Origin of the sequence: Mycobacterium sp. (assembly GCF_032159565.1) — a bacterium.
Lineage (GTDB): Bacteria > Actinomycetota > Actinomycetes > Mycobacteriales > Mycobacteriaceae > Mycobacterium.
Genome location: NZ_JAVHWR010000184.1, coordinates 1 through 56,517 on the forward strand (window position 1 = coordinate 1; position 56,517 = coordinate 56,517).

Annotated in this window: 57 protein-coding genes, 3 pseudogenes and 1 riboswitch (1 of these 61 only partly in view); of the genes and pseudogenes, 28 read left to right on the forward strand and 32 right to left on the reverse strand. The window is 66.9% G+C overall.

What is annotated here, in order from left to right; translation table 11 throughout:
* The 7 genes from QOC76_RS24470 to pdxH all read right to left on the reverse strand — a co-directional run.
* Positions 1-2,743: ATP-binding protein (locus QOC76_RS24470; protein ID WP_526361299.1), on the reverse strand; the 2,743-nt coding region annotated here is incomplete at its 3' end.
* Positions 2,744-2,851: 108 nt separating this feature from the next.
* Positions 2,852-3,268, reverse strand: coding sequence for a MarR family winged helix-turn-helix transcriptional regulator (locus QOC76_RS24475; RefSeq protein WP_526361301.1), 417 nt, complete (start codon positions 3,266-3,268; stop codon positions 2,852-2,854).
* Positions 3,258-4,712 carry an MFS transporter gene (locus tag QOC76_RS24480; protein WP_526361303.1) on the reverse strand — a complete coding sequence of 485 codons (1,455 nt, stop codon included), beginning with the start codon at positions 4,710-4,712 and terminating at the stop codon, positions 3,258-3,260. Before QOC76_RS24480 ends, QOC76_RS24475 begins: the two co-directional genes overlap by 11 nt.
* A 133-nt stretch (positions 4,713-4,845) precedes the next feature.
* Complete coding sequence (locus QOC76_RS24485) at positions 4,846-6,141, reverse strand: citrate synthase (protein ID WP_526361305.1); 1,296 nt, start codon at positions 6,139-6,141, stop codon at positions 4,846-4,848.
* A 90-nt stretch (positions 6,142-6,231) separates the two neighbouring features.
* A complete protein-coding gene (locus tag QOC76_RS24490; protein WP_526361307.1) occupies positions 6,232-6,882 on the reverse strand; it encodes a TetR family transcriptional regulator in 651 nt (216 codons plus the stop codon).
* Between the two features lie 66 nt (positions 6,883-6,948).
* The gene (locus tag QOC76_RS24495; RefSeq protein WP_526361309.1) at positions 6,949-8,274 is read right to left on the reverse strand and encodes an MFS transporter; all 1,326 of its coding nucleotides are present in this window, start codon (positions 8,272-8,274) and stop codon (positions 6,949-6,951) included.
* Positions 8,274-8,936 carry a pyridoxamine 5'-phosphate oxidase gene (gene pdxH / locus QOC76_RS24500; RefSeq protein WP_526361311.1) on the reverse strand — a complete coding sequence of 221 codons (663 nt, stop codon included), beginning with the start codon at positions 8,934-8,936 and terminating at the stop codon, positions 8,274-8,276. The genes QOC76_RS24495 and pdxH overlap by 1 nt, the downstream gene beginning before the upstream one ends.
* An 84-nt stretch (positions 8,937-9,020) precedes the next feature.
* Between pdxH and QOC76_RS24505 the strand changes: the two genes are divergently transcribed.
* From QOC76_RS24505 to QOC76_RS24515, 3 genes are all read left to right on the forward strand, one after another.
* Complete coding sequence (locus tag QOC76_RS24505; RefSeq protein ID WP_526361313.1) at positions 9,021-10,139, forward strand: citrate synthase; 1,119 nt, start codon at positions 9,021-9,023, stop codon at positions 10,137-10,139.
* A complete protein-coding gene (locus tag QOC76_RS24510) occupies positions 10,136-10,762 on the forward strand; it encodes a maleylpyruvate isomerase N-terminal domain-containing protein (protein WP_526361473.1) in 627 nt (208 codons plus the stop codon). The genes QOC76_RS24505 and QOC76_RS24510 overlap by 4 nt, the downstream gene beginning before the upstream one ends.
* A 63-nt stretch (positions 10,763-10,825) precedes the next feature.
* Entirely contained in the window at positions 10,826-11,275 is a 450-nt protein-coding gene (locus tag QOC76_RS24515; RefSeq protein ID WP_526361315.1) for a VOC family protein, read from the forward strand.
* Positions 11,276-11,290: 15 nt separating this feature from the next.
* On the opposite strand, the gene QOC76_RS24520 is transcribed toward QOC76_RS24515, so the two are convergent.
* From QOC76_RS24520 to QOC76_RS24540, 5 genes are all read right to left on the reverse strand, one after another.
* Complete coding sequence (locus QOC76_RS24520) at positions 11,291-11,470, reverse strand: DUF2795 domain-containing protein (protein WP_526361316.1); 180 nt, start codon at positions 11,468-11,470, stop codon at positions 11,291-11,293.
* A 163-nt stretch (positions 11,471-11,633) separates the two neighbouring features.
* A complete protein-coding gene (locus tag QOC76_RS24525; RefSeq protein ID WP_526361318.1) occupies positions 11,634-13,319 on the reverse strand; it encodes an FAD-dependent oxidoreductase in 1,686 nt (561 codons plus the stop codon).
* Between the two features lie 24 nt (positions 13,320-13,343).
* The gene (locus QOC76_RS24530) at positions 13,344-14,360 is read right to left on the reverse strand and encodes a diiron oxygenase (RefSeq protein WP_526361320.1); all 1,017 of its coding nucleotides are present in this window, start codon (positions 14,358-14,360) and stop codon (positions 13,344-13,346) included.
* 241 nt (positions 14,361-14,601) lie between these two features.
* A complete protein-coding gene (locus QOC76_RS24535; protein WP_526361322.1) occupies positions 14,602-15,504 on the reverse strand; it encodes a CAP domain-containing protein in 903 nt (300 codons plus the stop codon).
* Positions 15,505-15,697: 193 nt separating this feature from the next.
* Complete coding sequence (locus QOC76_RS24540) at positions 15,698-16,189, reverse strand: CAP domain-containing protein (protein WP_526361324.1); 492 nt, start codon at positions 16,187-16,189, stop codon at positions 15,698-15,700.
* 155 nt (positions 16,190-16,344) lie between these two features.
* Here QOC76_RS24540 and serC point away from each other — a divergent pair, with 155 nt between their 5' ends.
* Positions 16,345-17,457 (forward strand): phosphoserine transaminase, encoded by a 1,113-nt coding sequence (serC, locus tag QOC76_RS24545; protein ID WP_526361326.1) that lies wholly within the window; start codon positions 16,345-16,347, stop codon positions 17,455-17,457.
* 108 nt (positions 17,458-17,565) lie between these two features.
* Positions 17,566-18,339 carry a septation protein SepH gene (gene sepH / locus QOC76_RS24550; RefSeq protein WP_526361328.1) on the forward strand — a complete coding sequence of 258 codons (774 nt, stop codon included), beginning with the start codon at positions 17,566-17,568 and terminating at the stop codon, positions 18,337-18,339.
* On the opposite strand, the gene QOC76_RS24555 is transcribed toward sepH, so the two are convergent.
* Genes QOC76_RS24555 through QOC76_RS24565 form a run of 3 tightly spaced genes read right to left on the reverse strand, consistent with a single transcriptional unit; the run spans position 18,336 to position 19,877 of the window.
* A complete protein-coding gene (locus QOC76_RS24555; RefSeq protein WP_526361475.1) occupies positions 18,336-18,614 on the reverse strand; it encodes a DUF2537 domain-containing protein in 279 nt (92 codons plus the stop codon). The two genes, sepH and QOC76_RS24555, sit on opposite strands and share 4 nt — an antisense overlap.
* The gene (locus tag QOC76_RS24560; protein WP_526361330.1) at positions 18,602-19,417 is read right to left on the reverse strand and encodes a TrmH family RNA methyltransferase; all 816 of its coding nucleotides are present in this window, start codon (positions 19,415-19,417) and stop codon (positions 18,602-18,604) included. Before QOC76_RS24560 ends, QOC76_RS24555 begins: the two co-directional genes overlap by 13 nt.
* A 28-nt stretch (positions 19,418-19,445) precedes the next feature.
* Positions 19,446-19,877: an Rv0880 family HTH-type transcriptional regulator gene (locus tag QOC76_RS24565; protein ID WP_526361332.1), complete on the reverse strand. Its 432-nt coding sequence runs from the start codon at positions 19,875-19,877 to the stop codon at positions 19,446-19,448.
* Positions 19,878-19,966: 89 nt separating this feature from the next.
* On the opposite strand from QOC76_RS24565, the gene QOC76_RS24570 reads away from it, so the two are divergent.
* The 5 genes and pseudogenes from QOC76_RS24570 to QOC76_RS24590 all read left to right on the forward strand — a co-directional run bounded on the left by QOC76_RS24570 (position 19,967) and on the right by QOC76_RS24590 (position 22,010).
* The gene (locus QOC76_RS24570) at positions 19,967-20,230 is read left to right on the forward strand and encodes a DUF2530 domain-containing protein (RefSeq protein WP_526361334.1); all 264 of its coding nucleotides are present in this window, start codon (positions 19,967-19,969) and stop codon (positions 20,228-20,230) included.
* A 30-nt stretch (positions 20,231-20,260) separates the two neighbouring features.
* Positions 20,261-20,713 carry an SRPBCC family protein gene (locus QOC76_RS24575; protein ID WP_526361336.1) on the forward strand — a complete coding sequence of 151 codons (453 nt, stop codon included), beginning with the start codon at positions 20,261-20,263 and terminating at the stop codon, positions 20,711-20,713.
* Positions 20,710-21,158 (forward strand): annotated as a pseudogene (locus tag QOC76_RS24580) (helix-turn-helix transcriptional regulator). The gene QOC76_RS24575 and the pseudogene QOC76_RS24580 overlap by 4 nt, the downstream one beginning before the upstream one ends.
* Before the next feature lie 5 nt (positions 21,159-21,163).
* The gene (locus QOC76_RS24585) at positions 21,164-21,574 is read left to right on the forward strand and encodes a VOC family protein (RefSeq protein WP_526361338.1); all 411 of its coding nucleotides are present in this window, start codon (positions 21,164-21,166) and stop codon (positions 21,572-21,574) included.
* A 70-nt stretch (positions 21,575-21,644) separates the two neighbouring features.
* Complete coding sequence (locus tag QOC76_RS24590; protein ID WP_526361340.1) at positions 21,645-22,010, forward strand: DUF1801 domain-containing protein; 366 nt, start codon at positions 21,645-21,647, stop codon at positions 22,008-22,010.
* Between the two features lie 13 nt (positions 22,011-22,023).
* Here the strand turns inward: QOC76_RS24590 and QOC76_RS24595 are convergent, their stop codons facing one another.
* Entirely contained in the window at positions 22,024-22,869 is an 846-nt protein-coding gene (locus QOC76_RS24595) for a DUF3027 domain-containing protein (RefSeq protein WP_526361477.1), read from the reverse strand.
* 265 nt (positions 22,870-23,134) lie between these two features.
* Here QOC76_RS24595 and QOC76_RS24600 point away from each other — a divergent pair, with 265 nt between their 5' ends.
* Positions 23,135-24,679: an MFS transporter gene (locus QOC76_RS24600; RefSeq protein WP_526361479.1), complete on the forward strand. Its 1,545-nt coding sequence runs from the start codon at positions 23,135-23,137 to the stop codon at positions 24,677-24,679.
* Entirely contained in the window at positions 24,676-25,158 is a 483-nt protein-coding gene (locus QOC76_RS24605; RefSeq protein ID WP_526361342.1) for a DUF2771 family protein, read from the forward strand. The genes QOC76_RS24600 and QOC76_RS24605 overlap by 4 nt, the downstream gene beginning before the upstream one ends.
* Here the strand turns inward: QOC76_RS24605 and QOC76_RS24610 are convergent.
* Both QOC76_RS24610 and QOC76_RS24615 read right to left on the reverse strand, forming a co-directional pair.
* The gene (locus QOC76_RS24610; RefSeq protein ID WP_526361344.1) at positions 25,155-26,189 is read right to left on the reverse strand and encodes a glutathione S-transferase family protein; all 1,035 of its coding nucleotides are present in this window, start codon (positions 26,187-26,189) and stop codon (positions 25,155-25,157) included. The genes QOC76_RS24605 and QOC76_RS24610 overlap by 4 nt on opposite strands.
* 84 nt (positions 26,190-26,273) lie before the next feature.
* A complete protein-coding gene (locus QOC76_RS24615; RefSeq protein ID WP_526361481.1) occupies positions 26,274-26,684 on the reverse strand; it encodes a cold-shock protein in 411 nt (136 codons plus the stop codon).
* A 153-nt stretch (positions 26,685-26,837) separates the two neighbouring features.
* Between QOC76_RS24615 and QOC76_RS24620 the strand changes: the two genes are divergently transcribed.
* The 4 genes from QOC76_RS24620 (at position 26,838) to QOC76_RS24635 (ending at position 30,252) form a co-directional block, all read left to right on the forward strand.
* A complete protein-coding gene (locus QOC76_RS24620; RefSeq protein ID WP_526361346.1) occupies positions 26,838-27,242 on the forward strand; it encodes a YccF domain-containing protein in 405 nt (134 codons plus the stop codon).
* Positions 27,239-28,291 (forward strand): GTP 3',8-cyclase MoaA, encoded by a 1,053-nt coding sequence (gene moaA, locus QOC76_RS24625; protein WP_526361348.1) that lies wholly within the window; start codon positions 27,239-27,241, stop codon positions 28,289-28,291. The genes QOC76_RS24620 and moaA overlap by 4 nt, the downstream gene beginning before the upstream one ends.
* On the forward strand, positions 28,291-28,587 hold the full coding sequence (locus QOC76_RS24630; RefSeq protein ID WP_526361350.1) for a MoaD/ThiS family protein: 297 nt from the start codon (positions 28,291-28,293) through the stop codon (positions 28,585-28,587). The genes moaA and QOC76_RS24630 overlap by 1 nt, the downstream gene beginning before the upstream one ends.
* 244 nt (positions 28,588-28,831) lie before the next feature.
* Positions 28,832-29,016: riboswitch (cyclic di-AMP (ydaO/yuaA leader) on the forward strand.
* Positions 29,017-29,025: 9 nt separating this feature from the next.
* Complete coding sequence (locus tag QOC76_RS24635) at positions 29,026-30,252, forward strand: transglycosylase family protein (RefSeq protein WP_526361352.1); 1,227 nt, start codon at positions 29,026-29,028, stop codon at positions 30,250-30,252.
* A 10-nt stretch (positions 30,253-30,262) separates the two neighbouring features.
* Here the strand turns inward: QOC76_RS24635 and QOC76_RS24640 are convergent, their stop codons facing one another.
* The 4 genes from QOC76_RS24640 to QOC76_RS24655 are packed head-to-tail and all read right to left on the reverse strand — an operon-like array spanning position 30,263 to position 31,893.
* Positions 30,263-30,691 (reverse strand): molybdenum cofactor biosynthesis protein MoaE, encoded by a 429-nt coding sequence (locus QOC76_RS24640; protein WP_526361354.1) that lies wholly within the window; start codon positions 30,689-30,691, stop codon positions 30,263-30,265.
* The gene (locus QOC76_RS24645) at positions 30,688-31,173 is read right to left on the reverse strand and encodes a MogA/MoaB family molybdenum cofactor biosynthesis protein (protein ID WP_526361356.1); all 486 of its coding nucleotides are present in this window, start codon (positions 31,171-31,173) and stop codon (positions 30,688-30,690) included. The genes QOC76_RS24640 and QOC76_RS24645 overlap by 4 nt, the downstream gene beginning before the upstream one ends.
* Positions 31,174-31,195: 22 nt before the next feature.
* Positions 31,196-31,696, reverse strand: a complete 501-nt coding sequence (gene moaC / locus QOC76_RS24650) for a cyclic pyranopterin monophosphate synthase MoaC (protein WP_526361483.1) — start codon at positions 31,694-31,696, stop codon at positions 31,196-31,198.
* Positions 31,693-31,893, reverse strand: coding sequence for a hypothetical protein (locus tag QOC76_RS24655; RefSeq protein ID WP_526361485.1), 201 nt, complete (start codon positions 31,891-31,893; stop codon positions 31,693-31,695). Before QOC76_RS24655 ends, moaC begins: the two co-directional genes overlap by 4 nt.
* Positions 31,894-31,977: 84 nt before the next feature.
* Between QOC76_RS24655 and QOC76_RS24660 the strand changes: the two genes are divergently transcribed.
* From QOC76_RS24660 to QOC76_RS24675, 4 genes and pseudogenes are all read left to right on the forward strand, one after another.
* On the forward strand, positions 31,978-34,227 hold the full coding sequence (locus QOC76_RS24660) for a helicase-associated domain-containing protein (RefSeq protein WP_526361358.1): 2,250 nt from the start codon (positions 31,978-31,980) through the stop codon (positions 34,225-34,227).
* A 43-nt stretch (positions 34,228-34,270) separates the two neighbouring features.
* The gene (locus QOC76_RS24665) at positions 34,271-35,710 is read left to right on the forward strand and encodes an alpha/beta hydrolase (protein WP_526361360.1); all 1,440 of its coding nucleotides are present in this window, start codon (positions 34,271-34,273) and stop codon (positions 35,708-35,710) included.
* Between the two features lie 154 nt (positions 35,711-35,864).
* Positions 35,865-37,514: a DNA repair helicase XPB gene (locus QOC76_RS24670; protein WP_526361362.1), complete on the forward strand. Its 1,650-nt coding sequence runs from the start codon at positions 35,865-35,867 to the stop codon at positions 37,512-37,514.
* Between the two features lie 51 nt (positions 37,515-37,565).
* Positions 37,566-37,739 (forward strand): annotated as a pseudogene (locus QOC76_RS24675) (VOC family protein); the annotation flags it as partial.
* A 16-nt stretch (positions 37,740-37,755) separates the two neighbouring features.
* Here the strand turns inward: QOC76_RS24675 and QOC76_RS24680 are convergent.
* Positions 37,756-38,100, reverse strand: a complete 345-nt coding sequence (locus QOC76_RS24680; RefSeq protein ID WP_526361364.1) for a cupin domain-containing protein — start codon at positions 38,098-38,100, stop codon at positions 37,756-37,758.
* 86 nt (positions 38,101-38,186) lie between these two features.
* Between QOC76_RS24680 and QOC76_RS24685 the strand changes: the two genes are divergently transcribed.
* Together QOC76_RS24685 and QOC76_RS24690 are read left to right on the forward strand one after the other, a co-directional pair.
* Positions 38,187-39,011: an NmrA family NAD(P)-binding protein gene (locus tag QOC76_RS24685; protein WP_526361366.1), complete on the forward strand. Its 825-nt coding sequence runs from the start codon at positions 38,187-38,189 to the stop codon at positions 39,009-39,011.
* Positions 39,012-39,036: 25 nt separating this feature from the next.
* A complete protein-coding gene (locus QOC76_RS24690) occupies positions 39,037-39,627 on the forward strand; it encodes a hypothetical protein (protein ID WP_526361368.1) in 591 nt (196 codons plus the stop codon).
* An 85-nt stretch (positions 39,628-39,712) separates the two neighbouring features.
* Here QOC76_RS24690 and QOC76_RS24695 read toward each other — a convergent pair whose 3' ends face one another.
* Together QOC76_RS24695 and QOC76_RS24700 are read right to left on the reverse strand one after the other, a co-directional pair.
* Positions 39,713-39,955 (reverse strand): hypothetical protein, encoded by a 243-nt coding sequence (locus QOC76_RS24695; RefSeq protein WP_526361370.1) that lies wholly within the window; start codon positions 39,953-39,955, stop codon positions 39,713-39,715.
* 119 nt (positions 39,956-40,074) lie between these two features.
* The gene (locus QOC76_RS24700; protein ID WP_526361372.1) at positions 40,075-41,064 is read right to left on the reverse strand and encodes an LLM class F420-dependent oxidoreductase; all 990 of its coding nucleotides are present in this window, start codon (positions 41,062-41,064) and stop codon (positions 40,075-40,077) included.
* Positions 41,065-41,195: 131 nt separating this feature from the next.
* Between QOC76_RS24700 and QOC76_RS24705 the strand changes: the two genes are divergently transcribed.
* Positions 41,196-41,621 carry a pyridoxamine 5'-phosphate oxidase family protein gene (locus tag QOC76_RS24705; RefSeq protein ID WP_526361374.1) on the forward strand — a complete coding sequence of 142 codons (426 nt, stop codon included), beginning with the start codon at positions 41,196-41,198 and terminating at the stop codon, positions 41,619-41,621.
* A 1-nt stretch (position 41,622) separates the two neighbouring features.
* Positions 41,623-42,228: a class I SAM-dependent methyltransferase gene (locus tag QOC76_RS24710; RefSeq protein ID WP_526361376.1), complete on the forward strand. Its 606-nt coding sequence runs from the start codon at positions 41,623-41,625 to the stop codon at positions 42,226-42,228.
* Here the strand turns inward: QOC76_RS24710 and QOC76_RS24715 are convergent.
* Complete coding sequence (locus QOC76_RS24715) at positions 42,213-43,694, reverse strand: class I adenylate-forming enzyme family protein (RefSeq protein WP_526361378.1); 1,482 nt, start codon at positions 43,692-43,694, stop codon at positions 42,213-42,215. The genes QOC76_RS24710 and QOC76_RS24715 overlap by 16 nt on opposite strands.
* Positions 43,695-43,874: 180 nt before the next feature.
* Between QOC76_RS24715 and QOC76_RS24720 the strand changes: the two are divergent.
* Positions 43,875-45,059 (forward strand): annotated as a pseudogene (locus QOC76_RS24720) (FAD-dependent oxidoreductase).
* 74 nt (positions 45,060-45,133) lie between these two features.
* On the opposite strand, the gene QOC76_RS24725 reads toward QOC76_RS24720, so the two are convergent.
* From QOC76_RS24725 to QOC76_RS24735, 3 genes are all read right to left on the reverse strand, one after another.
* Entirely contained in the window at positions 45,134-47,281 is a 2,148-nt protein-coding gene (locus tag QOC76_RS24725; RefSeq protein WP_526361380.1) for a 3-hydroxyacyl-CoA dehydrogenase NAD-binding domain-containing protein, read from the reverse strand.
* A gap of 4 nt (positions 47,282-47,285) precedes the next feature.
* Positions 47,286-48,497 (reverse strand): acetyl-CoA C-acetyltransferase, encoded by a 1,212-nt coding sequence (locus QOC76_RS24730; RefSeq protein WP_526361382.1) that lies wholly within the window; start codon positions 48,495-48,497, stop codon positions 47,286-47,288.
* Between the two features lie 180 nt (positions 48,498-48,677).
* A complete protein-coding gene (locus QOC76_RS24735) occupies positions 48,678-49,784 on the reverse strand; it encodes an oxidoreductase (protein WP_526361384.1) in 1,107 nt (368 codons plus the stop codon).
* A gap of 54 nt (positions 49,785-49,838) precedes the next feature.
* On the opposite strand from QOC76_RS24735, the gene QOC76_RS24740 reads away from it, so the two are divergent.
* Complete coding sequence (locus QOC76_RS24740) at positions 49,839-51,041, forward strand: pyridoxal phosphate-dependent aminotransferase (protein ID WP_526361386.1); 1,203 nt, start codon at positions 49,839-49,841, stop codon at positions 51,039-51,041.
* Between the two features lie 12 nt (positions 51,042-51,053).
* Here the strand turns inward: QOC76_RS24740 and QOC76_RS24745 are convergent, their stop codons facing one another.
* Genes QOC76_RS24745 through QOC76_RS24755 form a run of 3 tightly spaced genes read right to left on the reverse strand, consistent with a single transcriptional unit; the run spans position 51,054 to position 54,758 of the window.
* Positions 51,054-52,103, reverse strand: coding sequence for a substrate-binding domain-containing protein (locus tag QOC76_RS24745; protein ID WP_526361388.1), 1,050 nt, complete (start codon positions 52,101-52,103; stop codon positions 51,054-51,056).
* A gap of 49 nt (positions 52,104-52,152) precedes the next feature.
* Complete coding sequence (locus QOC76_RS24750) at positions 52,153-53,184, reverse strand: ABC transporter permease (protein WP_526361487.1); 1,032 nt, start codon at positions 53,182-53,184, stop codon at positions 52,153-52,155.
* A gap of 2 nt (positions 53,185-53,186) precedes the next feature.
* Positions 53,187-54,758, reverse strand: coding sequence for a sugar ABC transporter ATP-binding protein (locus QOC76_RS24755; RefSeq protein ID WP_526361390.1), 1,572 nt, complete (start codon positions 54,756-54,758; stop codon positions 53,187-53,189).
* Positions 54,759-54,853: 95 nt separating this feature from the next.
* Here QOC76_RS24755 and QOC76_RS24760 point away from each other — a divergent pair, with 95 nt between their 5' ends.
* Both QOC76_RS24760 and alc read left to right on the forward strand, forming a co-directional pair.
* Positions 54,854-55,579: an SDR family NAD(P)-dependent oxidoreductase gene (locus QOC76_RS24760; protein ID WP_526361393.1), complete on the forward strand. Its 726-nt coding sequence runs from the start codon at positions 54,854-54,856 to the stop codon at positions 55,577-55,579.
* Between the two features lie 88 nt (positions 55,580-55,667).
* Positions 55,668-56,517 carry the 5' portion of an allantoicase gene (gene alc / locus QOC76_RS24765; RefSeq protein WP_526361395.1) on the forward strand. The gene runs 113 nt beyond the window's last position, so only the first 850 of its 963 coding nucleotides appear in the window; it begins with the start codon at positions 55,668-55,670; its stop codon lies beyond the right edge, outside the window.

A 56,517-nucleotide genomic window follows, 5' to 3' on the forward strand; every position in this document is an offset into this window, starting at 1 on the left:
CATTCATGGCATAGTGTTCCCGCACGCACGTCTCACGCAGCTCGGCCAACATGTCATATCCTGCGTCCGTCCCCTCAGGGTCTCCCTCCGCGAGCGCGATACCCATGGCGATTCTGAGCAGAACCACAGCGATATCCTCGGCCGACTTCTCGGCCATCTGCATGGCGGCACCGATCTCGGCCAGCGCAGCATCGGACGTGGCGAGCACCCCGTGCGAAATCGCGTTGTAGCTGTAGGCGATGACGGCAGCATGCGAAACCGAGTCGGCGACGCTGCTCAGCGAGATGGCGCGTCGCATGTCCTGACGCCAACCTGGCCGTCCTGAGCTCCACCTCGCAACTGCGCGGAACGCCAACGCCATCGCAAACGGCGAGCCAAGAATGATGCTTTGGGCCTCGGGTTCGGTTTCTGTTCGATGGATGACGGCCTGCGCCCAACGCAGAACGTCTTCCATCTCGTTGACTTGTACTTTGGCGACGCAGGATGCGAACGACAACGCCACCGTCAGCGACGGATCATCGATCGACTCGATCAATATCATCGTCTCCGAGGCGAGCACAGATGCCTCCTGAAGGCGCCCACGCACAACATGCTCCATCACCAGACCCGACATCCCGATTGCCAGCGAGGCCTTGTCTCCCGCAGCTGTGCAGAGTTCGCGCAGCTCCTCAAAGCGAGCGGGCATGTCGGGATGGAATCGTCGAAACACATTGCTGCACAACAACGACCGTGGGGCGATACGCATAGCGACAACGTCAGGTTCGTCGTCGGGCAGCGCATCGGCGACCTGAAGCGCGCGCTCCCAGCTGATTTGAGCGGCGGCATGATCGCGGTTGGTCGACCACGCGCCCGCCCGCATGTGCCAGTCGTACGCACGGCGTAGGTCACCGGCAGCTTCCAGGTGCTCGGCGATCAGAGCCGCGTTCTGCTCGGTCTGATCGATCGCTGCCGCGACACGCCGATGCAGTTGCCCGCGAGCGGATTTCAGCTGTGACTCGTAGGCGACCGCACGGACCAATGGATGCCGGAACGCGTATTCGGGGTGAGGGCTGAATGCGGTCTGGTCGATGAGCTCCGCCGTAATGAGATCACCCAATACAGGCTCGATCTCAAGGGCCGTCAGCATGTCGGGCTCGAAACGCGATCCAATGACCGCGGCAGCGTTCAGTATTCGCTTGGCTGCCGGGTTCAGCCGGTCGATGCGCGCGGCGATCACCGCCTGCAGTGTGTGGGGCACGTGGACGTCGGCGGACGGACCGACACACAGGTAGCAGCCTCGGCCTCCGACCAGCACATCACGCTCGCTGAGGTCCCTCACGATCTCCTCGGCGAAAAAGGGGTTGCCCGCTGCCCGCTCGGCGACGAGGTCTGCGAGCTCGGTCACCGAGGAATCCCTGCCGAGTAGGTCGGCACTGAGCTCTAACATCTGCGAATCATCCAGTGGTTCCAGCGCGATGGTCTGTGACCGTGGCCCATGCGCCAGTGCGCCGGTGTATTCGGGTCGGTATGTGATCACGGCCAGGGAACTGGTCTGCGGAACGACGGCCAAGAATTCGGCCAGTAGCGACTCGCTGACGCTGTCGATCCAGTGTGCGTCCTCGATGACATAGACAGACGGCGCCGACCGCGCCAAGGCGGACGCGTTGACCATCGAAGCCAGCCGTCGACGTCGGGCGTCGGGGTCGATCTGCGGGACGGTGATGTCGGGATCCCCGATTCCCAACACGTCGTCCAGCAGTACCAGGTCTTCGTCATCGGCATCGGAGAACCTTTCGTGCACTCGCGCGCGAGCGGCCGAATCCTCCAGCCCGGCGGCACCGGCGACGTCGAGAAGCAACTCGGCAACGGCGCGCAACGGCAGCTCTGCGGTGTGCGATTCGCAGTACGTCGTGAACACCTCGGCGCCGGCATCCTTGGCGTGTGCGGTCAGCTCCCGAACGACACGACTCTTGCCGATACCCGGCGGCCCGACGAGGCCGACGACACTTCCGTTGCCGTCGGCCGACCGCTCGAGGACGCCGGTGAGAGCGCCCATCTCCCACTGCCGGCCGACGAACGTGGGCTCGACGCGACCACGGCGCCGACCCGTCGCCATCCCGAGTAACCGGTGCGCGGGCACCGGATCGCTGGCGCCCTTGATGTGGACCTGCTCGGTCTCGCCGAGCATCGCAACGGTCTCCACGAGTCGTGCTGTCGACTCGCTGACCATCACGCCGCCGGGCGGCGCCACCGACTCCATCCGCTGCGCCATACCGACCTGCTCACCGACGGCGGTGTAACTCATTGGGCCGGAGCCGATTTCGCCGGTGATCACCTCGCCGGAGTTCAACCCGATCCGCAGCTGCAGGGACGCGTCGTCGCGTCTTTGCACCTCTGCCGCCAGGTGCTGCGCGTCGGTCTGGATGTCCAGTGCCGCGCGGCACGCTCGCAGGGCGTGGTCCTCGAGTGCGATCGGCGCGCCGAACACCGCCATGATGCCGTCGCCGGTGAACTTGTCCACCGTGCCGCCATAGCGCTGCACGATCACCGACGACCGGCGGAACACCTCGCCCATGATTTCCCGAAGCCGTTCCGGCCCGACGGCCGCCGCGATGTCCATCGAGTGCACCACGTCGGCGAACAGCACGGTGACCTGCTTGTACTCGGCGTGGCTGTCGGCGGCGGCGACGGGCGAACCGCAGGTGTCGCAGAATCGGGCGCCGTCCCTCAGCCCGGCGCCACACGCACCGCACGATATGGCCACCCCCTCATCGTGCCGTCGAAAGACAAGCCAGGGCTGTTAATCGCTGAGTTGACGACCGGGAATGTCCCCCGTAAGCGGGTGGTGCCCTGCTCGCGGGGAGTGCCCCAATTAGCGAGCGAGCTTGGCGAGGATAGCCTGCAGCTTCCTCAGTTCGGCCTGGTCGAGGGCCGACAGGATCTCCGGCGCGGGATCCTCGACGGAGCGCATGGCTGCCACCGTCTCGCGGCCCGCATCCGTCAACGACACCACCTTGCACCGCCGGTTGGCCGGATCGGTCTCGCGAACGACGAGGCCGCGACTCTCGAGGTCGTTGACCGCGACGGTGGCCGCGGGGGCGTCGACGGTCGCGGCCTGCGCGATCTCTTTGACCGTCATCGGTTGACGGGCCAGCCTTCTCAGTATCCGAATGCGGCTGAAGGGCAGCCCCGTCCGCTCGATCACGGCGCGCTTCCAGCTGTCACGGTTGTCGTTGACGAGCGACGCCATTGCGCGCCAAACCTCGTCCGCCAGTGCGTTACCGGACACGGACACCCTCCCACTGCGTTGGGTCGATCAATGGTGCGAGGCGTTGCGCCGAACGGGTGGCGCGGGCAGACGTCGACAACATGCCCAGTGCGAAGATGGCGACACCGAGGGCTGCGCAGATGTACCACAGCGGCTGGGCCGCCGCCGCGAAATCCGCGCCCGCCGTCGCCAGAGCGGCACCGGCGACCGAACCACACAGCGCGACACCGAGACTGACGCCGACCTGGCGGCTTGTCGACGCCACCGCGGAAGCCGCACCCGCGCGATCGGTCGGCATGCCGCTGACCGCCGCCGTGGTGATCGGTGCGTTCACCATCGAGAACCCGACGCCGAACACCGCGAAGACCACCAGCAGTTGCCACACCGCCGTTGTCGCGGTCAGTTGGGTGAGCATCAGCGTCGCGGCGGTGATCAAGGTGCCCGCGACGAACAACGACGGCCGGCTGCCGAATCGGCCGACCAGTCTGCCCGAAAGCGGCGAAAAGATCAGTGCGCCAACAGCAACGGGCAGATAGATCAAGCCGGTGTGCATCGCCGAGAACCCGCGCTGGCCCTGCAGGTACAGCGACATCATGAACAAGAACGCACCCCAGGAAGCGAACGCGCACACCGCGATCATGGTCGCGGAGGCGAACGGGATGCTGCGGAAGAACCGAAGATCGATGAACGGGTCGTGGCGTCGCGACTCGTAGTACAGGAACGCGACGAACGCCAGCACCGCGATCACGGCCACCGTGACGATGCGGGTGTTCGTCCAGCCCATCCCGGGACCTTCGATGAGCACGAACACCACGCCGAACAGAAAGGCCATGCCCAGCGCCTGCCCGATCGGATCGACGTCGCGCATAGTGGCCGACTTCGACTCCGGCACGAAGATCGCCGTCAGCACGATGGCGATCGCGCAGATCGGCAGGTTGATCCAGAACACCGCCCGCCAGTCGACGTATTCGATGAGTGCGCCGCCGACGATCGGGCCGAGCGCCATCGAGATGCCGACGACCCCACCCCAGACGCCGATCGCCCGTGCGCGTTCCACCCGCCCCCGGAAGACCTGGGTGATGATCGACATCGCGACGGGATTCATCATCGAGCCGCCGATGGCCTGCAGGAAGCGGGCGCCGATCAGCATCTCGATGCTCGGCGCAAGGCTGCACATCAACGACGCGACCGCGAAGACCGTCAGGCCGATCTGGAATGTGCGCCGCCGGCCGAACCGGTCGCCGGTCGCGCCCGACAGCAGTAGCAGCGAGGCCAGGACCAGGGTGTAGATGTCGATGACCCATTGAATCTGCGACGCGGACGCGCCGAACTCGGCGCGGATACTGGGGATCGCGACGTTGACGATGGTCGCATCCATCGAGACGATCAGCAGGCTCAGACAGCAGGACACCAAGATGATGGCCTTGCGACGAGCGCTCAGAGATCGGACGACGGTTTCATTCACATAACTATTGTGAAACTACAACTGTTGTTCGGGCAAGGCGAATGACAGTGAAATGCCTCTCAGGTCGCCGCCGAGATCGACGAAATGGCGCGATCCACTCGCAAAAGTTCGCCCGAACGTGAGTTTGGGCGGGTTAGCGCTTGCCGAGGTCGGTGTAGTCGCGCTCGGTGTAGCCGGTGTAGATCTGGCGCGGGCGGCCGATCTTGCCGCTGCCGTCCTCGTGCATCTCCCGCCAGTGAGCGATCCAACCCGGCAGCCGGCCGACGGAGAACAGCACGGTGAACATCCGGGTCGGGAAGCCCATCGCGCGGTAGATCACACCGGTATAGAAGTCGACATTCGGATACAGCTTGCGCTCGACGAAGAAGTCGTCGGTGAGCGCAACCTCTTCCAAGGCCTTGGCGATGTCGAGCAGTTCGTCGTCGCCGCCGAGCTTGCCCAGGATCTTGTCGGCCTGCTCCTTGACGATGCGCGCCCGCGGGTCGTAGTTCTTGTAGACCCGGTGCCCGAAGCCCATCAACTTCACGTTGTCTTCGCGGTTCTTGACCCTCTTGACGAAGTCGTGCACGTCGCCGTCGGACTGGCGAATCTTCTCCAGCATTTCCAGCACAGCCTGGTTGGCGCCGCCGTGCAGCGGACCCCACAGCGCGTTGATGCCGCCGGAGATTGAGGTGAACAGGTTGGCCTGCGACGAGCCGACCAGACGCACCGTAGACGTCGAGCAGTTCTGCTCGTGGTCGGCGTGCAGGATGAGCAGCAGGTCAAGTGCCCGCACGACTTCCGGGTCCACCTCGTAGGGCTCGGCAGGGAAGCCGAACGTCATCCGCAGGAAGTTCTCGACCAGCGTCAGCGAATTGTCGGGATACAGGAACGGCTGGCCGACCGACTTCTTGTAGGCGTACGCGGCGATGGTCGGCAGCTTGGCCAGCAACCGGATCGTGGACAGCTCGACCTGTTCGTCGTCGAAGGGATCCAGCGAATCCTGGTAGTACGCGGACAGCGCATTGACCGCACTCGATACCACCGGCATCGGGTGCGCGTTGCGCGGAAAGCCGTCGAAGAACCGCTTGAGGTCCTCGTGCAGCAGCGTGTGCCGCTGGATCTGCCCGGTGAAGGTGTCCAGCTGATCCTTCGTCGGCAGTTCGCCGTAGATCAGCAGGTAGGCGACCTCGATGAAGCTTGACTTCTCGGCGAGCTGCTCGATCGGATATCCGCGGTAGCGCAGGATGCCCGCGTCACCGTCGATGTAGGTGATGGCGCTCTTGGTGGATGCGGTGTTGACGAAGCCCTCGTCGAAGGTGGTGTAGCCGGTCTTCGCCAGCAGCGACCCCAGCGCGATACCGTCGGAACCCTCCGTAGCGTGGACGATATCCAACTCAATCTCGCCGCCGGGATAGCGCAGGCTGGCGTGCTCGTCTTTTTCTGCCACAGGCATCCCTTCGTCGCTGAGAGAACCGACCTCTGCCCTCAAAAGGTAGTCCCATTGTGGCAATCGCGCCCGCGCGGGGTGCGCGCAGGTTCAGACGGGCTGCGCGACGCCGTCAATCAGGCCTGCGAACTGGTCGAACGTCGCTTCGATCCGGTCCACGGCGTCATCGATGTCGACGCCCTGCCAACGGGTGTCCATGCCCAGGTCGGCCAGCGCGGTCATGATGATCGACGCCCACACCGCGGCGACCAGCTGCAGCCCTCGGTCTTCGAGTTCGACGTCCATCCGCCTGGCCAGCTCGACGTTGAGCGCGTGCGGCCGGAACTCCATGGTCGCCTGCCGCAATGTCGGTGAGGACATGATGATTCGCAGCGTGCACATCAGCCGCGGGGCCGTCAGTTCGCCGATGCCGGCGTTCTTGGTGTTGCGGTACATCGTCACCGACGCGCGGTACAGCGCCTCCAAGTGATTCATGTCCCCGGGCAGGCGGCCCAATTCCACTGCGGTTACGTCGACGGCGTCGTCGACGAGGGCCAGACACACCGCTTCCTTGGTGGCGAAGTAACGGCTGAAGGTGCGGGGCGAGACGTCGGCGATCGCGGCGATCTGCTCGACGGTAGTTTGCTCGAACCCCTGCGCTTCGCATAGCTCGATGGCGGCGTCGATCAGCGTGGCGCGCGTGCGCTGTTTCTTACGCTCGCGCAAACCAATTGCTGCCGAATCCCACGAATCACCAGGCACGCCAGGATGTTAACTCGACCGCTTGAAGTTGCCAAGGAAAGTGTCTTGGATCGTAATCTGCCGCAATCAGACTTTGTCGTCATCCGGCGTATGTTCGCTGGCTAATTCCGGACCGCCGGTGCGGGGCCGGCTGACCCGGTACCGCACGAATACGGGCGCGAGAACCGCCGCAACCAGAACCCCCACGACCACCAGTCCTCCGCCACCGGCGGCGGCGATCGTTGTGCCGACAGCCGCCGCGGCGGCGCCGTGCACCGCATCGGCGAGGCGGGGACCGCCCGCGACGACGACGGTGAACACCCCTTGCAACCGGCCGCGGACATCATCGGATGCCGCTTCTTGCAGGATTGTGTTGCGGAACGCCGACGACACCATGTCCGCTGCACCGCCAATAGCGAGAAACACCAAGGCAATCCACAACATCAGCCCGGCCGTTCCGCCGGCCAGACCACTGGCCACGCCGAACCCGATCATCGCCACGCCCCACACCAGGATCGCGAGGACCACAGCCAAACCCTGGCGCTGAATGCGCGGTAGCCAGCCGGAGAACACGCCGCCCGCCACGGCGCCCACCGAGATGGCGGCGGCCAGCAGCGCCATGGTGGTGCCGCCCTCGACGGGTCCGCCGAAGCTTTCGTGAGCCATCTGCGGAAAGAGCGCCCGCGGCATGCCGAAGATCATCGCGATCAGGTCGACGACGAACGACATCAGCACGACGGTGTTGCCTGCCAGATAGCGGAACCCGTCGAGCACGGCACGGAATCCCCAGCCCGACGAGCCGGCCTCGCCGTTGCTCGGTGGAATCGGCTTGAGCCGGAACGTGGCCCAGATGGGTGCGATACAGGTGATCGTGTCGATCAGGTACAACGTGGACAGGTCGACCCAGCGCAGCATGACCCCTGCCATCAGCGGGCCGACGATCGCGCCGAACTGGAACACTGTGATGTTGAGCGAGTTGGCCGCAGGCAGTTGGTCGGCGGCCACCATCCGCGGGATCGCCGCCGACCGCGTCGGCTGATTGATCGCATAGAACGCCTGCTGCACCGACAGCAGGCAGAGCACCACCCACACGTTGTTGAGCGACAGTGCAGCCTGCACCCACAGCAGCACCGATGCCACGGCCAGCCCGCAGGAGGTGATGATCAGCAGCAGGCGTCGATCCATCGCGTCGGCCCAAGCGCCTCCCCACAGGCCGAACACCACGAGGGGAACCAGCGCGAACAGGCCGGAAAGACCGACGTACGCCGAGTTCTGGGTGAGCGCATAGATCTGGACCGGCACCGCGAAGATGGTGAGGTTGGCCCCGACGACCGTGACGACGCCGGCCGAGAACAGCCGTCGGAAGTCCGGCGAGGTCCGCAGCGGAGTGACGTCGGCGAAGAACCCCGCCACTACGGCTGAAGCCGCTGGATGCGGCCCTCTGCTACCCGAATCCTGTTGTGCACCCGGTTCTCCCGGCCCTGCCAAAATTCGACGACGTCCGGCGCGACGAGGTATCCACCCCAGTTCGGCGGCACCGGGACCTCGTCGAGGTCGGCGAAACGTTGTGTGACGTCGGCCAACTGGTCGAGCAGAGCCGCGCGCGACTCAATCGGATGAGATTGGTGCGAAGCCCAGGCGCCCAGCTGGGAGCCGCGCGGCCGATGGCGCCAGTAGTCGGCGGTCACCTCCGCGGACACCCTCGTCACCGGGCCGCGCACGTGCACCTGGCGGCCGAGCGCAAACCACGGGAAGGTCGCCGACGCGTACGGCGTCGAGGCGAGTTGCTCACCCTTGGCGGAGTCGTAATTGGTGAAGAAGGTGATCCCGGTGTCGTCCACGGACTTGCACAACACAGACCGGGTCACCGGCCGTCCTTCGTCGTCGACCGTGCCGACCACCATGGCGTTGGGCTCGGCGACTCCTGCGCCCTCGGCGTCGGCTAACCATTTGCGCAGCAGTGCAACCCACCCGTCGGCGAGCCAGTCGGCATCCAGGTCGGGGCTGCCGTCCTTTTCCGCCGAGCCGTACTCCACACGCATTGCGGCCAGTCGTTCGTTTTCCGGGGTGGCCACCGCGCCAACGCTACGCCCCAACAGTTCGGCTACTTGTTACCGACCGGTAGCGAAGGGCCCCGGGGTGGGTGCGAGAATCACCCCATGACTGAGGTACCCGAGGACTTCGTCTCTGGCCTGGAAGGCGTTGTGGCCTTCACCACCGAGATCGCGGAACCGGACAAAGACGGTGGCGCGCTGCGGTACCGCGGCGTCGACATCGAGGAGTTGGTCGACCGGCAGGTCACTTTCGGCGACGTGTGGGCGCTGCTCGTCGACGGCGGGTTCGGGCGTCCGTTGCCGCCTGCCGAACCGTTCCCGTTGCCGATCCACAGCGGCGACGTCCGCGTCGACGTGCAGGCCGGCCTGGCGATGCTCGCGCCGATCTGGGGCTACCAGCCGCTGCTCGACATCGACGACGCCACCGCCCGTGACCAGTTGGCCCGCGCGTCGGTGATGGCACTGTCCTACGTCGCGCAATCCGCCCGCGGTATCTACCAGCCCGCCGTCCCGCAGCGGAAGATAGACGAATGCTCTACTGTGACAGCGCGTTTCATGACCCGCTGGCAGGGTGAGCCTGATCCCAGGCACATCGAGGCGATCGATGCCTACTGGGTGTCGGCCGCCGAACACGGCATGAACGCATCGACGTTCACCGCCCGGGTGATCGCGTCGACGGGCGCCGACGTGGCCGCCGCGCTGTCCGGTGCCATCGGCGCGATGAGCGGCCCACTGCACGGCGGCGCGCCCGCGCGGGTGATCCCGATGATCGAAGAGGCCGAGCGCACCGGCGACGCACGGACGGTCGTCCGCGGCGTGCTGGACCGCAAGGAGAAGCTGATGGGCTTCGGCCACCGCGTGTACCGCGCGCAGGATCCGCGGGCCCGAGTGCTGCGGGCCACCGCCAAGCGACTCGAGGCGCCGCGCTACGAGGTTGCCGCCGCGCTCGAGCAGGCCGCGCTGACCGAACTGAGGGAGCGTCGGCCCGACCGAGCCATCGAGACCAACGTCGAGTTCTGGGCGGCGGTGATCCTGGACTTCGCCGAGGTGCCGGTGAAGATGATGCCCGCGATGTTCACCTGCGGGCGCACCGCCGGTTGGAGCGCGCACATCCTCGAACAGAAGAGACTCGGCAAGCTCGTCCGCCCGTCGGCAATCTACGTCGGCCCCGCTCCGCGCAGCCCCGAATCCGTCGAGGGCTGGAACGAGATCGCGAAAGGCTGACCACGGTGGCGGCCACGGTCACCACTTTCGAGTCGGCGGCACGAAGCTTCGCCGGTCTGGTCCACCGGATCCCCGCCGACGGCTGGGACGGGCCGGGACTCGGCGACTGGGACATGCGGTCGTTGGTCGGGCACGCGTCGCGTTCGCTCATCACCGTCAGCACCTATCTGGAGACGTCCGCGGAGCACGAGGACGTCGCGACTCCGCAGGACTACTACGCGGGGATCGCCGACTACATGTCGAACGCCGATGCGGGGGCGATCACCGAACGCGGCAGACAGGCGGGCCGCGACCTCGGCGACAACCCGGCGCAGACGATCGACGACCTTATCGAACGCGTGCTGGGCGAACTCGCGACGGCGGCCGCCGACCCACTCGTCGCGGTGATCGGCGGGCTGGGGATCCGTCTGCACACCTATCTGCCGACGCGAACCTTCGAACTGGCCGTGCACAGCCTGGATATCGCACGCGCGGCCGCGCTTTCGTTCGATCTGCCCGACATCGTGCTCGACGAGGCCACGGTGCTCGCGGCGCGGATCGCCGTGACGACCGGGCGGGGCAGCGAAGTGCTGATGTCGCTGACAGGGCGACGTGTCCTACCGCCGGGATTTTCGGTCGTATGACCGCGATGAATTTTCGGCGCGGCGATAGTCGTTAGTAGCGACCACCCCAGACAGGAGACCACCATGGCAATCGAAGTCCAGCCCGCGGTGCTGCCGCACCTGATCGTCGACGACGCCGCCGCCGCGATCGACTTCTATGTGAAGGCGTTCGGCGCCGTCGAACTCGGCCGGGTGCCCGGTCCGGACGGCAAGCTCGTCCACGCCGCCCTCGCAATCAACGGCTCAACGGTGATGCTGAACGACGACTTCCCGGAGATGAGCGGCGGTAAGTCGATGACACCGAAAGCGCTCGGCGGTTCACCGGTGACCATCCACCTCGTCGTCACCGACGTGGACGCGAAGTTCCAGCAGGCTATCGACGCGGGCGCGAGCGTCGTCATGCCGGTCGATGACCAGTTCTGGGGCGACCGCTACGGCGTGCTGCGCGACCCGTTCGGCCACCAGTGGTCAATGGGCCAGCCGGTGCGCGAGGTCAGCATGGACGAAATCGAAGAGGCGATGAAGCGGCAGTAGCCGCTGCGCCCGCGGCTAGAAGACCTCTTTCTGGACCTGGTCGGGGCCGTCGTACTCCTTGTCGGGTATCCCCTTGAGGCTGTCGACGATCTCGTCGTTGGCCCCGTGCTTCCTGGCATGCTCCACGAGGTCGTCCTTGCGCGCCGGGTAGTTGACTCCGCCCAGTGACTTCTGCAGGTCGATGGGATTGGGCATTTGGTTGCTCCTTTGCGACTGGCTATCGCGCCGGGGTAGCCGAATGCCTTCGAGTGAAACCTCCCCCATCACAGCGGGTGACGTTTCGCAGAAAAAGTTCGAGAAGTGCTCTGCGAAACGTTGATTGCTGTGATTCCAGTGGCGAAACGGTGCCGGTACTGCGTCAGCGCCGCAGCCCGGCCAGCAGGCGCTGCCGGAGCGGCGGAGCGGGTGCCGTGGCCGCGACGGCCAGCATGTCGGCGATCGACGTGAACTTGTTCCGTGGCCGGTTTTCTCCGCCGCGAGCGATCTCGGCTTCATCGATGGCGTGCCAGCCGGCCGCGTCCACCACGTCCGCTCGGCGGCTTCGCACCAGCTTGTCCAACTCCGCCGGTTTGGCCGCCGGGTCGGTGAGCAGGCCCGCGTTGTAGTCGTCGACCAGGTTCTGCACCGTCTGAAACGCGCACGACTTGTTGGTGCCGATGAAGCCGGTCGGTCCGCGTTTGATCCAACCCGCGACGTAGCTTCCGCGCACCGGTCGGCCGCTCCGCGGGTCAACGACCCGGCCGCCGTCGTTCGGCACCACAGCGGCGGTGTCGTCGAACGGCAGATCCCGAATCGGCCTGCCGCGGTAGCCGATAGACGTCAGCACGAGGCCGGAGTCGAGCCGACGGGTTTCGTCGGTATCGGTCACCGTGAACTCGATGCCGGTGACCCGGTCGGCGCCGAGCACGCGGTGCGGCGTCATGCGGTAGGCGAAACGGATCCGCGGCCGCGTAGCGGGTACCGACGCGTCGCCGAGCTTGCGCAGGATCTCCAGTTTATTGCGGGTCAGCGGGTCCTCAACGGTGGCCAGGTCGGCCAGCACCAGGTCGTGGTCGGCGGCGTCGAGCACCACGTCGCACGTCGACGTCAGCCCGATGAGTTCGGGCAGTGTGAACGCGGACTGCGCGGGCCCGCGGCGGGCGGCGATCATCACCTCGGTGACCTTCGACTGCCGCAGCGCCGCCAGTGCATGATCGGAGATGTCGGTGTGGCTCAACCCATCCGGATCGGTCGTCAAGATACGTGCGACATCCAGGGCGACGTTTCCGTTGCCGACGATCACCACGCGCTCGTGCCGCAGATCCACGGGTAGGTCGGTGAATTCGGGATGCCCGTTGACCCATGCGACCATCTCGGTGGCCGTGCCCGTGCCGGGCAGCCCCATGCCGTCGATCTCGAGCCTGCGATCGTTCGGGGCGCCGACGGCGTAGAGCACCGCGTGATGGTGGTCCAGCACTTCGGCGTGAGACAGGTCCGAACCCACCTCGACATTGAGGAAAAGCCGGAAGCCCCGTCGCTTCGCGATCTTGTCGAACAGCCGGGTGACCCTCTTGGTGCTCTGGTGGTCGGGCGCCACGCCCGCACGCACCAGGCCATACGGAGTCGGCAGCCGTTCGAAGACGTTGACACGCACACCCTGTTGGGTCAGCAGTTCGTCGGCGGCGTACATCGCAGCGGGTCCGGAGCCGACGATCGCCACAGTCAACGGATTCGCCCCGCGCACATGCACTTTCGGCGCGTCGATCACCGGCGCCAATTTCGACGTCGGAGGCAGCTTCTCACCTGCGGGCCGGTCCGGGTAGTACGCCGCGTTGAGCGCGACGAAGGGCAGCTGCTTCGGCTCGAGCTTCGTGTCGGGCGCGATCGCGCCGACCGGGCACGCGCTCACGCACGCACCGCAGTCGACGCAGGCGACCGGATCGATGTAGAGCATCTCGGCGGTCGCGAAGCCCGGTTCGTCCGGTGACGGATGAATACAGTTCACCGGGCAGGCATAGACACAGGACCCGTCGCTACAGCACGACTGGGTGATCACATGGGGCATAGGAAGTTCCGGCGTGGGTTGCGCTTAGGCGGCCGACACCAGATGTTGGCGGGCGGGTTCGCTGCGGTAACGGCTGGGCCTGCCGTCGATTCTGCAGATCCGCCATACCAGCTTGGCGATCGGGTTGATCAAGCCGGTGTCGTGGCAGAGCATCCGGACGTCACCGAACATGTCGCGCAGCATCTGTCGGGATTCGGGCGATCGGAAGAAGATTTCCTTGCGGACCGAGCGGGGGATGTCGAATTCCTTCCAGAACGCCCGCGGCGGAACGATGATGGCCGAGCACAGGATCCGCATCGTCAGCGGAACGAAGAGCGACAGCCAGAACCGCTTCCGCCGCGGCAGGTGAGGAACTCGCTTGCGCAGATATTCGTGCGCGAACGAGATGTGCCGGGCTTCCTCGGCGACGTGGATGGCCATCACCCGTTCCATGATCGGATGCAGCGTTTTCCCTTCGCGCAGAACATTTTTCTGTGTGTGGTCGATCGGTTCTTCGCCGGCGAGAATGCCGAACCAGAACGGAATCGGTAGGGGCCCCGCAACCAGCGGGATGAACGGCTGGATCCACTTGAGCAGCCGTGGCATCCCCGGCACATCGGCACCGATGCGGTTCACCATCTCCTGGAACATCATCGTGTGGTTGCATTCCTCGACCGCCTCGTGCAGGCAGTACCGGTATTCCGGCGAGCCGTTGGGCGTCCAGAACGCGTACTCCATCAGGCCACGGATCAGGATCGATTCGAAATGCAGGCCGACCTTCGCCACGTTGGCCTGTCGCCACATGCCGATCTCGATCTGACGCTCGAGCGGTTGCGCCCTGTACCAGCTGTGCCGGCCGATCGGATCCGTCGCGGGCAGGATCCATCGCTCGTCGTTGTCGATCACCGCGAACTCCGGAGAGTCCCAGTCGATGTCGGTGTAGGGATTGAAATTGCGCCGCACCGACCCCTCGGACAGCGTGGTGAGCATGTCGGTGTATTCGGTGTCGTCGACGACATCCATGTTGCGACGCCACCGCCTGACCATCTTCGTACGAGCCATCAGAAGCCTCCCCTGAGGTTTACATTTGCGGCCTGCGTGTCCATCGACGGTACCGCAGGTATCGCATATGTGAAATGCCCTGATGCGCGATGTGCCAAACGGGCCCGCGCGACCGCATATGTGATGCAGATCACAATAGCGGGTAGACGTGCAGGCAGAAGTCGAGCTGAGGCCGTCGGGCGCTTTACGAACTGATGCCTAGTCGGACGGCCGCGCGCGCCCGCATCCTGACGAACCAGATTTACGGAGTGCCGAAGTCGACCGTCCAGTAGTTGCCTCCCGGACCACCGCTGAGATGAGCCGCCCCGGCCTGTTGCAAATCGCAGTTCAAAATATTGTTGCGATGTCCCCACGGCGGACTTGCCGTCGCGTCGTTCTGCATCCAGGAGACGAGTGCCTCATTGGGGCTCCCCTGCCCGATAGCCACGATCTCGGCGCGCCCTGAGTTGTATCCGGCAGCCTGGATCGGACCGCCGTCATCCCAAGACTGCTTGCCATTGGCGTTCTGATGCGGATCGCCGCCCGCTCCCGGGCCGGCGATGAACTGATTGTGGGTTGCCGCCGCAGTGCCCAGATTCGCCGAATTGGCGAGCGGGTTGTCACAGGCCGTCATCTTGGCACCCGCACCGGCATTCACGTCACCGTTGGGCGGGTATTTTTCGGGGTGGCCCCGCGCGTCGTTGACTGCAGCGAGAAGTGCCGGATCCGGACCACCGGAACCCACGTTCCCGCTACCGCCGCCGGCGGCAGCGTTGTTGGGCTTCAAACCGCCCGTCGCGCCGACACCTGCATTGGCGTTCTGCTGCCACGTCTCGGTGCGTCGTGCCGGGGTGACGCAGATGCCGTCACCGTCGTACGCTTCCCGCCAGACCAACCCATTTATGCAGGTGAGCGGCCCATAAGCGCCTCCGCCGGCATAGCCCGCGTCCTTATTGGCGTTCTCCTGCTGGACGAGCGCTGCGATGGCGGGCGAGACGCACACCATGTCGCTGTCGTTGGCTTTGCGCGGCACCTGGCCTGCAGCGTCGTTCGAAACACAGCCACCGTCGGCTTGAGCCGGAACCGCCGTGAGCACGGATCCGAAGACGGTGACCGCTGCCGCGCAGATCGGCAGCAATACGAATGATTTCGCCGTGATACTCATCTGTGGCCTCCTTCGGGCCTGATTGCGAGCTAATGGTCCACAGGGTGACGCTATGCCTGACGGGGCCGCTGACGAATCGGGTGTTTCCCTACGTTTTCGCCTTGGCTTCGGAGCCGCTTCGAATGTCTTGACCACGTCCGAACCTCGACGGCGGGCGCCGAAGGAGCCCGAATTATGAGTGCTTGCCGACCCGCTACTTCCTTCCGAAGTCTCCGGCAGCCGTCATGTTGTCGCCGTTGCTCACCGCGGAGAACCCGGCATCGGTCAGTGTGCAGTCGGTGATGATCGCGCGGTGGCCGGGACTGTTCATCCACCAGGACACCGCGGCGGCGGGCGCGTCGCTCAAGCCGCTGCTCCAGAAAATGACCTCGCCGAGCGAGGCGTACGGCGCGTAGCCGGCGTCCGTGACGCGCTGCACCAGGGAGGAGCCGTCGGAACCGGTGTGGTCCGTCACCCCGTTGGCGAGCATGTCGTTGGCCTGCCGCGCGGCGGAGTGGGTCAACTGCGGGTTGGCCGCAACAGGGCCGCATCCATTGGCCGCGCGCGTGGCGTTGATTTCGCTCAGCACGACGCCGCCCTGGTCACCGCCGTCGGCCTGGGCCGGCACCGCGGCGAGCACCGGACAAAGAACCATTACCGCCGCTGCACAGACCGTTGTCAGCGTCGAGGCTTTTCCGTTGTTCATAACGCGACCCCACATCGGGCTCGAATTGCAGTCCCGACCAGTCACAGTATGGACTCAGCCGGTGCCGACGAATCGGGTGTTTGGCATATTTCCCGCGTTTCTCACACCGGCCTCCCCGCAGCGAGGGCCCAGATCCGGTCACTACCCTTGTCCCCATGGCCGAACTGACGATTCCCGCCGACCTCAAACCCGCCGACGGACGATTCGGCTGCGGACCGTCGAAGGTGCGCCCGGAGCAATTGCAAGCGCTGGCCGCCGCGGGCGACCTGTTCGGCACGTCGCACCGGCAGGCGCCGGTGAAAAACCTGGTCGGCCGGGTCCGCGACGGAGTGCGTGAGCTCTTCTCGGCCCCCGACGGCTACGAGGTCATCCTCGGCAACGGCGGCTCGACCGCGTTCTGGGACGCCGCGGCATTCGGCCTCATCGACAAGCGCTCGCTGCACCTCACCTACGGCGAGTTCAGCGCGAAGTTCGCCTCCGCCGTCGGCAAGAACCCGTTCGTCGGAGACCCCGTAGTCGTGAACGCCGACCCGGGCAGCGCCCCGAAGCCGCAATCGGATCCGTCCGTCGACGTCATCGCCTGGGCGCACAACGAGACCTCGACCGGGGTGGCGGTGCCCGTGGCCCGCCCGGAAGGCTCCGGCGACGCGCTCATCGTCATAGACGCCACGTCGGCGGCGGGCGGCCTCCCGGTGGACATCACCGACGCCGACGCGTATTACTTTGCGCCGCAGAAGAATTTCGCCAGCGACGGCGGGTTGTGGGTTGCGGTCGTCTCCCCCGCCGCACTCTCGCGCATCGAGTCGATCGCCGCTTCCGGACGCTGGGTGCCGGACTTCCTGTCGCTGCCCATCGCCGTCGAGAACAGCCTGAAGAACCAGACCTACAACACCCCGGCCATCGGCACGCTGATCCTGCTTGCCGAGCAGCTCGACTGGATGCAGGCCAACGGCGGGCTGGACTGGGCCGTCAAGCGCACCGCGGACTCGTCACAGCGGCTCTACTCCTGGGCCGAGGCGTCGCAATTCGCCAAGCCGTTCGTCGCCGATCCCGAGCTTCGTTCACAGGTGGTCGGCACCATCGACTTCTCCGACGACGTCGATGCCGCGGTGGTCGCCAAGGCGCTACGGGCTAACGGCATCGTCGACACCGAGCCCTACCGCAAACTCGGCCGCAACCAGTTGCGGATCGGCATGTTCACCGCCGTCGAACCCGACGACGTGACCGCGCTGACGCGATGCGTCGATTGGGTGGTGGAACGGCTCTGACCTGGGTAGCTCGGGCGTGTCGGGCCGGTAACGAGCCGATAACGCAGTAGGGTGACCTGCTAATCGGGCACGGCGTCCCGGCGCCAATGAAGCCCGGAGGAGGTCGGCATGCGGGAACTCAAGGTCGTCGGGCTCGACATCGATGGCAAACGCATCATCTGCGAAAGCGACGACCCGAACGAGAAGTTCATTCTGCGCGCCGACGACCGGTTGCGGGCCGCTGTGCGCGGCGAGAAGTCTGTTGCCAGCCAACCCCAATCCGATGCCGAGGTTCCAAACGTGCTGTCTCCCAAGGAGATTCAAGCCAGAATTCGCGCGGGCGCGTCCGTCGAGCAGGTCGCGGAATCGGCAGGCGTCGACATCGCCCGTGTCGAGCGCTTCGCGCATCCCGTCCTGCTCGAACGCTCACGCGCGGCCGAACTGGCAACTGCTGCACATCCCGTTCTCGCCGACGGCCCCGCGGTGCTCACCCTGCTGGAGACGGTGACGTCGGCGCTGATCGCCCGCGGCTTGGATCCCGACTCCGTCAACTGGGAGGCGTGGCGAAACGAGGACGGACGCTGGACGGTGCAGCTGTCCTGGCTGGCCGGTCACTCGGAGAACACCGCGCACTTCCGGTTCACCCCTGGCGCCCACGGCGGCACGGTGACGGCATTCGACGACGCCGCCTGCGAACTGATCGATCCGGATTTCGCACGGCCGCTGCGGCCAGTTGCGCCGCTGGCGCAACTGGCGATCGACGAGGCCGAGCCATCGTTGCAGGTGCAAGAAGAGCCCGAGCCACCGAAAACCGCCCGCACGCCCCGCCCCCGCAAGGGCAAGCCGCCCGTTCCGGCGTGGGAAGACGTGTTGCTCGGAGTGCGCTCCACGGGCCAGCGCTAGCCGAGAGTCAACGCCAGCAAGGCCAGCCACGCGCCTGCCACCCCGACGCCGAGACCCAGCACGAACCACCGCAAGACCGGCGTCGCTCGCCACCCCCACACCGTCGGCGCCAGACCCCCGACGGCCACCAGGTTGAGTCCGACGGCCAGCAGCGGATGAACGCGGATCAGTCCCGTGCTCAACACCACCACCGCGCCCGCGGTCACGATCGCGACAAAGGCGGCAACGGTCAGCCCCGTCGCCCACGGAGTGGCGTCGTCGGTCACCGCGCCAATCTAACCCGCTCATAGAACGCCAGCGCGGCGGCGGTCGCCACATTCAGCGAGTCGGTGCCACGGGACATCGGAATCCGAACCCGGACGTCGCTGGCACGCATCGCCGTCTCGGTGAGACCGGGGCCTTCGGCGCCGACAAGTATCGCGACGCGGTCGTCGGCGACCGTTGCCATCGCCTCCGACAGCGTGGCGGCGCTCGCGGCGGGCGTCATCGCCAACAGGCGAAAGTCGTTGTCACGCAATATGGACAGATCAGTCGGCCAGGCCGTGGCCCAGGCATAGGGCACCAGCAGCGCATGGCCCATCGACACCCGCACCGCGCGGCGGTACAGCGGGTCGGCGCAGCCGGTGCCGAAAACAACCGCGTCGACGCCTAGCGCGGCCGCGTTTCGGAAGATCGAGCCGAGGTTCTCGTGGTCGTTGACGCCTTCGAGCACCACGACCGTTCGCGCGCCGTCGAGCACCTGACCGACCGTCAACTCATCGGACCGCGACGCGGCTGCGAGCACCCCCCGGTTGAGATGGAACCCGACCACGTCGGCCATCACCTCGGCCGTCGCCCGGTAGTAGGGCGCGTCGGTCACGTCGAGATCGGCGGCCAATTCGCACAGCCGCCGATCGGTGCCCAACATTGCGCGAGGCCGGAACCGGGACGCCAGCATCCGCTGCACCACCAAGACGCCCTCGGCGATCACCAAGCCCTTGCCGGACGGCAGATCGGGCCTGCGGTCGACGCTGTTGAGATGACGGAAGTCGTCGAGGCGCGGATCGGCGGGATCGTCGACGTCGACTACGGGACTCATCTCCCGCAAGCTACGCGTGCGACCGCGCCTACGCTGATTCGTCGACGAGCGCAGACATCAGGTCGGCAGCTAGGAGCAGCGCCTTGCGCTGGTCGGCGTCGAACTGCGCGAGGCGCTCCTGCAGCCATTCCTGGCTAGCTTTTCGCTCTGCTTCGATCAATTCCGTCCCCGACGGCGAAACGGAGACCAGGACCTGGCGACCGTCGGCGGGATGAGCACTTCTCGCCACGAATCCGAGTTCGGCGAGCGAGGCGATTACGCGTGTCATCGAAGGCGGCCGAACCCGTTCGCGGAGTGCCAATGCACCGGGCGTCATTGCGCCTTCTTTAGCAAGCGTCGATAGCGCCGACAACTGCGATAGGGAGACCGACGAACCCGGGCGCCGAAACCGTAAATGACGCGCCAAACGCATAACCGCCAGCGACAAGTCACTCGCCAACCGAGTTTCGGTATTGTTCACATTGCAAACAATAGCGAAGCAGTTCTTTGATGCGCAGCAAAACACCTCAGGCTTCCGGCCAAACGAGCTTCCGACTAGGTTGGGAACCGATGAGCGCCGAACCCCCCGAGGCCGCCGAGCCGGAACTGCCTGCACTGCCTGCGATTCTGCTGGAGCCGTGGCCGGTCATCATCGTCATCGCCGTGATGTGGTTGGTCGTGGTTGTCCTCGCCTTCACCGTCGCCGGGCTACATGAGTGGCGCCCCGTCGCCGTCGCCGGGTTGGGAGTCGGTGCGCTTGGTACTTCAATTTTTCTTTGGCAACGGAGTGCTGTGCGCCGCGGTTCACGAGGCGCACAGAGCGGACTTACCTGAATTTCCAGATTCAGCGACAAGGAGGATGCGATGGCCGAACCGCTATTGCAGGCGCAAATCAATATTGACGCTCCGGTAGCAAAGGTGTGGGCGTTGATCTCCGATTTCGGCCGAATGCCGCAATGGAGCCCGCAATGCCGAATGATGAAAGCGCTCGGTCCGCTACGCCAAGGCACCCGAACGATCAACCTCAACCGCCGCAATTTCCTGTACTGGCCGACGACGAGCACCGTCACCGAAGTCATCCCGGAGAAAAAGCTGGCGTTCCGGGTGCACACCAATAACACCGTTTGGACGTATGAGCTTGAGCCAACCGAGAACGGCACCCTGGTGGTGGAAAGCCGCCACGCCGAGAACGGCGTCAAGCCCGCCGCCAACTTCACGGTGAACGCTCTTTTCGGCGGCGTGCCCAACTTCGAACGCGAACTCGTCGAGGGCATGAACACGTCGCTTGCGCGCATCAAGGCGGCCGCCGAAAGTTGACCGGCACGCCCGCAGAGGACCAGCGGCTGCGCGACCTCAAGCTGTTGCGTCGCGTCCGCGACCGGATGGATCGCGACTACGCGCAGCCGCTCGACGTCGAGGCGCTCGCCCGCGGGGTGAACATGTCGGCCGGGCATTTGTCCCGCCAGTTCAAGTCGGCCTACGGCGAGTCGCCGTACTCCTATCTGATGACGCGGCGCATCGAACGTGCGATGGCTCTGTTGCGGCGCGGTGACGCGTCGGTCACCGACGTCTGCTTCGCGGTTGGCTGCTCGTCGCTCGGCACCTTCAGCACTCGGTTCACCGAGTTGGTCGGCGTATCGCCGAGTGCGTACCGGGAACAGACCGCCGGCGTGACAGAGGGAATTCCGTCGTGCGTGGAGAAGCAGGTGACCAGACCGATCGGAATCGAGAAGCGCCCGCGGCCAGGCTGCACTTAGCGTGATCGCCATGGATATCACCATTCACTCGAGCTTCCTGCCCCTCGACGACCCGGAGGAGTCGCTGGCGTTCTACCGCGACACCCTCGGCTTCGAAGTCCGCCTCGACGTCGGCAAGGACAAGATGCGCTGGATCACGGTCGGTCCGCCCAACCAGCCCGATACATCCATCGTGTTGTACCCGCCTGCCGCCACTCCCGGCATGACCGACGAAGAGCGCCGCGTCGTCACCGAGATGATGGCCAAAGGCACGTTCGGCATGCTGCTGCTGGCCACCAAGGATCTCGACGGCACGTTCGAGCGGATTCAGTCGGGTGATGTCGAGATCGTTCAGGAGCCGACCGAGCAGCCGTACGGCGTTCGAGACTGCGCCCTGCGCGATCCGGCGGGCAACATGGTCCGCATTCAGGAACTGCGCTGATGAGCACACGAAGGCGAGCGCGAGTGAGGATCGCAGCGCAGCGAGGACCGGAGCGAGGGGGAGCCGAGGAATGAGCGACGCCTCGAAGAAGATCGATGCGCGGATCGAAGAACTCGGCGATTGGCGGGGCGACATGCTGGCCCGGATACGCGCGCTCATCAAGCGGGCCGAGCCCGACGTCGTCGAGGAATGGAAGTGGCGCGGTGTGCCGGTGTGGTACCGCGACGGAATCATCTGCACCGGTGAGACATACAAGCAGTACGTCAAGGTGACGTTCGCCAAGGGCGCCTCACTGCAAGACCCGTCGGGCCTGTTCAACGCGAGCCTGGACGGCAACACCCGCCGCGCCATCGACATTCGCGAGGGCGACAAGCTCGACGACAAGGCCTTCACGGCTCTCATCCAGGCCGCGGTCGATCTGAACAGCCGACGGTGAAGCGCTCAGCGGGCTACGTCGGATCCTGGTCGGGGTCTGCGCTCGACTGCTCGCCGATCGGCTGCTCGTCTCCGATGGCGGCTTCCGGCTCGTCTCCGATCGCGGCTTCCGGCTCGTCTCCGATCGCGGCTTCCGGCTCGGCCTGCTCGCTGGGCACCGGCGGCTCGACGACGTCGAGCTTGCCGTCGTCGTAGGGGTCGAAGAGCGGCGATCCGGTTCCGGCGGGGGCCGGGGTATCCGAATGGGCGCCACAGCCGTATTCGGCGTCGACCACTTGGCCGTCGGCGGACAACTCGTTGGCGCATGCGCCGAACATCAGCCCGAGCGCCCCGGACAGCGGAAGGTAGAAAGCACAATCCCGGCACACCCGCCGGGTGGACCTGGCCATCGCGGACGCCGGGCCGAAGTCGCCGTCGTGCCACCGCTGGGCGGCGTCTACCCGGCCCAGCTGGCTGAGCAGACGACGTCGGCCCAAACCCAGCTCGTAGGCGACGTCGTCGATCGCCGGATCACCGGTTGCGGCGAAACCCGGCACCAGGCGGGGATCCTCGGTGGGCGCGGAGAGCAGGTCACCGGGACCGAGGTCGCCGGGCTGCAGCCGCTCCTGCCAGGGCACCCACTTCGGCGCCAGCAGCGCCGTCGGCCCCGGCACCAACACCACTTCGCTGATCGTCGCGTGGTCGGCGCCCGGATGCGCGGCCACCACCACGGCCCACTGCCAGCCCTGATAGCCGGGCAGGTTGGCCAGGAAACGGTGGGTGGCCGCGGTGGAGTCGTCGAAGGTCGCGCCCAGATGGTCGCCGACGGTGTCGCCGCTGTGCTCGGCGATCGCGGCGCGTGCCTGGTCGACGGCGCCCATCAGCACCGCCTCCAGGTCCGGCGACCGTTCGATCGTCGGCGTCGCCGAGCTGTCCTCGGTGGATTCCGTCACGCTGTCCACGCGCTTAATAGTGCCTGACCGGCGCGCGTGCAGCCACACCGGTCGGCTGCACGGCGCCGTCATCGCGATGGGGGACAATCTTCGTGTGACCGGATTGCGGCGTGACCCCCCAGGCCGTGATGCCCAGCGCGATCCCCGCTACTACCCGCCCCGACCGCCCGCCGCCGCCGACGAACACCCGGGAATGGCGAACTATCCCAGCGACGGTGTGGATCGTCGTCGGCAGCGCCGCTCGTCCACGCCGAGCGCCAACCGCTACCTGCCGCCGCTCGAGGAGCGGCGGCCGTCCAGCCGCGGCGAGCCGCCTCCCGGCATCGGCGAAGGCACGGGGCGCCGCGTCAACCAGGGGCCCCGCTCGGCGGCCCAGCGCGGCCGCGAGGTGGGCTCGAAGATGTACGGCCTGTTTCAGCGCGCCGCCACAGCCGACGGCGCCGACAAGTCCGGGCTGACCGCGCTCACCTACCCCGTGATGGCCAACTTCGCCGTCGACGCCGCGATGGCCGTGGCACTGGCCAACACCCTGTTCTTCGCCGCGGCGTCCGGTGAGAGCAAGAGCAAGGTTGCGCTGTACCTGCTCATCACGATCGCCCCTTTCGCCGTCATCGCCCCGCTGATCGGTCCGGCGCTGGACCGTCTGCAGCACGGCCGCCGACTCGCCCTGGCCACATCGTTCGCGCTGCGCACCGCTCTGGTCGTGGTGTTGATCGCGAACTACGACGGTGCGACGGGCGGCTTCCCGTCGTGGGTGCTGTACCCATGTGCGCTGGGAATGATGGTGCTGTCCAAGTCATTCAGCGTGTTGCGCAGCGCCGTGACCCCCCGCGTGCTGCCGCCGACCATCGACCTGGTGCGAGTCAACTCGCGGCTGACCGTATTCGGCCTGCTCGGCGGCACGATCGTCGGCGGCGCCGTGGCCGCAGGCGCCGAGTACCTGTTCAACCTGTTGCACATGCCCGGCGCCCTCTACGTCATCGTCGCCCTCACGCTGGCCGGCGCGGCGCTGTCGATGCGCATACCGAAATGGGTGGAAGTCACCGAGGGCGAGGTGCCCGCCACATTGAGCTACCACGGCGGTGACGCAGAACTGCGTCGCCACCCGCAACGCGTCTCGGACCACGCGCGACAACCGTTGGGCCGCAACATCATCACTGCACTGTGGGGCAACTGCACCATCAAGGTGATGGTGGGCTTCCTGTTCCTCTATCCCGCGTTCGTGGCCAAGTCGCACGACAAGAGCGGCTGGGAGCAGTTGTTGATTCTCGGCCTCATCGGTGCGGCGGCGGCGATCGGCAACTTCGGCGGTAACTACGCAAGCGCGCGGCTGCAGCTCGGGCATCCGGCGCAGTTGGTGGTGCGCAGCTCGACTGCGGTCACGTTGGCCGCATTGGCCACCGCGCTGACCGGGAAGCTGATGGTCGCCGCACTGGCCGCATTGGTGACCTCTGCCGCGAGCGCGATCGCCAAGGCCTCGCTGGACGCGTCGCTGCAGGACGATCTGCCGGAGGAGTCGCGCGCCTCGGCGTTCGGGCGCTCCGAATCGCTGCTGCAGCTCGCGTGGGTGGCGGGTGGCGCCACCGGTGTGCTGGTCTATACCCAGCTGCACGTTGGCTTTACGGTGATCTCGACCATGCTGATCCTCGGCCTCGCGCAGACGCTGGTGAGCTACCGTGGCGATTCGCTGATCCCCGGGCTCGGCGGCAATCGCCCGGTGCTGGCGGCCCAAGAGTGAAAAAGGGTCTGGCCGTACTGGCGGCCGTCGTGGTGCTGGCGTCTGTTGCGACCGGTGTGCTGGTCTGGCGGTTGAGCCGTACACCGTCGCCCAAGTACCCGGAGATCAGCGCCTACACGCGCGGGCAGTTGGTGCGGATCGGGCCGTATCAGTTCTGCGCGGTGCTCAACCCCACAGATTGCGAAACACCGCACACCGACGGCGAACTCACCGTCGATCCGCGGCACCCGGTGCAATTGTCGGTGCCGGCCTCGATCGCCAGCGCGCCCTGGATTCTGGTGCGGACCTACGAGGATTCCGACGTCGTCAGCGAATTCCGTTCGGGCAGCACGCATGCGGTCACCATCCCGACGACGGATCCGCATCGCGGCAGGTTGTTCGGCTTCGCGGTGCAGCTGCCGACGATCGTCCGCGACGAGCAGGGCAACGAGTTCCCGTGGGCGCACGCCGAGTGGTCGGTGAAGACGGTCTGGCCTTAGCCGACGGAGTGCGCCGCGGGTACCCGCTCGGCTTCGCGTGTCGGCCCGGGTGGCGTGCCGTCGCCGAAGGGCCTGCCGCCCAAGGCTTCCCGGCCGTGCGGCGTCAGCCAGTTGGACAGATCGGGGCCCTTGGGCACGATCTGCGTCGGGTTGATGTCGGTGTGCACGATGTAGTAGTGCTGCTTGATCTGGACGAAGTCGATGGTGTCGCCGAAGCCCGGAGTCTGGAACAGGTCGCGGGCATAGGCCCACAGCGCAGGCATCTCGTCGAGCTTGGACCGGTTGCACTTGAAGTGGCCATGGTAAACGGGGTCGAAGCGGGCCAGCGTGGTGAACAGCCGGACATCTGCCTCGGTGATGGTGTCGCCGACCAGGTATCGCTGGTTCCCCAGCCGTTCGTTGAGCCAATCCAGCGCGGTGAACAACCGGTCGTAGGCCTTGTCGTATGCCTCCTGCGAACCGGCGAAGCCGCACCGGTACACGCCATTGTTCACCTCGGTGTAGACGCGCTGGGCGACCTCGTCGATCTCGTCGCGCAGCGCATCCGGGTACAGCTCCGGCGCGCCGGCGCGGTGATACGCCGTCCACTCGCTGGACAGATCCAGCGTCATCTGCGCGAAGTCGTTGGTGACGACCTGCCCGGTCGGCACGTCGACGATCGCAGGCACCGTGATGCCCTTCGGGTAGTCCGGGATGCGGGCGAAGTAGGCGTCCTGCAACCGCGGGATGTTCAGCACCGGGTCGACGCCGCCGGGGTCGAGGTCGAACGTCCAGCTGCGCTTGTCGTGTGTCGGCCCGCAGAAGCCGATGGACAACGCGTCTTCCAGTCCGAGCAGCCGCCGGACGATGATCGCGCGGTTGGCCCACGGGCAGGCCCGCGCGACGATCAGCCGGTAGCGGCCGGGTTCGACGGGATAGCCGTCGCGACCGTCCGCACCCTCCTCTGCTCCTCGCGTGCGCGAAGTGATGCGGGTGGTGATGTAGTCGGTGTCGCGATCGAACTCGCCGCCGCTGGAGACATATTCGCCCATGCCTACAGCATGCCGGGCCGAACGTTGCTTACCGCTCTATGTTTCGACAATATTTTTCGAGCGAACGTTCGCGGGGGAAAAGGATCAGGCGTCCAGCTCGCTCGCGACCGCGCGAACCACCTCGGACACCCGGCGGGCGACCTTGCGGTCGGGATAGCGGCCCTTGCGCAGCTCGGGCTGCACCGCGCCCTCCAGCAGCGTGATCATGTCCTCGACCATGCCGTGTAGTTCGTCGGGGGTGTGCTTGTGCTCGGCCGCGGCGGCCTCGCGGCGCGTCTTGGTCAGGCTCGGCGGTGAGTCGAGGATCGTCAGACTCAACGCCTGCGGGCCCCGGCGGCCTGCGGCCATACCGAATTCGACTCGCTGGCCCGCCTTCAGCCCTTCGACGCCTGCCGGCAGCGCCGAAGACCGCACGTAGACGTCCTCACCCTCCTCCTGCGACAGAAAGCCGAAGCCCTTTTCGGCGTCGTACCACTTAACCCGGCCGGTCGGCACTGAACTCACCCGCTCGTAATCTCGAAACCAACAACTACATAAGGAAAGCGTCCCGCCTTTTCCGCAGGGACGCGCATGCGTGATCTTACTCGGAGGTCTCGCCGACCAGCACCCCCATTACTGGGTACGCTGAGACGACCGCTGGAGGAAGAGATGCGCCTGATCCTGAACATCATTTGGTTAGTCTTCGGCGGCCTCTGGCTGGCGCTGGGCTATCTGCTGGCTGCGCTCATCTGCTTCGTGCTGATCGTGACGATCCCGTTCGGCTTCGCGGCGCTGCGCATCGCGTCCTACGCCCTGTGGCCGTTCGGCCGCACCGTCATCGACAAACCCGGCGCCCGGCCCGGCGCACTCATCGGCAACGTCATCTGGGTGCTCCTGTTCGGCATCTGGCTGGCCATCGGACACGTCATCACCGCGGTGGCGATGGCGATCACGATCATCGGCATCCCGCTGGCGCTGGCCAATCTCAAGCTCATTCCGGTTTCGCTGGTGCCGCTTGGCAAGGAGATCGTGCCCGTGGACAGCCTCAACCAGCCCGTGCGAACCACCGCATGACCGTCATCGCGCTCGGCGTTCCGTCGGTGCTGCGGCCCGTCGGCCCCGCGCCGACGGACGGGCCATTGATCGACACCTACGGCCGGTCCGCCACCGATCTGCGGGTGTCGCTGACCGACCGGTGCAATCTGCGGTGCACGTATTGCATGCCCGCCGAGGGCCTCGACTGGATGCCGGACGATCAGCTGCTGACCGTCGACGAGCTGACCCGTTTGATGCGCATCGCGGTGACCCGGCTGGGAATCACCCGCGTTCGCTTCACCGGTGGCGAACCTCTGCTAGCCAAGCGGCTCGAACATGTCGTGGCGGCCACCGCTGATCTGCGGCCCCGGCCGGAGATCACGTTGACCACCAACGGCCTTGGGCTCGATCGCCGCGCGGCGGCCCTGAAGCGGGCCGGCCTGGATCGCATCAACGTCTCGCTCGACACCGTCGACGCCGACCACTTCACCCACATCACCCGTCGCAACCGGCTGCCAGATGTCCTTGCCGGCCTGGCCGCCGCGCATCGGGCCGGCCTGCGGCCGGTGAAGGTGAACGCCGTGCTCGACCCGGTGACGGGCCTCGGCGACGCGGTGTCGCTGCTGCGGTTCTGCCTCGACCACGACTATCAGCTGCGCATCATCGAGCAGATGCCGCTCGACGCCGGCCACCAGTGGTCGCGCGGCGCGGCGCTCGGCGCCGACGACGTTCTGGCCGGCCTGCGACGCCACTTCGCTCTGGCGCCCGATCCGGCGCCGCGCGGTTCTGCTCCCGCGCAGCTGTGGTTGGTCGACGGTGGGCCCGCGACCGTCGGCATCATCGCCTCGGTGTCGCACGCGTTCTGCGGGGACTGTGACCGGACCCGGCTGACCGCAGACGGTCAGATCCGCAGCTGTCTGTTCTCCCGCGAGGAGACCGACCTGCGCGGGCTGATGCGCGCAGGCGGCGGCGACGACGTCGTCGAGGCGGCCTGGCGCGCCGCGATGTGGGCCAAGCCCGCTGGCCACGGCATCAACGACCCGGACTTCGTCCAGCCCGACCGCCCGATGAGCGCGATCGGGGGTTGATGCACACCCGAGGAGCACGACAGACATCGGTGGAGACCACGGTGCGGGTCCGGCTCACCATCCGCTACTTCGCCGCGGCCCGCGCGGCGGCCGGCGCGGAGGCCGAGACCGTGCTGATCGCACCGGGAACAACGGTCGCAGCGCTCGTCGAAACACTGTCCGAGCGCGGCCCCGAGCTTGCCCAGGTACTACGTCGATGCTCGTTGCTGTGCGACGGAGTCGCCGTGCGCGACGAGGGCCTAAACCTCTCCGACGGCCAGACAATCGATGTGCTTCCGCCCTTTGCCGGCGGATAAAAGTGATTCGCATCACATAACGAAATGGTCACAAGCTGGCTACGGCGCGGTGACCCTCGGTATACACCAGCGGAAACGCCCGGAATTCCTGCGCTTTTAGAGCCTCATTAGGATTTGCCGCCGGGAGAAACGCCGTACCAGCCAAAAAATGACTACAACGCTGCGAACGGATATGTTCTTCCGCAAGCCAGTCGACCCTAATCGGCTAGCCCTTTCTGTCCGAAGCGCCGAGCTCCATCCGTCGGACAGGAAAACGACAAACAACTGGGATGGAGGCGGGGGACCCACCGGTCCACCGAGATAGAAGGACCAGGAACCGCAAGCGGTTCCTTGGGGTGAAGCCGAAACCGTTCTCACCGACGGCCAGGCCGGGCAACCTCTCCAGCCCGAACCCGACAGCTGACCTCGCGGGCGCATCAGAGAGGATCTAACGCACCCATGAGCAGTGGACGGCACCGCAAGCCCACGTCATCGGCAAAGTCAGTCGCGAAAGTCGCCTTCACCGGCGCGGTCATAGGCAGTGGAGGTCTTGCCCTAGCCGGGCATGCCGGCGCCGCCACCGATGGCGAATGGGACCGGGTCGCAAGCTGCGAATCCGGCGGCAACTGGGCCATCAACACCGGCAACGGGTATCAGGGCGGACTGCAGTTCTCCCCGGGCACCTGGAGTTCGCACGGCGGCGGCGAGTACGCACCGTCTGCACACATGGCCAGCAAGGACGAACAGATCGCGGTCGCCGAGCGCGTGCTGGGCACGCAGGGCCGCGGCGCATGGCCGGTCTGCGGCAGGGGGCTCTCCGGCGCCACCCCGCGCAACGTGGTCGAGGGCGCTCAACAAGCTGTTGACGGCGCCCTGGACGCCGTGGGCCTGAACGGCGAGGTCCCCCCGCCAGTCGACGCCCTCGCACCGCCGCCGCCCGAGGCGGCTCCCGTCGATGCGATGGCAGCCCCGCTGCCGGACGCCCCGCCACCTCCTGCGCCGGAACTGCCGCCGCCTCCGGCACCCGAACTTCCCCCTCCCCCGGCCGAGGCCGTCGATGTCGTCGCAGTCGATGCGCCGCCGCCGGACGCTTCGCAAATGCCGGCCGCCCCGGTACTGCTTGACGCCCCGCTGCCCGACGCCGGTGCACCCGTCGTCAACGCCTCACTCGAGCAGCCGGCGCCGGATTGGGATGTCGCCGCGGCGCCCGCAGATGGACCACAGGAATGGGCGCTGCACATGGCGCCGGTTCCGCTGGAGCCCGCACCCGCCATTCCGCCTGCGCCGGCCCCGCCGCTGGCCGCCCCGGCACCCGATCCGTTGGCGGCGGTGAACTCGGTCGACATTCCTGCCCCCGCTCTCGATGCCGCGAACCAGGCGATGACGGGCCAGCTGCCGGTGGCGCCTGCCGAGGTCCCGCACCTTGCCAGCCCGGACAACCTGCCGACGAACACCACGATGGACGAGTCGACGCTGCCGGCCCAGAGCCCCAACGTCACGTACCTCAAGGAGCTGTGGCACGCGATCCAGACGCAGGACGTCACGGGCAAGGACGCGCTGCTCGCGCTGACCCAGCGCCCGCTGACCACGCCTGCGCCGGATAACGTCAACGGCCCCGGCCCGGCGCCTGGTCCAGGTGCAGACGTCGCGCCGCTTCCCGTGGACCCGGCTGCCCCCGTCGGCTAAGCGGTTCCGCTCAAGCGGATCCCACCCACTCGTCGGAGCCGTCGGCGAAGAACTGGTGCTTCCACACCGGTAGCCGTGCTTTGACGGTGTCCACCAACCGCGCGCAGGTGTCGAACGCCGCCTGCCGGTGATCGGCCGCGACCGCGGCCACCAAAGCGGCGTCACCGAGCTCGAGATTGCCGATGCGGTGGCTGACGGCGATCGCCCGTACACCGGCGCAATCGGCCGCGATCTCCGCGGCCACTTCGGCCAGCGTCTGCTGCGCCGATGGATGCCCGGAATACTCCAGCCGCGTCACCGTGCGCCCGCCGTCATGATCGCGCACGACTCCCGCGAAGCCGACGACGGCGCCTGCGGCCTGATGTGCGACGAGTGCCTCGTGTTCGGCGAGTTCGATGGTGTGCTCGGTGAGGTCCGCGCGCAGCACGACGGCGGTCACCGGGTGTGGTCCTTGCCCGCGAGCTGATCAAGCGCGTGCTCGAGCACGTCGTTGAGCACGCCGAGCCCGTCCTTGACGCCACCGGTCGAACCGGGCAAGTTCACGATCAGCGTGCCTGCCCGCACCCCGCACACCCCACGCGACAGCACCGACGTCGGCACGTCCGGCAGCCCGGCGCGCCGGATCGCATCGGCAAGGCCAGGGATCTGGTAGTCCACGATGCCGGCCGTCGCGTCGGCGGTGCCGTCCGTCGGCGAGATACCGGTGCCGCCGGACGTGATGATCACGCCGGGTCCGGCTTCCAGTGCGGCGAACAGCGCCTTGGGCACCGAGCCGCCGTCGGGCACCACCGTCGGTGCGGGCACGTCGTACCCGCGCTGAGCCAGCCAGTCGACGATGAGCGGGCCCGTCCGGTCCTCGTAGACACCCGCCGCCGCACGCGTGGAGGTGATGATCACCCGAGCCGTCCGCGTCACGGCCATCTGCTGTTCGCGCGAGCGCTCATCACCTGGTCCACGTTCCCGTCTTGCCGCCCTCTTTGCGCAGCACCCGAATCTCCCCGATGGTGGCCGCCGGGTCGACGGCCTTGAGCATGTCGTAGAGCGTCAGCGCCGCCACGCTGACGGCCGTCAGCGCCTCCATCTCGACGCCGGTGCGGTCGGTGCTGCGCACTGTGGCGGTGATGCCCACCTCTGCGTCACCGATCTCGAAGTCCACGTCGACGCCGGTCAACGCGAGCTGATGGCACAGCGGGATCAGGTCGCTGGTGCGTTTGGCCGCCAGGATGCCTGCGACCCGGGCGGTGGCCAAGGCATCACCCTTGGGCAGCCCGCCCGTCGCAATGAGCTCGACGACGTCGGCGCGGGTGCGCAGCGTGCCCGCCGCGACGGCGGTCCGCTTGGTGGCGTCCTTGCCCGTCACGTCAACCATGTGCGCCGCACCCGATTCGTCGAGGTGCGACAGCCTGGGCCCGGCCGGGCCCGAATCGGCTCCGGCCACCCTTATTTGTTGACGACGGTGACCGGATGCGTGTACGGCAGATCCTCGGGCGGCAGCGGAAACGTCAGGTCGCCGAAGGGCGACAGCGCGCCGGTGCGGTCGGCGGCCAACTCGCTGACCGGGTGATCGTCATCGCCCTGTGTCGTCGGCCAGCCGTTGTCGACATAGCGGGTCTTCTGATTCTTCTCTGCCACGCCACATATTGTGGCAGGCGCCGCGACCGGTGGCGAGACCGGCGCGGACGCGAGGAGCGAAAGGGGCGTAAGCCTGCTTTACGCTGGTCAGTAATGTCTGAACACACTCCGGGCACCCCGTTGAGCGCCTGGCTGGCCGATTTGCCTGACGAGCGGCTGATCCGGCTGCTGGAGCTGCGGCCCGACCTGACCCAACCGCCGCCCGGCAGCATCGCCGCGCTGGCCGCCCGCGCGCAGGCGCGGCAGTCCGTCAAGGCCGCCGCCGACGAGCTGGACTTCCTGCATCTTGCGGTGCTCGATGCGCTGCTGACCCTGCACGCCGACACCGCGCCGGTACCCGTGACCAAGCTGACGGCGCTGATCGGCGACCGCGCCGGTGAGGACGCCATCGCCGTCGCCGTCGACGACCTGCGCGAGCGGGCGCTGGTGTGGGGCGACCCGGAGCTGCGGGTGGCCGCAGAGGCGTCGGCGGGGCTGCCCTGGTATCCAGGGCAGGCCGTCCTGGAGGGAGCCGAGTACGCCGACGACGGAATCGCCGACCGGCTGGCCGCCGTCGACGAGGCTCAGCGCGATCTGCTGCAGCGGCTGACGGAGGGCTCGCCGATGGGCAGGACCCGCGATGCCGCGCCCGGCACTCCGCCGGACCGGCCGGTGCAGCGGCTGCTGGCGGCGGGCCTGCTTCGGCAGGTCGACGCCGAGACGGTGATCCTGCCGCGGCTGGTCGGTCAGGCGCTGCGCGGCGAGATCCCCGGACCCGTCGAGCTGACGCCACCGGACCCCGTGGTGTCGACGACGACCGCAGCCGACGTCGACGCGGTCGCCGCAGGCGCGGTCATCGACCTGCTGCGTGAAGTCGAGGTGGTGCTCGAAACATTGGGCGCCACACCGGTTCCCGAACTTCGCAGCGGTGGCCTCGGGGTACGCGACGTGAAGCGGTTGACGAAGGTGACCGGCATTGACGACCAGCGGCTGGGGCTCATCCTGGAGATTTCGGCGGCGGCCGGCTTGATAGCGGCGGGCATGCCCGAGCCCGAACCAGCCGACGGCACGGGTCCCTACTGGGCACCGACAGTGGCGGCGGACCGGTTCATCGAGTCGCCGGTCGCGGCGCGGTGGCACCTGCTTGCGTCCACGTGGCTCGACCTGCCCGGCAGGCCCGGCTTGATCGGCGGCCGCGGCCCCGACGGCAAACCCTATGCGGCCCTTTCTGTTTCGCTGTACTCCACCGCCGCCCCGCTGGATCGCAGGCTGTTGATGAGCGTGCTCGCCGACCTGCCCGACGGTGCAGGCGTCGGCGCGGCGGAGGCGTCGCGGGCGATGATCTGGCGGCGTCCCCGTTGGGCGGTGCGGCTGCAACCCCAGCCGGTCGCCGACCTGCTGACCGAGGCGCACGCGCTGGGCATCGTCGGCCGCGGTGCGGTCACCCGCCCAGGCCGCAGGCTGCTCGCCGGCGATGTCGGCGCCGTCGATGCGATGGCGCGGGTGCTTCCGAAGCCCATCGACCACTTTCTGCTGCAGGCCGACCTGACCGTCGTCGTGCCCGGACCGCTGGAACGCGACCTGGCCGACCAGTTGGCGTCGGTGGCGACGGTGGAATCGGCGGGCGCGGCCATGGTGTACCGAATCAGCGAGCCGTCGATCCGGCGTGCGCTCGACACCGGACGCACCGCGAGCGAATTGCACGCCCTATTCGAACGCCACTCCAAAACTCCTGTACCGCAGGGTCTTACGTACCTAATCGATGACGTAGCCCGTAGACACGGGCAGCTGCGGGTCGGGATGGCAGCGTCGTTCGTCCGCTGTGAAGACCCCGCACTGCTCGCGCAGGCCGTCGGCGCGCCCGCGGCTGAGCCGCTCGAGATGCGGTTGCTCGCACCGACCGTTGCGGTGTCGCAGGCGCCGATCTCGGAAGTGCTGGCGGCACTGCGAACGGCCGGTTTGGCCCCCGCCGCCGAGGACTCCACGGGGACGATCGTCGACCTCCGCGCCCGCGGCGCCCGCGTGCCCGCCCCGGCGCATCGCCGCGTTTCCCGGCAGCCGGCGGCTCCCACCGGCCAGACACTCGGCGCGATCGTCGCGGTGTTGCGCAAGGTGGCCGCTACGCCGTTCGCGAACATGCGGATCGACCCCGCGGTGGCCATCTCACAGCTTCAGGAGGCGGCCCGGCTGCAGAACTCGGTGGTGATCGGCTACGTCGACCCCGCCGGCGTGGCCACCCAGCGCGTGGTGGCGCCGGTGACCGTCCGCGGCGGGCAGCTGACCGCCTGGGATCCGGCGACGGGCCGGGTCAGGGACTTCGCCATCCATCGCGTCACGTCCGTCGTATCGGCCGACGAGACCTAGCGCGCTTCAGCGAGTTCACAGCACCGTTGGTGACCATGTCCGTGTGACAACGGCGTTGAGTGCGGCTGCCCAGGCGCCCGGCGGGTACCGCGGTGGATTGTCGCTGCTGCATGGATGGCTGCCGCCGACGATATGGGCGGTGGCCGCGGTGGCGCTGGTGGTGGCCAGCGGGTGGCGATCGCGGCGGTGGCGACTGATATGGCTGCCGGTGGCGGTCGGCGTCGGGCTGATCCTGGCGGCCTGGACGCACTGGTACATCGATTCCGCGGGACTCGCCGGTGATCCCGCGCCGTCGTCGCTGTGGATCTGGGTGGGCATGACGGGGATGGCGTTGGCCGTCGCGGTGCTCGGCTGGCGCGGCAGCCAATGGTGGCGACGCTCGGTGTCACTGCTGGCGGTGCTCCTGTGCCTGCTGAGTGCGGGTGTATCGGTCAATCTGTGGGTCGGTTACTTCCGAACCGTGCAGGCGGCGTGGAGCGAGGTGACCGCGGGGCCACTGCCCGACGAGACGGACCTCGACACCGTCTTGGCCATGCGCGGCAAGGGCGCGCCCGCGCACGGGGCGCTCGTGCCGGTCGACATTCCAGACGACGCGTCAGGCTTCAAACACCGCACCGAGTTGGTGTACCTGCCGCCTGCGTGGTTCGCCGCGAACGCCCCGCAGCTGCCCGTGGTCATGATGATCGCCGGTGAGTTCAACACCCCGTCGGACTGGCCGCGCACCGGCGACGCGATCGCGCCCATCGACAAATTCGCGGCTGCCCACAACGGCAATGCGCCGGTGTTCGTCTTCGTCGACGTCGGTGGCTCGTTCAACAACGACACCGAGTGCGTCAACGGACCCCGCGGCAATGTGGCCGATCACCTCAGCAAGGACGTACCGCCCTATCTTTCAAGCACTTTCGGCGTCCAGAACGCCAACTGGGGGGTCGTCGGCTGGTCCATGGGCGGCACGTGCGCGGTCGATTTGACCGTGATGCATCCCGAGCTGTTCAGCACCTTCGTCGACATCGCAGGAGACATGGGACCCAATGCGGGCACCAAGGAGCAGACGATCGCCCGGCTCTACGGCGGGAACACCGCGGAGTGGGCCACCTACGACCCCACCACGGTGATCACCGAGCACGGGCCCTACCGCGGCGTATCGGGTTGGTTCGCGATCTCCTCCGATGCGCCGCAGCAGCGCAATGGTGGCGCCGGACACCCCGGCGGCACCGGCCTCGGCGGGCAGGACGCCGCGATGAACCCCGGCGATCAGACCGACGCCGCCAACTCGCTGTGCAACCTTGGCCGCGCCAACGGCATCGCGTGTGCCATCGTCGCGCATCCGGGCCGCCACGACTGGCCGCTGGCCGCCGACGTGTTCACCTCGGCGCTGCCATGGCTGGCCGGCCAGGTCGGTACACCCGGGGTGCCGAAGATCCCGCTGCCAGGACAAGGCGCCGGCCCGGCCGGGACGCCGCTGCCGATGGCCACTCACTGACACTCCACGAGCCGCGGCACCCCCTTCCTCGCGAGCTGGGGGCACCCCCCGCGTTGCGAGGGGGAGCGTGTCTGAGGCCGACACGCCGCCGAAAATTGGCAGTTCACGCACACTCGTCGCGGCCGCCGTCGGTCGAGTAGGGATAATGGACAAAATGACCGACGGCCCCCTCATCGTGCAGTCCGACAAGACGGTGCTGCTCGAAGTCGACCACGAGCAAGCAGGCGCAGCACGCGCGGCGATCGCCCCGTTCGCCGAGCTGGAACGCGCGCCCGAGCACATCCACACCTACCGGATCACGCCGCTGGCGCTGTGGAACGCCCGCGCCGCCGGCCACGACGCCGAACAGGTCGTCGACGCGCTGGTGTCGTTCTCGCGCTACGCGGTGCCGCAGCCGCTCTTGGTCGACATCGTCGACACGATGGCCCGGTACGGCCGCCTCCAGCTGGTGAAGAGCCCGGTGCACGGACTGACCCTCGTCAGCCTCGACCGCGCGGTCCTCGAGGAGGTGCTTCGGCACAAGAAGATCGCGCCGATGCTGGGCGCCCGCATCGACGACGACACCGTCGCGGTGCACAACAGCGAGCGCGGCCGGGTCAAGCAGATGCTGCTCAAGATCGGTTGGCCCGCCGAGGATCTCGCCGGCTACGTCGACGGCGAGAAGCACCCCATCAGCCTCGACCAGCAGAACTGGCATCTGCGCGATTACCAGGAGATGGCCGCCGACTCGTTCTGGCAGGGCGGCTCAGGTGTCGTCGTACTGCCGTGCGGTGCGGGAAAGACGCTGGTCGGCGCTGCGGCGATGGCCAAGGCAGGCGCGACGACGCTGATCCTGGTCACCAACACCGTGGCCGGCAGGCAGTGGAAGCGCGAGCTGATCGCGCGCACGTCGCTGACCGACGAGGAGATCGGTGAGTACTCCGGCGAGAAGAAGGAGATCCGCCCCGTCACCATCGCCACGTATCAGGTGATCACCCGGCGCACGAAGGGCGAGTATCGGCACCTCGAGCTGTTCGACAGCCGTGACTGGGGGCTGATCATCTACGACGAGGTGCACCTGCTGCCTGCACCGGTCTTCCGGATGACCGCAGACCTGCAGTCCCGGCGCAGGCTCGGCTTGACGGCCACCCTGATCCGCGAGGACGGACGCGAGGGCGACGTCTTCAGCCTGATCGGGCCCAAGCGCTACGACGCGCCGTGGAAGGACATCGAGGCTCAGGGCTGGATCGCACCGGCGGAGTGCATCGAGGTGCGGGTGACGATGACCGACAACGAGCGGATGCTCTACGCGGTTGCCGAGCCGGAAGAGCGGTACAAGCTCTGCTCGACGGTGCATTCCAAGATCGCGGTGGTGAAATCAATCCTGGACCGCCACCCCGGCGATCAGACGCTGGTGATCGGTGCCTATCTCGATCAGCTCGACGAGCTGGGCCGGGAACTGAACGCTCCGGTGATCCAGGGGTCGACGAAGACAGCCGAACGTGAGGCGCTGTTCGATGAGTTCCGTCGCGGCGAGATCTCCACGTTGGTGGTGTCGAAGGTCGCGAACTTCTCCATCGATCTGCCGGAAGCCAATGTGGCGATACAGGTTTCGGGAACATTCGGGTCGCGCCAAGAAGAGGCGCAGCGGTTGGGCAGGCTGCTGCGGCCGAAGGCCGACGGCGGCGGCGCGATCTTCTACTCGGTGGTGTCACGCGACAGCCTGGATGCCGAGTACGCCGCTCACCGTCAGCGCTTCCTCGCCGAGCAGGGCTACGGCTACGTCATCAAGGACGCCGACGACCTGCTGGGCCCTGCGATATGACGGTAGGGCGCGTGGTGCCCATCATCTCGGCCTGCTCACAAGTGACGCGACGCCGCAGTCAATCCCGCCGTGTCCGTCGAGGTCGATGACGTCGACGCCGCTTATCAAGCCGCGGTGGACGCCGGGCTGACGATCGTGCATCCACTCCGGGACGAGGAGTGGGGCGTTCGGCGTTTCTTCTTCGCCGATCCGTCAGGCAACGTTGTCAACGTGCTCAGCCACTGACGTCGCCGCACCGCGACTAGACGTGCGGCCCCACGGTGTTCGCGACGGTCAGCAGCACGGCCGAATCCTCGAGCGCCTCGAGGCCATGCCGTGCCGTCGGTATGACGATGTGGTCGCCAGGCGAGCCTTCCCAGTGCGCGGTTGCGTTCGTCACGCGGACCCTGCCGTGAAGGACCTGTAGCGTCGCTTCGCCGGGGCCGTCGTGCTCATCGAGCCCGCTGCCCGCCTTGAGGGCGATCAGGGTCTGGCGCAGCGAGTGCTCATGCCCGCCGTACACCGTGTGCGAACTGCGGCCGCTGCTGGCCGCCCGTGCCGTCTCCAGATGCTCACGCGCCAGCGCGGTGAGCGAAACCTTGTTCATAACGTGCGGCTCTTTTCAGACGATCGGACATGCAATCGAGAGTTCTGACTATGGTTCGTCTCGATCTTGGGCTGTTGAGTCAAACCATGACCTATATGAACACCATTCTCGTCATTGGCAGCACCGGCAAGACCGGAAGGCGCGTCGCAGCTCGACTCTCCTCGCGCGGGATCGCGGTCCGGCACGGCTCGCGCACCGCAGACATTCCGTTCGACTGGGAGGACCAAGCGACGTGGGCGCCAGCGCTGGCGGGCGTCGCCAAGGTCTATGTCACCTACTACCCCGACCTCGCGGTTCCCGGTTCGGTCGACGCCGTCCGCGCGCTCACCAAGATCGCTTCCGACGCGGGCGTCCGTCATATCGTGCTGCTGTCCGGGCGAAACGAAGCCGAGGCCGAGCGGGCCGAGGATGTCGTCAAGGATTGCGGCCTGCCGTGGACGATCGTGCGCTGCGCGTTCTTCTCGCAGAACTTCGATGAAGGCGCCTGGCTCGACGAGGTGCTCGCGGGCGCGGTGACGCTGCCCGTCGACGACGTGGCCGAACCGTTCGTGGACGTCGACGACATCGCCGACGTCGTCGTCGCCGCGTTCACCGATGACCGCCACATCGGGCAGCTCTACGAGCTGACAGGTCCGCGGCTGCTGAGCTTCGGCGACGCCGTGGCGGCGATCGGCGAGGCCGCGGGGCGCGACATCGCGCTCGTGTCGGTGCCGATCGGCGACTACACCGCGATGCTCGCCGAGCACGGTCTGCCCGAGGACTTCATCTGGCTGCTGAACCATCTGTTCAGCGAGGTGCTGGGTAGCAAGGCCCAGCTCGCCGACGGTGTACGGCGTGCGCTGGGGCGCGAACCGAAGGATTTCCGGACGTACGCGAACGAGGCGGCGGCGACCGGCGTGTGGATGCCGTAGGCGCAAGCGGCTAGCCTCGTCACTCATGACACGACGGAGGATCGCCACCGCGGCGATCGCAAGCACGGTCATCGGATTCGGCGCACTCGGCATGCCCGCCACCGCAGCGGCCGACCCTGTGGTGCCGACCCCGGTCCCCGGGGAGCCCGTCCCCGCAGGCCAGCCGGTGGTGGACGCGCCAGGAAGCGATGCAATGGCCGCGCCTGCGCCGGCGCCGCCGGACGGAGCGCCGCCGGTGCCGGAGATCGCCAACCCGCAATACGGGTCGGGACATTCCGGCGGCGCGTTGGGTTTCCTGCGGGACGCCTGGCACCAGGCCCAGGACCCGTACGGCTTCGCCCAGACCCCGGACGGCGAGATGCCAGGAGTCCACCCACCGCCACCAGGCGCAGGCCCGGCGCCCCAGCTTCCCCCTGGGTACGTGTCGCTGACCGACCCGTCGTCCAACGGACCCGCGCCGACGCCGAAGGAGGGCGGCCCACCGCTGCCCGAGGGCTACTACTCGCTGAGGGGGGCCCCGCCGCCCGGGTATTCTGACGCGCCAGCTGATCCAAACGCAGGTACTCCACCGGGGATGGCGCCGATTCCTGCGCAGCCGCCGGCGCCGTCGCCGTAGAAGGTTCGGCTCAGCGCCCTCTGGCTGGACATCGCTTCACGAGAACCGCTATCTCCAAGCGGATTTCAATCACGGCGATCAGAAGTCAGTCTTGCAGGAACCGTGTTCGAAGGTTCTCCAATAGCTTCTGCACCTCGGCGAGCCGCTGCCGGAACCGGCTCAACGAATCCGGCGGTCGGTGGTATTCACTCTCGCTGCGCGCGCATCGCCGTAACCAGCGCGTTTCGGCGACATCGATCAGCTGCTCCAACTCATCGACCTCGCGTTCTAGAAGCTGAACGAACAACCGGGCCTGCGCCACGTCGGCGTCGTGCGCGGGGCGCGACACCGGGCTTCTTCGAATTGAGGTCAGCGACACGACGGGATCATCGCCGCTGTCGCAGTTTTACGCGACCCCACAGGTTCACCGGCGCGTCATTTTCACGACCGGTGAACGTCATCCGGCCGTCAGCTCAGTGCAGGGATGACCTGCTTTTCGAACGCCTCGATACCCGAGCGGTCGTAGGCCGCCTCCGGGAAGTAGAGGATCGCGTACTCGCATCCGAGATCGCGCATCCGCTTCAACTTCTCGACGACCTGCTCTGGTGTGCCGCTGGCGGATTCGGGCGATTTCAACGTGCTCAGCATCACGTCGACCGCCTGCTCGTCGGCCTTGGCGACCTGCTTCGACCGGATCCTGGCGATCCGCTCGTCCACTTCGGCTTCGGATTCGCCGATGACGGCGTTGAAGTTGGCTGAGCGGACGATCGCGCCGTAGTCGGTGCCGACGTCGCGGCAATGACCGGCCAGCACCTCGGACTTGTGAGCGAAAACATCGGGCTCAGCAGAGAAGTTGGTGTACCGCGCATACTTCGCGGCGATCTTCAACGTCACCTTCTCGCCACCACCGGCGATCCAGAGCGGTGGGCCACCGTCCTGCAGCGGCTTCGGCGCGACGATGGCGTCGTCGGCGTCATAGTGCTTGCCGTGGAACGTGACTCGCCCGTCCCGCCACGCATCGCGCATGATCGCAACGCCCTCGTCGAGGCGGCCCAGCCGGACGCCTGCCGGCGGGAAGCCGTATCCGTAGGCCCTCCACTCGTGCTCATACCAGCCGGCGCCGATGCCCATTTGAAGCCGGCCGCCGGAGATGACGTCGACGGTGGCGGCCACCTTCGCCAGATAGACCGGGTTGCGGTAGCTCATCGCCGTGCACATCTGACCGAGCTTGATGCGCGACGTGGTGGCGGCGTACGCCGACATCAGCGACCACGCCTCGTGGGTGGCCTCGTCCGTCGGCACCGGCACGGTGTGAAAGTGGTCGTACACCCACAGCGAATCCCACGCGCCGTCGTCGGCGTAGGTGGCCAGTTCGTGCATCACCGGCCAGTGGTTTTCGGTGGGGATGTCGACGAGATCGAGTCGCCAGCCTTGCGGAATGAACAGTCCGAAGTCCATGACGCTCGACTCTATGCCTTTGCCTTGACCGCCGAATTCTGCGCCTCGGTTGTGCTTCGCACCGCGATCGCAGCCCTCGTGCAGAAATCGATGTGGGAACGGACGTCGGCTCTGGTGACTACCTTGGGATCATGGCCCTATCCAAGGAAGAACGCGAACAGTTTCTGGCCGAACCACACGTCGCGGCGCTGTCGGTCGGCGCGGGTGACAAGCGGGGACCGCTCACCGTGCCGATCTGGTATCAGTACAGCCCCGGCGGCGAACCGTGGATTCACACCGGCGCCGGCTCACGCAAGCACCGACTCATCGAGACGCAGGGCGAGTTCACGCTGATGGTCGACCGCGTCGAACCCACTGTGCGTTACGTCGCCGTCGACGGTCCGGTCAGCCGGATCGAGCCGGCAACCGACGAACAGCTGGTCGAGATGGTCAAGCGCTACCTGCCGCCGGAAGCCGTGGACGGCTACCTCGAGTTCGCGCGCCGCGAACACGGCGAGGGCGTAACCATCTACATGAAGCCGGAGCACTGGATTTCGTCGGACCTCGGATCGATCTGACGTGGGCTCGCGGCAGCTGTTGTTCAAGACCCTGTACCGGTTCGGCTTCGTTCCGTGGGATGGTCATCCGCTGCCGACGAGCCTCACCGAGTTGATCGAAGGCGTCGAGGGAAGCGCGCCGTTGCCTGCCTCGACGGCGCTCGACCTGGGCTGCGGAACCGGCGACAACTCCATCTATCTCGCCAAGCACGGCTGGCGGGTCACCGGAATCGATTTCATCGCCAAGGCGGTGGACAAGGCGCGGACAAAGGCGGCCGCCGACAACGTCGACATCCGCTTCGAACAGGGCGATGTCACCCGGCTCTGCCAGGAGGGCGTCGGTTCGAATTTCGCATTGATCGTCGACAACGGCTGTCTGCACGGCATGAGCGACGACGACCGCTACTACTATGTTCGTGAGGTGACGGCCACTGCCGCGCCGGGGGCACTGCTGTTGCTGGTCGAGTTCGTTCCCGGCGCCTCGAAGGGCGTGCCGGGCATCGGCGCCGACGAGGTCGAAGAGCGATTCGCGTCGGGCTGGACGATGCTGTCGTCGGGCAGCGAACCGTCCATGAACCACAACGGCAAGGACACGGGCCGGTACTACCTCTTTCAACGCGCTTCGTAGAGGGCGGCGACGGCAGGCAGGCTCACCTTCAGCGCCGGATTACGCGGAAGCTCGTCGACGACGGCGAACGCGACTGGCACGTTGTAGACCGGCAGCGATTGACGGACCAAATCCTTGAGTTCGTCGTCGGAGGGCACCGGCCCGCCGGGCACGGCTTCGACGGCAGCGAACGGCACCTGCCCCAGCCGCGCGTCGGGCACGCCCACCACGCATGCATCCCGCACCGCCGGATGCGAGATCAGCACTCTGCGTACGGTTTCCGGCAGGACTTTGAACCCGCCGCGATTGATGGCCCCGTCGGCTCTGCCGTGCAGCGTGACGAAGCCGTCCTCGTCGATCGAGCCGATGTCGGTGGTGCGGATCCAGTCGTCGCTGATCGCGGCGATCTTCGCCTCCAGCAGCCCACGCTCCCCGGTGCGTAGCTCGGCTCCGGTCTCGGGGTCTACGATGCGCAGCCTGGTATCCGGCAGCGCCCTGCCGACGCTGTCGCGTTTGGCGACACCGAACTCGCGGTCCATCTCGGGTGTCCATGCGCACAGCGAACCGGCGAATTCTGTTGCGCCGTAAGCCAACTTGACCGGTATGCCGTAGCGGGCCTCGAACTCGTCCCTGGTCTCCGGATCCAGCGGACCCGACGCGCTGATCAAGAAGTCCAGTGAGGCGAGGTCCTTTTCGGGCACGTCCGCGTCTAGCAGCATGCGGATCACGGCGGGTTGCACGCCCGACCGTTTGATCCCGTGCGTCTTCACCGCGTTGACCCAGCTTTCGACCGTGAACCGCTCCAGGATGACGATCCGCCTGCCGTTGTAGGCGCCCGCGATCAGCTGACATACCCCGATGCCGCCGAACTGCCAGTACGAGAACTCCGGAGGGGCACCCGGCGCGGCCGCCTCTCCGCTGGTGACGCTGAAGACGGTGCGCTCCAGCACCCGCGTCTTGATCGACTGCCGCTTGGGTGGCCCCGTGGTGCCGCTGGTCAGGATATGAAGTGCCACACCGGGTTCCGCCTCGGCGTGCCGGCGGGTGCCGTCGCGGCGTTCGAGCCCCGGAACGGGAGCGACGGTGGGTGCATGCAACGAGAGGGCGACGCCTGCGCTGCCCGCCCGCTTGGCCGCGGCGATGACCTCGTCGGTCCAGTCCTCATCGTCGGCGACGATCGCCGACAGGCACAGCGTCTCGATGTCGCGGCCGATCGACTCCGGCGACTGAAACGAGTAGATCATCGAGACGGCACGGCCTTCCGCGATGAACCCCATGATGGCCGCGGCATGCGGCAGCCGGTTGCGGACCACCAGCCCTACCGGTGCGTCGTCGGCGACCCCGGCTTCCCGCAACATCGACGCGATGGCGTCGGCATACCCGGTCACCTCGTTGCCCGAGTACCAGCGGCCGTTGTACTCGATGCACTGTCCCTCGCCGTAGCCTGCCAGGCCTGCCGCGAACCTTTCGGTGAAGGCTTCGGTCACCTTCTGACCATAGCCAAGCCCGTCGACGGGCCCGTCGCTCAGATCCCCAAGGCCGCCATCGCCCCGTCCACCGTAGCTCTGGCGTAAAGCGATTTCGGCGTGAACAGTAGCGGTGGGCGCAACCAAACACGCCGAAATCGCAACGAGGCGGAGGCATGCGGATCTTGATCGGGGGCCAGCATCGCCGGACCCGTGCTGGCCTACTGGCTGACGCGGCGAGGCTTCGACGTCACCGTGGTCGAACGCGGCCCTGCGCTGCGAAAGACCGGACGCCACGCGGTCGACCTTTTCCGTCCCGCGATAGAGATCTCGGAGCGGATGGGTGTGCTGCCGCGCATCGAGGAACACGTCACCGGGACCACGCTGCTGACGGTGCACCGGCCCTGGGCGTCCCGGCCCCGCGCGGATTGACTATTTCAAGCTCATCGGCGCGGTGTCCGACCGGCACGTCGAGATCATGCGCGACGACCTGGGCGAGATCTATTACGACGCAAGCCGTCACGATGCCGAGTACGTGTTCGGTGATCAGATCACCGCAATCGCTGACGACGGCGAGGTCTCGTTCGAGCACGGTGCGTCAGGGCGGTTCGACCTCATCGTCGGCGCCGACGGGCTGCACTCCGGAGTACGCAGGATCGTGTTCGGCGACGATGTGCCCGAACGCTTCCTCGGCGGCTACCTGTCTGTGGTTTCGGTGCCGAAGTCGCTTGCCCGAGACGCGAGATGAATGGCTACTTCGAACCCGACCGGGTCGCGATGGTCTACGCCGCCGATCACCTCGACGACGCGCGGGCGGTGTTCCTCTTCCGGCCGAGGCAGCCGTTGGACTGCGACCACCGCGACGTCGCGCGCCAGCAAGCGCAGCTGCGGGAAGCGTTCACCGGAATCTCCGCAGACGTCGACCGGTGGCTGCAGGAGGTGGAGCGGACGCCGGCGTTCTACTTCGACGAGATCACCCGGCTGGAGCTGACCACCTGGTCGCGGGGACGCGTGACGCTGGTGGGCGACGCCGGCTACTGCCCGGGTCCCGCGGTGGGAGGCAGCACCAGCCTGGCCGTGTACGGCGCCTACGTGTTGACCGGAGAGATCGCCGAAGCGGCAGGCGACCACGCCGCCGCGTTCGCGAACTACGAGCGCACGATGATGCCGTCGGTGCTCGGGAGCCGATCCATGGCGCGGGTGAATGCCAGAACTCTTGTGCCCGGCAGCCGTTGGGGGGTGGGGGCTCTCATCGGCGGCGCCCGTGCCGTCAGCATTCTTCCGCTCGGTGTGACACAGGCGCTGGGCCGCCTCAACCGCAAGGGCGTCAGGCCCTACGACTCGATGCCGCTGCCCGACTATCCCGCGGTGCCCACTCGCACCTAGGTGAAACAGCGCGAAGCCACCGAGCCTCGCTCCGGCCGAAACCCCACATCGACGGTTTCGGCATCCACTGTCGGCTACTTGGTCAGCGACTCCGGCGGATTGAAGCGGTCGCCGTAGCGGGCGGCCAGTTCCCTGGCGCGCGCCACGAAGGCGTCCTTGCCCCTGCCGCCTGCACCCTCGTAGCCGACGATGAACTGCGCGCTGCCGCCGGTGTACGGCGGGAACCCGATGCCCATGATCGAGCCGATGTTGGCGTCGGCGGTCGACGTCAGCACGCCCTCGTCGAGGCACTTCTGCGTCTCCAGCGCCTCGGCGAACAGCATGCGGTCGATCATGTCCTGCAACGGAATGCTCGCGGTTCCGGACTTGAACGTCTCCCGCAGACCGGGCCACAGACCGGTGCGCTTGCCGTCGACGTATTCATAGAAGCCGGCGCCCTTCAATCGGCTGGGCCGACCGATCTCGATCATCTTCTCGACGACCGCCTCGGCGGGATGCGGCTCGTAGGCCTGACCCGCGTCCTCGACGCCCTTACGGGTGGCCGCGGCGATCTTGTGCATCAGCTCGAGATTCAGCTCGTCGGACAGCTGCAGCGGCGGAGCCGGATAGCCGGCCTGCGAACCTGCATGCTCGATAGAAGCGGGCTCGACACCCTCACCGAGCATCGCCAGGGCCTCGTTGACGAACGTGCCGATCACCCGCGAGGTGAAGAAACCGCGGCTGTCATTGACCACGATCGGGGTCTTGCCGATCGCCAGCGTGTAATCGAAAACGCGGGCCAGCGCCTCGTCGGAAGTCTTCTCGCCCTTGATGATCTCCACCAACGGCATCTTGTCGACAGGCGAGAAGAAGTGGATCCCGATGAAGTCCTCCTGTCGCTTCACACCGGTCGCCAGACTGGTGATCGGCAGCGTGGAGGTGTTCGAGCCGAGCAGTGCGTTGGGCTCGACGATGTCCTCGATCTCACCGAACACCTTGTGCTTCAGCTCGACCGACTCGAACACCGCCTCGATGACGAAGTCGACGCCCTTGAAGTCCGCGGCGTCGGCCGTCGGCGTGATGCGGTCGAGCAGCGCCTTGGACTTCTCCTCAGTGGTCTTGCCCCGCTCGAGCGCCTTGGCCTCCAGCTTCTCCGAGTAGCCCTTGCCCTTCTTCGCGGCCTCGATGTCGACATCCTTGAGCACCACGTCGAATCCGGCCTTCGCCGAGACGTAGGCGATGCCCGCGCCCATCATGCCCGCGCCGAGCACACCGATCTTGGTGATCGGCGTCTTGCCGATGCCCTCGGGTCGCGACCCGCCGCCGGTGATGTGCTGCAGGTCGAAGAAGAACGCCTGGATCATGTTCTTGGCGACCTGACCGGTGACCAGGTGGGTGAAGTAGCGGCTCTCGATGCGGCTGGCGGTGTCGAAGTCCACCTGCGCGCCCTCGACGGCGGCATCCAGAATGGCCCGCGGTGCGGGCATCGGCGCGCCCTTGAGCTGCTTCTTCAGCAGCGCAGGGAACGACGGCAGGATGCCGGCCAGCGCAGGGCTGGCCGGGGTACCGCCGGGCATCTTGTAGCCCTTCTGGTCCCACGGTTGGGTATGCGCGTCGGGGTTGGCCGTGATCCACGCCTTGGCGGCGGGCACCAGTTCCTCGACCGAGCCGACCAGCTCGTCCACCAGGCCGTTCCCCTTGGCCTGTGCGGGCTTGAAGCGAGTGCCCTGCGACAGGATGTTCATGAACGCGTTCTGGATGCCGAACATCCGCACGGTGCGGGTCACCCTGCCACCGCCCGGCAGCAGGCCGAGCGTCACCTCGGGGAAGCCGACCACGAGGCCCTTGACGTCGGCGGCGATGCGGTGGTGACACGCCAGGGCGATCTCCAGACCGCCACCCAGCGCGGCGCCGTTGATCGCCGCGACGACGGGTTTGCCCAGAGTCTCGAGCGTGCGCAGGTCGGCCTTGATGCTCTCGACCGTGCTGAAGAACTCGCCCGCATCCTCGGGCTGAGCCTTGACCATTGCGGTGAGGTCGCCGCCGGCGAAGAAAGTCTTCTTGGCGCTGGTGATGACGACGCCGGTGATCGAATCCTTCTCGGCGACAAGGCGTTCGACCGCCTTGTGCATGGACTCCTGGTAGTGCTCGTTCATCACGTTGGCCGAGCCGGTCGGGTCGTCCAACGTCAGGGTGACGATGCCGTCGGCATCCTTGTCCCAACCGATCGTGTTCTCTGCCATGGCCTTAAACCCTCTCGATGATGGTCGCGACACCCATGCCGCCGCCGATGCACAGCGTGATCAGCGCGCGTCGCGCGTTGCGGCGCTCGAGCTCGTCGACCATGGTGCCGGTGATCATGGCGCCGGTGGCGCCGAGCGGGTGGCCCATCGCGATGGCGCCACCGTTGACGTTGAGCTTCTCGTCGGGAATGTCGAGGTCCTTCTGGAACTTCAGAACCACGGACGCGAACGCCTCGTTCAGCTCGAACAGGTCGATGTCGTCGACCGTCAGGCCCGCGCGGTCGAGCACCTTTTTGGTGGCAGGCGTCGGGCCGGTGAGCATGATGACGGGGTCGGCGCCGCTGGTCGCGGTCGCGACGATGCGCGCCCGGGGCGTCAGGCCCTGCGACTGTCCGGCCTTCTCACTGCCGACGAGCACCAGCGCGGCGCCGTCGACGATCCCCGAGCTGTTCCCGCCGGTGTGTACGTGGTTGATCTTCTCGATCCAGTGGTACTTCTGCAGCGCCACGTCGTCGAAGCCGCCCATTTCGCCGATGCCGTCGAACGCGGTCTTCAGCTTGGCCAGACCCTCCATCTTGGTGTCGGGCCGCATGTGCTCGTCGTGGTCGAGGATGATCAGGCCGTTCTGGTCGCGGACCGGGACGACGGACTTGGCGAAGTAGCCGCCCGACCATGCCGCGGCGGCCTTCTCCTGCGACCGCAGCGCGTAGCGGTCGACGTCTTCACGCGAGAAGCCCTCGATGGTGGCGATCAGGTCGGCACCGATGCCCTGGGGCACGAAGCCGATGGTGTAGTTGGTCTCGGGGTCGGTGGCCCATGCGCCGCCGTCGGAGCCCATCGGCACGCGGCTCATCGACTCGACACCGCCTGCCAGCACCAGGTCGTCCCAGCCGGAGCGCACCTTCTGCGCGGCGGTGTTGACCGCTTCGAGGCCGGACGCGCAGAACCGGTTGAGCTGGAAACCGCCGGTGGTCTCGGGCAGCTTCGCCACCAGAGCGGCGGTCCTGGCGATGTCGCCACCCTGATCCCCGACGGGCGAGACGACGCCGAGAATCAGGTCGCTGATCAGATTCTCGTCCAGATCGGGAAAGCGCGACCGCAGCTCGTCGACCAGTCCTACGACCAGGTTGACCGGCTTGACCTCGTTGAGGGCGCCGTTCTTGTTCTTGCCGCGAGGCGTGCGAATCGCCTCGTAGATGAAGGCTTCTTCAGACATGAAGATGTTCCTGTCCAGACGGGGTTGGTTGGGAGTCCTGCCCACATGGGCGGTTGTCCTCTACGCGCCAGCCTAACAGCGCCTCCCAACTCGTTGGTTGGGAGGTTCGTCACGCCCAAACTCACATTTGGGCGAGAAAGTTCGAGCGGAACGCGCCAATATGTCGATTTCGACGCGGCGTCACGCGACTTCGAGCGAATCGGCGTCGGCGAGCGTCGGGTAGTCGGTGTAGCCAGCCGGCCCCGAGGAGTACAACGTTGCGCCGTCGGGCTCGTTGAGGTCGGCACCGAGCGTAAGGCGGTCGATGAGATCGGGGTTGGCGAGGTAGGAGCGGCCGACGGCGGCTACGCCGATGACGCCCCAGTCCACGAGGTTCTCCAGCTCGCAGAAGTTGGTCTGGATCTCCCGCGGAGTGTTGAGCACCAGCGTGCCCTCCCACACAGCGCGGACGACGGCGAACGCCGGCTGCGTCGGCTCGATCAACAGATGCAAGTATGCCAACCCCAGCGGCGCGATGCGGTTGAGCAACGCCTCGTAGGCCGCGATTTCGTCGACTTCGCGCATGTCGCCCGCGCCGTTTCCGGGCGAGATTCGCAGGCCGACCCGTCCGGCACCGACCTCGTCGACGACGGCCTCGACCACTTCGGCGGTCAACCTGGCGCGGTTGTGGGCCGACCCGCCGTAGGCGTCGTCGCGCCGGTTGGTCACATCGGAAAGGAACTCGTGCAGCAGATAGCCGTTGGCCGAGTGGATTTCGACGCCGTCCATGCCCGCGTCCACAGCGCGGCGCGCGGCCGCGCGGAAGTCGGCGACGATGCCTGCTATCTCGGCGGTGCGCAGAGCACGCGGCACCGGAAGCGGTCTCCTGCCCGTCGGCGTGTGTGCCGACAGGTCGGCGGCGACGGCAGACGGGGCGACCGTCTCGACACCGCTGATCTCGGGATGTCCCATCCGCCCGACGTGCCACAGTTGAACGAACATCCGGCCGCCGGACTCGTGCACGGCGTCGGCGATCTCGGCCCACCGCCGCTGATGCCGATCGGTGAACATGCCGGGCGTGTTGAGGTATGCGCCGTTGGCTGCCGCTGACACCGCGGTCGCCTCGCTGATGATGAGGCCCGCCGAGGCACGCTGCGAATAGTAGAGCGCGGCCAGCTCCGAGGGCGTCGCGTCGGGTTCAGCGCGGCTGCGGGTCAACGGAGCCATGAACAGTCGGTTGGCAACGGGGACGTCGCCGACGGTGACGGGACGCAGAAGTGCCGAGTTCTCGCTGAGGGTGAACGCCATGTCGCACTCAGCGCAGCGAAGGCGGCTTTCATTCCTGGCCTACGCTCACAACCCATGACGGTGCCCAATGTCGCAGGCCGCGCGGCGACGGTTAAGCGGCTGCAGCCCTATGCCGTGACGGTCTTCGCCGAGATGTCGGCGCTGGCGGCCCGCGTCGGCGCGGTGAATCTGGGTCAGGGTTTTCCCGACGAGGACGGCCCACCCGCGATGCTCAAGACCGCCGAGAACGCGATCGCCGAAGGCGTCAACCAGTACCCGCCGGGCATGGGCATCGCGCCGCTGCGCGAAGCGATCGCCGCACAGCGCAAGCGGCAGTTCGGCACGGAGTACGACCCGGACACCGAGGTGCTGGTCACCGTCGGCGCCACCGAGGCGATCGCCGCGTCGGTGCTCGGGCTCGTCGAGCCGGGCTCCGAGGTGCTGCTGATCGAGCCGTTCTACGACTCCTACTCCCCCGTCATCGCGATGGCATGCTGCGAGCGCCGCGCCGTGCCGATGATGCCCGACGGGCGCGGCTTCACCATCGACGTCGAAGCCCTGCGGCGGGCCGTGACGCCCCGCACCAGGGCCTTGATCCTCAACTCGCCGCACAACCCGACCGGGATGGTGGCCTCCGACGCCGAACTGCGGGCGCTGGCGAAGCTCGCAGTGGACGCCGACCTACTGGTCATCACCGACGAGGTCTACGAGCATCTGGTGTTCGACGGCCGCCGCCATCTACCGCTGGCCAACTATCCCGGCATGGCGGGCCGGACGGTCACCATCTCGAGCGCTGCCAAGATGTTCAACGTCACCGGCTGGAAGATCGGATGGGTTTGCGGGGCAGCAGATCTCGTCAACGGTGTGCGGGCGGCCAAGCAGTATCTGAGCTATGTCGGCGGTGCGCCGTTCCAGCCGGCGGTGGCTCAGGCGCTGAATACCGAGGAGTCGTGGGTGGCGGCGCTGCGTGAGTCCTTACAAGCCAAGCGTGACCGGCTGGGCACGGCGCTCGACGAGCTGGGATTCGAGGTGCACGACAGCTACGGCACGTACTTCCTCTGCGCCGACCCCCGAGCGCTCGGATATGACGACAGCACCGCATTCTGCGCCGAGCTGCCGGAGAAGGCGGGCGTGGCGGCGATCCCGATGTCGGCGTTCTGCGACCCGGGCGCCGAGCACGCAGGCGCGTGGAATCATCTCGTGCGCTTCGCTTTCTGCAAACGCGACGAGACCCTGGATGAGGCCATCCGACGGCTCGCGGTGCTTCGCCGGGGTTGACGGACCTCGCGGTCAGGGCTGTTTCTGCCCTGGGATGCCCTCGTAGGCGATGTCACCGGTCTCGAGATTCTTGTTGGTGAGTTCCACCAGGCCGTCGAGGAACTTCTGCCGTTCGGTCACCACGTGCTGGATGGCGACGTCGACGTTGTCCTTGGTGATGGCCGGCATGACGTACACCGGGTCGGCGTTGACCTGCTCACCCTTGGCCAACTTGCTGGCGACGGCCAGACCCGAGGCGAGTTCGACAGTGCCGTTCTGCAGCGACGTTCCGATGAACTCCCCGCTCTTGACCGCATTGAGGCCGTCCTCGATGCCGTCGATGCCGACGATCGGCACGTCGTTGCGGCCGACCTCCTTGAGCGCCTGCAGGGCGCCGAGTCCCATGTCGTCGTTCTGTGCGACCACGCCGTTGATCTGGGTGCCGAAGCCGGAGATCCAGTTCTTCGTCTTGTTGACGGCCTCGTCGCGCTTCCAGTTTGCGGTGTCCTTGGCCAGCACCTTGATGCCGGGGTACTTCGCCAGCACCTGCTCGATTCCCTTGCTGCGGTCCAGTTCGCCGGACTGCCCCAGCGGCCCCTGCAGGATCACGATGTTGCCCCGGCCGCCGAGGCGGTCGGCCATCATCTGCATTTCCTGTGCCCCGGCGGCTACGTCGTCCGGCTGAACATTGCCTGCGATGTCCTTGCTCTGAAGCGCCGCGTTGACCGGCACCAACGGGATTCCCTTGGCCTTGGCTGCCGCGACCTGCGGGGCGAGCGAATCCGCTTGCACCGGAACGACGATGATGGCGTCGACGCCCTGGTTGATCATCGAGTCGACTTGGCTGGCCTGGGTGGACACGTCGAGATTGGCCGAATTCCACACCAGCTCGATGTTGTTGGCCTTGGCGTAGGTGTCCATGCCCTCCTTGCCTGCGGTGATGAACGAGCTCATGTCGTACACCGAGACGCCGACCCTCGTTGCGCCGCTCTTGGATTCGGTATCGCCTGCGCCACAGGCCGTCAGGCTCATCGCGATCGCTGCGGCCGAGCCGACTGCAGTGATCTTCGCTGCCAATCTCATCTTTTCTCACTTTCGTAGTGGTGACCGGATTCGGTTAGCCGCCAAGCGATCATGTGCGTCGTCGGGTTGACCACACGTCGACCGCCACCGCCGCGACGATGAGGACGCCCTTGATGACGTCCTGCCAGTAGGCCGGCACCACCAGGATGTCCAGGCCGTTGTTCAGCGTCTGGATGATGAACAGGCCCAGCACCGTTCCCCAAATCGTGCCGCGTCCGCCCATCAGGCTGGCCCCGCCGATGACCACCGCGGCGATGGCGTCGAGTTCGTAGCCTTGACCGAGGTTGGGCGGTCCCGAGATCACCCGGGACGCCAGCATGACGCCGGAGATGCCGGCGAGCAGGCCGGACAACGCGTACACGCTGAACAGAACATTCTTGGCGTTGATCCCGGCGATCTCGGCGGCGTTGCGGTTGCCGCCAACGGCATAGATGCGCATGCCGTATGTGGTGCGGCGCATCACCGTCCCGAGCACGACGATGCCGACGATCATCACGAGAACCGGAATCTGCAGGCCGAAGATCTTGGTGTTGGCGATGGAGCCGAACTCCGCGGGAAGACCGTTGATCGGCGCTCCGCCACCGATGACATAGGCAAGCCCGGAGCCGGCCGTCAGCGTACCAAGGGTCGCGATGAATGGTGGAACGTTGATGCGCGACACCAGGAGTCCGTTGACCGAGCCAACCGCCAGACCGACGACCATCGCCACCAGCACGGTCATCCAGACTTGCCCAGGGTTGGCCTTGGCCGTTGCGGCGGCGGCCATCGCCGACACCGCAATCACGCTGCCCACCGACAGATCGATGCCGCCGGTCAGCACGACCAGCGTCTGGCCCAGCGCGATGAGTGCAAACGGCGCCGCCGCGACCAGGATGGTCACCAGGTTGTCGACCGTACTGAAACGCGCACTGCGGTAACTGAAATACGCGATGACCAACAGGATGATGATGACCATCGAGTAACGCAGGGCGATGCCGGCGAACCACTCGCGGGAGAACAACCGAACGGCTTCGCCGGTGGTGGGCGACGCGACGACCGGCGGTCCCGAGGACTCCGAAGCGTCGTCGGTTTCGGTTTGCACTGTCACGATGCTGCCTCCGATGACTCGGGCCGGTCCCCGGCGATGGATGCGGGCGCGTCCGGCGCGCCGGTGGCACCTTTGAGCGAAGTCGCCATCCGGAACACGGAGTCCTGGACCGCGGGATGATCGAGCGCGTCCCGGTCGAGTTGGCCCACGAACGCGCCGCCACGCATGACGAACGCCCGGTGCGAGAGGCCGATGATCTCCGGCATGTCCGACGATGCCATCAGCACGGCCATGCCGGCCGCGGCGAACTGGGCGATGACGCGGTAGATCTCGCTGCGCGCGCCGACATCCACTCCGCGCGTTGGTTCGTCAAGCAGCAGGACGTTGACCTCGCCGGTGAGCCACCGGGCCAGCACCACCTTCTGTTGGTTTCCGCCCGACAGCGTCCCCACGAGTTGACTCATCCCACTACTGCGCAATCGCACCGATTCCATCGCTTCGTTGACGGCGGCGGTCCGCGCCTTGCCGCGCAGCCAGCCGGCAATGCTGAACGACGACAGCCGGGGCAGTGATCCGTTGTCGAGCACGCTCATCGACAACACCACGCCGGAGATCTTGCGATCCTCGGGCACCATCGCCATGCCTTCCGCGATTGCGGCGGCCGGCGAATTTCGCTTGACCCGGCGTCCCCGCACCACGATCTCGCCTGCGGTGGTGTGTCTGGCGCCGAAGATCGCCTCCAGCAGTTCGGTTCGTCCAGCACCGACCAGACCGGCGAGCCCGACGATCTCCCCGGCGTTCACCGTGAGCGACACCGGCGCGGTGGCACCATCGACGTGTAGATCGCGGACCTGTAGCACGGGTTCGGAGGTCGGTTCGACGCGATCGGGGAAAAGCGCGTCCAGTTCGCGGCCGATCATCGCGGTGACGATGTCGTCCTCGGACACGTCGGCCACCGACTCGTCCATGACCAGGACCCCGTCCCGCAGGACAACGACCCGATCCGCGATCGCCTGGATCTCGGCCATCTTGTGGGTGGTGTAAACCATCGCGACCCCGTGCTCGCGGAGTCGGCGCACGATGGCGTACAGGCCTTCAATTTCGCGCTCGGAGATGGCCGACGTGGGCTCGTCGAGCATCACGACATGCGCACCCGTGCGGGCGGCCTTCACGATCTCCACGATCTGCCGCAGACCCACCGGAAGGCTGCCCATCCGTGCGGTGGGCGAGATCGCCACGTCGAACGCCGACAGCGTCTCGGCAGCCTGGTCGATCATCGCCCGGCGGTTCAGAAACGGGCCCCGGCGCAGTTCCCGGCCGACGAAGAGGTTCTCATAGACCGTCATGTCCTCGATCGAAGCCAGTTCCTGCGGCACGATGGCCACGCCGTGCCGCACCGCATCGCGGGTGTTGCCGGGGGCGAGGTGGATGCCCTGTACCGACACGTTGCCTTCGTCGGCAACGTACTGGCCACTGACGATCTTCATCAGCGTGGACTTGCCCGCGCCGTTTTCGCCTGCCAGCGCGGTGACGGTGCCGGGTTCGAGGTACAGCGTGATGCCCTTCAATACGGGAACGCCGCCAAAGCTCTTCTTGATGTCCGCGCATTCGAGTAATGCCTGCGCCACCGAGATCTCCCTTGATCGATGCCCTCGCGGACAGACGTTACGTTCCCAATCGCGACGAGGTGTAACCATCGTCACAATCGGGTAGTTTCGAATCGGTGTCCGATCACGCAGTGGATCTCGACTTCCGCCTGGACGACAGGGTTGCCCTCGTAACCGGCGGCGCATCGGGAATCGGTGCCGCCATCGGCGATGCGCTGGCCGTCAAGGGCGCCCGAATCGCGGTCGCGGATCTCGCCGAAGGTAGCGAGTTCCATTGTGATGTCAGCGATCCCGACTCCGTGACCGCAACGGTCACTGCGGTGGTCGAAGCGCACGGTCGGATCGACATCCTGGTCAACAGCGCGGGCATTGTGCGGCTCGGTCCCGCCGAGGAGTTGTCGGTGAGAGACTGGGAAGCCACCATCGCGGTGAACCTCACGGGTACGTTTCTGATGTGCCAGGCGGTCGGCGCGCACATGCTCGCCGCCGGTCGCGGCGTCATCATCAATATGGCGTCCCAGGCCGCCAGTGTCGCGCTCGACGCGCACATCGCGTATTGCGCCTCGAAGTTCGGTGTAGTCGGCGTCTCCAAAGTCCTTGCCGCTGAATGGGCGGGCCGGGGCGTTCGGGTCAACACCATCTCCCCGACGGTGGTACTGACCGAGCTCGGACACCAGGCGTGGGACGGACCCAAGGGGGACGCACTCAAGAAGCTCATACCCTCGGGCCGCTTCGCCTACCCCGACGAGATCGCCGCGGCCGCGGTCTATCTGGCCTCCGACGCCGCGGGCATGGTCAACGGCGCCGACCTGATCATCGATGGCGGCTACACGATCAAGTAGGTGCGCGGGCGTGGCGCCGACTCGGTGCGAACATCACCAATACACTCGGCGCGCTGCGAGGGCGTAAACCTTCTGTGACGATGGTCGGATGGCGGACTCGGAACCGGACTTCACCTGGTTGCCGGACCTTGCCCTGCGCCCCCTCGGCGGTGCGGTGATCTGGGCGAACGATGAGATGTTCGCCGAGAAGGAGAACCTGATCAACCAGGGCCCGGCTACGTTTCGGCCTGCGTCGTTCGGCCACAAGGGTCAGATCTACGACGGGTGGGAGACTCGTCGCAGGCGGGCGCCCGGTCACGACGAGGCGATCGTGCGTCTGGGTGTGCCCGGCGTGATCCGCGGCGTCGTCGTCGACACCGCCTTCTTCAAGGGCAACTACCCGCCGGAGGTGTCGGTCGAAGCCATCGAGGTCGACGGCTATCCCCGGCCGCACGAACTGGCCCGCGATACGAAATGGGAAACCATCGTGGGGCGCGCCAAGATGTACGGCGACACCCGCAACCCGTTCGAGGTGTCCTCCGAGAAGCGTTGGACGCACGTGCGTTTGAGTATCTACCCCGACGGCGGCGTGGCGCGGTTTCGGGTGCACGGCGAGGGCCGTCCCGACCACCGGTTCGCCGACGTGCCGGGCCTCGACCTGGCCGCGCTGGAGAACGGCGGCCTCGTGCTGGACTGCTCGAACCGCTTCTACAGCTCCCCGCAGAACCTCATCTTCCCCGGCGTCGCCAATGTCATGGGCGACGGCTGGGAAACGGCTCGCCGGCGCGACGACGGCAACGACTGGGTGCACATCCGGCTGGCCGGTCCTGGCGTGGTGCGGATGGCCGAGATCGATACGTCGTACTTCATCGGTAACAGCCCTGGCGCGGCGCGCTTGTCGGGTCTGCGCCGCGACGGCCATTGGGTCGAACTGCTGCCGCGCACCGGGCTTCTGGCCG

Coding starts and splice junctions, on each gene's coding strand:
- QOC76_RS24645 (WP_526361356.1), bottom strand. CDS start 31,173: ATGGCCGTGACGCGGACGGCTCGGGTGATCATCACCTCCACGCGTGCG.
- QOC76_RS24600 (WP_526361479.1), top strand. CDS start 23,135: ATGGCGAACTATCCCAGCGACGGTGTGGATCGTCGTCGGCAGCGCCGC.
- serC (WP_526361326.1), top strand. CDS start 16,345: ATGGCCGAACTGACGATTCCCGCCGACCTCAAACCCGCCGACGGACGA.
- QOC76_RS24560 (WP_526361330.1), bottom strand. CDS start 19,417: ATGAGTCCCGTAGTCGACGTCGACGATCCCGCCGATCCGCGCCTCGAC.
- QOC76_RS24590 (WP_526361340.1), top strand. CDS start 21,645: ATGAGCGACGCCTCGAAGAAGATCGATGCGCGGATCGAAGAACTCGGC.
- QOC76_RS24535 (WP_526361322.1), bottom strand. CDS start 15,504: ATGAGTATCACGGCGAAATCATTCGTATTGCTGCCGATCTGCGCGGCA.
- QOC76_RS24570 (WP_526361334.1), top strand. CDS start 19,967: ATGAGCGCCGAACCCCCCGAGGCCGCCGAGCCGGAACTGCCTGCACTG.
- QOC76_RS24525 (WP_526361318.1), bottom strand. CDS start 13,319: ATGCCCCATGTGATCACCCAGTCGTGCTGTAGCGACGGGTCCTGTGTC.
- QOC76_RS24745 (WP_526361388.1), bottom strand. CDS start 52,103: ATGAGATTGGCAGCGAAGATCACTGCAGTCGGCTCGGCCGCAGCGATC.
- QOC76_RS24690 (WP_526361368.1), top strand. CDS start 39,037: ATGACACGACGGAGGATCGCCACCGCGGCGATCGCAAGCACGGTCATC.
- QOC76_RS24705 (WP_526361374.1), top strand. CDS start 41,196: ATGGCCCTATCCAAGGAAGAACGCGAACAGTTTCTGGCCGAACCACAC.
- QOC76_RS24685 (WP_526361366.1), top strand. CDS start 38,187: ATGACCTATATGAACACCATTCTCGTCATTGGCAGCACCGGCAAGACC.
- QOC76_RS24725 (WP_526361380.1), bottom strand. CDS start 47,281: ATGGCAGAGAACACGATCGGTTGGGACAAGGATGCCGACGGCATCGTC.
- QOC76_RS24680 (WP_526361364.1), bottom strand. CDS start 38,100: ATGAACAAGGTTTCGCTCACCGCGCTGGCGCGTGAGCATCTGGAGACG.
- QOC76_RS24620 (WP_526361346.1), top strand. CDS start 26,838: ATGCGCCTGATCCTGAACATCATTTGGTTAGTCTTCGGCGGCCTCTGG.
- QOC76_RS24595 (WP_526361477.1), bottom strand. CDS start 22,869: ATGGGCGCCGTCGACCAGGCACGCGCCGCGATCGCCGAGCACAGCGGC.
- QOC76_RS24505 (WP_526361313.1), top strand. CDS start 9,021: ATGACTGAGGTACCCGAGGACTTCGTCTCTGGCCTGGAAGGCGTTGTG.
- sepH (WP_526361328.1), top strand. CDS start 17,566: ATGCGGGAACTCAAGGTCGTCGGGCTCGACATCGATGGCAAACGCATC.
- QOC76_RS24700 (WP_526361372.1), bottom strand. CDS start 41,064: ATGGACTTCGGACTGTTCATTCCGCAAGGCTGGCGACTCGATCTCGTC.
- QOC76_RS24740 (WP_526361386.1), top strand. CDS start 49,839: ATGACGGTGCCCAATGTCGCAGGCCGCGCGGCGACGGTTAAGCGGCTG.
- QOC76_RS24575 (WP_526361336.1), top strand. CDS start 20,261: ATGGCCGAACCGCTATTGCAGGCGCAAATCAATATTGACGCTCCGGTA.
- QOC76_RS24670 (WP_526361362.1), top strand. CDS start 35,865: ATGACCGACGGCCCCCTCATCGTGCAGTCCGACAAGACGGTGCTGCTC.
- QOC76_RS24585 (WP_526361338.1), top strand. CDS start 21,164: ATGGATATCACCATTCACTCGAGCTTCCTGCCCCTCGACGACCCGGAG.
- QOC76_RS24515 (WP_526361315.1), top strand. CDS start 10,826: ATGGCAATCGAAGTCCAGCCCGCGGTGCTGCCGCACCTGATCGTCGAC.
- QOC76_RS24735 (WP_526361384.1), bottom strand. CDS start 49,784: ATGGCGTTCACCCTCAGCGAGAACTCGGCACTTCTGCGTCCCGTCACC.
- moaA (WP_526361348.1), top strand. CDS start 27,239: ATGACCGTCATCGCGCTCGGCGTTCCGTCGGTGCTGCGGCCCGTCGGC.
- QOC76_RS24520 (WP_526361316.1), bottom strand. CDS start 11,470: ATGCCCAATCCCATCGACCTGCAGAAGTCACTGGGCGGAGTCAACTAC.
- QOC76_RS24530 (WP_526361320.1), bottom strand. CDS start 14,360: ATGGCTCGTACGAAGATGGTCAGGCGGTGGCGTCGCAACATGGATGTC.
- QOC76_RS24540 (WP_526361324.1), bottom strand. CDS start 16,189: ATGAACAACGGAAAAGCCTCGACGCTGACAACGGTCTGTGCAGCGGCG.
- QOC76_RS24635 (WP_526361352.1), top strand. CDS start 29,026: ATGAGCAGTGGACGGCACCGCAAGCCCACGTCATCGGCAAAGTCAGTC.
- QOC76_RS24610 (WP_526361344.1), bottom strand. CDS start 26,189: ATGGGCGAATATGTCTCCAGCGGCGGCGAGTTCGATCGCGACACCGAC.
- QOC76_RS24660 (WP_526361358.1), top strand. CDS start 31,978: ATGTCTGAACACACTCCGGGCACCCCGTTGAGCGCCTGGCTGGCCGAT.
- QOC76_RS24630 (WP_526361350.1), top strand. CDS start 28,291: ATGCACACCCGAGGAGCACGACAGACATCGGTGGAGACCACGGTGCGG.
- QOC76_RS24730 (WP_526361382.1), bottom strand. CDS start 48,497: ATGTCTGAAGAAGCCTTCATCTACGAGGCGATTCGCACGCCTCGCGGC.